The sequence below is a fragment of the Gemmatimonadaceae bacterium genome (assembly GCA_036496605.1).
GTDB lineage: Bacteria > Gemmatimonadota > Gemmatimonadetes > Gemmatimonadales > Gemmatimonadaceae > AG2.
In genome coordinates, this window is record DASXKV010000029.1 from 1 (window position 1) to 57,671 (window position 57,671).

The following is a 57,671-nucleotide window of genomic DNA, read 5'->3' on the forward strand; positions in this document are numbered from 1 at the left end:
CGGTTAGAGCGTAGGGGCCACACCCGTTCCCATTCCGAACACGGTCGTTAAGCCCTACAGCGCCGATGGTACTCCGCTCGAGAGAGCGCGGGAGAGTAGGCCACCGCCGGCTTCTCACACACGCGAACGCCCGTGCAGACAGCACGGGCGTTCGTCGTTCTGCGCCTTCGCTCTGCGTTATCTTTGCCCCATGACTCGCGCCGGCATCGTCACCGTGGCAGGAATGCCTAACGTCGGAAAGTCGACGCTGCTCAATCGAATCATTGGCCAAAAACTGAGCATCGTCAGCGCCAAGCCGCAGTCGACGCGAAATCGGATCGTCGGGATTCGCACGGAGAGCGACGTCCAGATGATCGTGCTCGACACCCCCGGTCTACTCAATCCGGCGTATCCGCTCCAGCACGCCATGCGTGCAACATCGCTCAATGCCGTTCAAGAGGCCGACGTGATCGTCCATTTGGTGGACGCACTCGACGAGGGTGCATCGGCGTCCTTCGCTGAAGCCGCAGGGCTGCCAACAGCTCCGCGCGCGCCAATGCTACTTGCCCTCAACAAAGTCGACGCGCTCTCGAACGAGGCACGCGATCGCCTGCGCGAGCGATATCCGCAGGCGCATCTGATTTCGGCTGCGACCGGTGAGGGTGTGGATGCCTTGTTGGCGGCCGCCGAGCAGCTGCTTCCAGAAAGCCCATTTCTCTATCCCGACGACGAGATCAGCACACAAGCCGTGCGATTCTTCGTGAGCGAGTTGATTCGCGAGACGGCCCTCGAACAGTTGGAAGATGAGGTCCCCTACAGCGTCGCGAGCGAGGTCGAGGAATTCCGAGAGGGGAGCAAGCCCGTCTATATTCGCACCGTATTGTACGTTGAGCGCGAGAGTCAGAAGCGCATCCTCATCGGCACCAAGGGAGATCGCATCCGCGAGATCGGTCGGGTGTCACGAAAGAAGATCGAAGATTTCATCGGCGAGCCGGTGTATCTCGATCTATGGGTGAAGGTTCTGTCGAATTGGCGAAAGAACGCCACCGCTCTCCGACGTCTTGGCTATCAGCTTCCAAAGGAACGCACCCAATGAGCTTGTCTCAGCAATTGCTCGAGATCCTCGTCTGTCCCAAATGCAAGGGCGCGCTCGAGTACCGGGAAAAAGAGTCAGTGCTCGTCTGCCAATCCTGCCGCTTGAAGTATCCAGTTCGGGACGACATTCCCGTCATGCTCATCGACGAGGCCAAGGCTTTTTGAAGTAAGGCCCGGGGGCGGCCAATCACTCATTCAGGCAAGCCGAACATAGGATGGCGCTACGCATTGCGCCTTGGGTCGTCCATTTATGACCGTAGTTCTCCTGTAGTTAGCGCACCGGCAGCTCTCCTCTCTCGCTCGAGCGTCTCTCCGCCTCTCCTCGCGTGGCAAAGACCAACGCACTCGTCTACTCACCAGGCGGTGGCCAGCTGCCAGAGGCGCTTCGCCGCTGGCTGGAGGAATTGGGCGTTCCTATTGTCACCGTGCAGAACGGCGACGACCTGATGGCGCTCGCGCTGCGAGGCCGACCACGGGTCGTCGCATTCGACGCACGACGTCAAAAAGCGCCGATTCTCGGGGCGCTTCGCCGACTCAAGGGAGACTCGTACACTGGCGTTGTCCCTTGCGTCGTTGCGACATGTGAGGACGACGAGACTTTCGCGGAAGCATTCGGGGCCGGCGCTGACGAAGTGATCCGGGAGGGGACGGCCGAGGCGGAGTCGATGACGCGTCTCGATGCGATGCTACGCCGATCGGATCGCGACCTCGTTGTGCATCCATCGACGCGACTGCCGGGCGCCGTCGAGATCGAGGCGGAGATCACGCGTCGGCTCAACGAAGGCAAGCTCTTCGCGACGTGTTACGCCGATCTGGACCACTTCAAGGAATTCAACGATCGATACTCGTATCACGAGGGCGATCGCGTCATTCGCATCCTCGCGAAGATTCTCCACGACATCGTCAAGGGGCTATGTCTTGACGAGGGATTTGTCGGACATATCGGTGGCGACGACTTCATCTTCATTATTCCCGTCGCGAGCGTGAATGAATCGTGTGCCGAGATCGTCGAGGTATTCGACACGTTGATTCCCTATCAATATTCCGAGCAGGATCGGCGGGCTGGCTATTTTTTTGGGAAGGATCGCCGTGGGCAGCTGCATCGAGTGCCGCTCATGACAGTGTCGATAGGCGTTGTCACGAACGAACGGCGACATTTCACACATGCGGCGCAAGTGAGTGAACTCGCAACTGAAATGAAGAGCTACGCGAAGACGCTGCCCGGCTCGGTTTTCTCGATCGATCGGCGACAGGATGGAGTCCCTGGCGCGAGCCAGACGCTTGCCGTCCGCCCCGACAAGATCAGCGCGACGGAGGGGAAGTGAACGTCTCTTGCCCCGAATGTCGTTCCATCTTTCGTGTCGATCCGGCCAAGGTGCCCTCGGCGACGGTGAGAGCACGCTGCTCCGTCTGTGGCGGCGTCATAACGATTTCGGCCGGCTCCTCGATCGAAGATGAGTTTTCTTCAAACTCGTCGGCAGCGTCGAGGCCGGCTCGCGCGCCGGAGCCCGAGGAGGCGATGGCTGCGCAACGAGCGAATGCGGCCCTTGCCGCCGCTCTTCTCGACACGTCGGAGTCGGCGCGGGTACCGAAGGGACCAACTCCCGCGCCGACTCCAATGCCAGTGGTCGCTCCAGAGCCGAGCCGAGTTCAACCAATAGCATCGGCGCCGGCCGTCGAAAGAAGCCCTGTCGCGAAGCCGGTTCCGGCTCCGCCGATGGTGCAGCCGGCGACGCAACCAGCCGGTCGGCCGATGCTTTTTCCGCCGCGACCGATGATGCCAGGCAGCGCACCGGCGCCTGGACTGTCGGCGCGGCCGATCGTCGCGCCACGACCGTCAGGCCCCACCGCCGCGCCAACTGGACAGTCGGCTTCGGCACCGTCGCCTCGTGCGAGTGCGCCCAATCTCGCGGCGCCACAAGCGGCAAGCGTTGCGACCGCGCCGGCACCTGCGCCCGCACCGCGCCCGGCCGCGTCGGCAGGTACGGGGGCGCCGAGCGGCGCGAGGACACCGATCAATCCATTTCTAGCGAACGATCCGCACGCGAAGGCAAGGCGACTCGCACGCGCGCTCGTATCCGATCTCGTCACATACTTTCCGCAGAAGCGGCAAGAGGGTTTACGCGACGGTACGCTGAAGCAGCTCTTCAAGGATGAAATCCAGAAGAGCTATGAGGAGTATGTCATGCAGGTTGGGCGTGAGTTTGCGGAGACGACGCCTCATTTTCAGGATGCCCTGAATGATTTGCTCGCGGGTGGTCAGAAAGCGTTTTGACGGTACGCGGGGTAGTTAGCCGCATGCAGCGGCACTATCTTGCGGGAGTCCGCAGTCACGTGTCGAGCCGTCCGCTGATCCGCGGGCGGCTCGTGTCGTAAGTAAATCCCAGAGGACAACAATGGCGGAGACCGACCGAACGAAGGCACTGCGTGAGAAGGCCGAGAGGCTGGCCGAATTGCGGAGGTATCTTTGACGTCGACGTCAAACGTGAGAACCTAACGACGCTCGAGAATCGAATGGCCGAGGCGGGATTCTGGAACGACCAGCAAGCCGCCCAAGCCGTGGTGCAGCAAGTAAAGGCGCTCAAAGGGTGGATCGACCCGTTCGAGAAAATCGAGGGTCGACTCGGCAGCGCGCAGGATCTGGAAGCACTGTTGGCATCCGATCCCGACGAGGAGATGTCACGAGAGCTCGACGCGGAAATCGCCGCGATGTCCGAGGATCTCGAGTCCTTGCGACTCCGCTCACTGCTCTCCGGGCCTGATGACTTTCGTAACGCGCAACTGGAGATCAGCGCCGGCGCCGGTGGAACGGAGGCGCAGGATTGGGCCGAGATGCTCCTCCGTATGTACACTCGCTGGGCGGATCGGAAGGGCTACACCTACGAGACGCTCGACATGAGCGAGGGTGAAGAAGCCGGAATCAAGGGCGGCGTCATCGAGATCAAGGGGCCGTACGCGTTCGGCTTTCTGAAAGCGGAGGCAGGCGTACATCGTCTCGTGCGCATTTCGCCGTTCGATGCGCAAGCGCGGCGACACACCAGCTTTGCGTCCGTGTTCGTGTATCCCGTCGTGAATCAGGAGATCAACATCGAGATCCGCGACGAAGACATCAAAATGGACGTGTTTCGCGCGTCGGGCGCTGGTGGACAGCACGTCAACAAGACCAGCTCCGCCGTGCGCCTGACGCATATCCCGAGTGGGATCGTCGTCGCGTCGCAACAGGAGCGGTCGCAGCACAAGAACAAGGCGACGGCGCTCAAGATGTTGAAGAATCGCCTCTATCAACTGGAGGCGGAGCGACAGGCGAAAAAGAAGGCGGAGCTCGATGCGACCAAGGCCGATGTGACCTTCGGCAGTCAGATTCGGAGCTACGTGTTTCAACCGTACACCATGGTCAACGATCATCGCACGGAACTGAAAGTCCCGGATGTCCAGCGAGTGATGGACGGCGACATCGATCCATTCATCGAGGCGTATCTTCGCGAATTCGGCGGTCACGGCAGGGGCGGGAGTGCCGCGGCGTGAGCGAGGACCTCAACTTCGTCCAGAAGGCGCGACGAGAAAAGCTGGAGGCGCTAGTCGAGCAGGGCACGCCGCCCTTCGCCTATCGATTCGATCGAACGCATCACGCCGCGGAGGCCGTCGCGCTGTATCCGGAGGGCCAGGAGAGCGACGGCGAGACGGTGCGTGTCGCCGGGCGTCTCGTGAGTTGGCGCTCGGCCGGAAAGACAGCATTTGCTCATCTCGCTGATTCGTCCGGGCGTATTCAGCTCTATTTTCGCCGGGATGTGCTCGGAGACGATGTCTTCGCGCTGACGAAGCATTTCGATCTCGGCGACGTCATCGGGATCGAAGGATCGCTATTTCGCACGCGGACTGCCGAGGTGACGATTCGTGTCACGAAGGTCGAGATGCTCGCGAAGTCGCTTCGGCCGCTGCCGTTCGGGAAGGAAGAAGCCGTCGACGGACAGCTCGTGCGGCATTCAGGACTGACAGATGAAGAGCAGCGCTCGCGGCAGCGGTATGTCGATCTCGCGGTCCATCCGGAGGTCCGTGCGCTTTTTCGCGCGCGCTCGCGAATGATCACGTCGATTCGCTCGTACCTCGACGAACTCGACTATCTCGAGGTCGAGACGCCAGTCTTGCAGCCGCTGTACGGCGGCGCGTACGCGCGACCGTTCGTGACCCATCACAATACGCTCGACATGCCGCTGTATCTGCGTATCGCGGATGAGCTGTATCTCAAGCGTCTCATTGTTGGCGGCTTCGACAGAGTGTACGAGATCGGACATGATTTTCGGAACGAGGGGATCGATCGCACGCACAATCCCGAGTTCACGATGCTCGAGTTCTACGAGGCCTATGCCGATTACACGGTGATGATGGGGCGTGTCGAACGGTTACTCGTTTGCGCGGCGGAAGCGGTGGGAGGGGCGTTGGGACCCGATACTCATGTGCCCGCACTCCAGCCGCCATTTGCGAGGGTCGAGTGGCTGCCGTCGCTCAATGCCGCGTTGGGGACCGATGCCTTCACCGCGGATGACGAAACGCTGCGGAACGCCGCGCGTCGTCTCGGCGTAGAGCAAGTAGACGCGCTGAGTCGCGTGAAGGTGATGGACGAGTTGTTCCAGGGGCTCGTTGAGTCGAAGATCGAGAAGCCGACCTTTGTCATCGACTATCCAGTGGAGTTATCGCCATTGGCCAAGCCGAAGCGGGGCAATCCGCGGCTCACCGAGCGTTTTGAGCTGTTCGCCAGCGGGCGCGAGCTCGCGAACGCGTTCAGCGAGTTGAACGACCCGCTCGACCAACGGCGTCGTCTCGAAGCGCAGGCGCGATTGCGCGCTTCGGGTGACGAGGAGGCTGTGGGAGTGGACGAGGACTATCTGCGCGCTCTGGAGTACGGTATGCCGCCGACGGGTGGTGTGGGGATCGGCATTGATCGGCTGTTCATGTATCTCGCTGACGTCTCGAACATACGGGACGTGATTCTCTTTCCGACGTTGCGTCCGGAATGAAATGACAAGGCTCGAGTTGGCGATCGCCTGGCGCTACCTACGGAGTCGTCGCGGCTCGCGGCTGCTCTCGCTGATCAGCGTGATCGCAATCGGTGGAGTGATCGTCGGTGTGAGCGCGCTGATCGTGATCATCGGCGTGATGAACGGATTGCAGAACGATCTTCGTGAGAAGATTCTCATCGGAAGCCCGGACATCAGAGTGCTCACCTATGGTGAGGACATGGCGATGACCGGCTGGCCGAAGGTCATCGACCGGGTTCGACGCATGAAGCCGGCTGTCGCCGCGGTGAGTCCGTTCGTGCACGGTCAGGCAGTTATCAACAGCGGCCATAAGTACAACGAAGCCGTCTTCTTCATGGGGATCGAGCCCGACGAGCCGGGACTGAATCCGGTGACTCGAATTCGCACCACGGCGCGCGCTGGGAACTTCACCTTCGGCACAACCGACGCGAAGCGGCGGGGTGTCGTTCTCGGTAGCCGATTGGCCGAGCGACTCAACGTCAGCCCAGGCATTGACTCGATCACAATGATTACCGCGGGCAGCGGGAGCATCGACCCGGTAACGGGCATGCCATCGATCCACGCAGAGCGCTTCGAAGTAACTGGAGTGTTCGAGACGGGGATGTACGAGTACGACAACAGCTATGTCTTTATGGCGTTGTCGGCGGCGCAGGAGCTTGCGCAACTCGGGAGCTCCGTCACTGGGCTCGAGGTACTAACGCGCACGCGAGCAGAAGCCCCCGCCGTCGGGCGTGCGATCGAGGATACGCTGGGCTTTCCGTATCGCACGGAAGACTGGCAGGCCCAGAACTCATCGCTGTTTCACGCGCTCAAGCTCGAGAAGTTCGGAATGACGTTCATCCTCCTGCTCATCGTGCTCGTCGCGGCATTCAACATCGTGAGCACGCTGACGATGGTCGTGACGGACAAAACGCGGGAAATCGGCATTCTGCGCGCCATGGGGATGCCAGCACGATCGATACGCAGAATTTTCTTCGCGCAGGGCGTGGTGATTGGGATTGTCGGTACCGTCGCTGGACTGCTTTTGGGTCTGTTCGCATCGGTGTTGATCGATCGGTACAAGCTGATCGCACTAGACCCATCCGTATATTTCATCGATCACCTCCCTGTCGCGACGCAGTTGCTCGACGTGGCGCTGATCGTGCTCGCGAGTTTGTTGATCGCCGCCCTTGCTACGCTGTATCCAGCGCGGCAGGCCGCGAGGTTATTCCCGGTAGAGGCCATTCGACACGAATGACGGTGCTACAAGCAGTTGATCTGGCGAAGACGTACACGGGCGGCGACGGCGGGCTCATTACGGTGCTCGACGGCGTGAATCTGGACGTCGCGCGCGGGGAGATGGTGGCGATCGTCGGGGCGAGCGGAGCGGGCAAGAGCACGCTGCTTCATCTGCTTGGCGCTCTCGACCGTCCAACGCGTGGCCGGATCAGCATCGCGGGGGAGCAGATCGAGGAGCGATCCGACGAGGAGCTTTCGGTCCTGCGCAATCGCCGCATCGGGTTCGTGTTCCAGTTCCATCACCTGCTTCGTGAGTTCAGTGCGCTCGAGAACGTGATGATGCCGCTCCGCATCGCGGGTTGGGACACGAAGCGTGCGCAAGGGCGGGCCGAAGAGTTATTGAGCCGGGTGGGATTGGCAGGGCGGATGAGTCACCGTCCGTCGGAGTTGTCGGGCGGCGAACAGCAACGGACGGCGGTCGCGAGAGCGCTGGCCATCGATCCCGCTGTGATCCTCGCGGACGAGCCGTCAGGAAATCTCGATCACGCGAACAGCTCGCGATTGCACGATCTCTTCGTCGAGCTCTCACGTGACCTGGAGATCGCAATGGTCGTTGTAACGCATAACCGGTCGTTGGCATTGCGCGCCGATCGCGCGCTGCTGCTCGAAGATGGGCGCCTAACGGACACGGGAGTGCGCGAGGTGCTTGCCTGATGCTGTGCGATAGCTGCGGAGAGCGAGACGCCGTGGTTCAGCTCACGCGCATCGAGGGCGGCGAGGTGAAGTTGCTGCACCTCTGCGAGCGCTGCGCCGCCGAAAATGGCGTCGAGACGACCGCGCCGACGAACAAGCATCCCTTGACCCAGTTCCTCGAGGCAGTTCAGCAGCAAGCCGCGCTCACAAGCGTCGATGGCAGCCGGTGCGTGTTCTGCCACACGACGATGGCGGACTTTCGCGCCACGGGTCGATGGGGATGCGCCCGTTGTTACACGACGTTCGAGTCGGGGATGCGCGATTTGCTGCGACGCGTGCATGGCAGCGCAAAGCACATTGGCAAGGCGTATCGGCCGCCGCAAAGCGAGACGACCGAGCGCGGCAGCGCCCTTGGCGAACTACGCGAGCGCCTGCGCCGCGCCATCGAGAGCGAGCAATTCGAGCTTGCCGCCGACCTGCGCGATCGGATCAAAGTGCTCGAATGACGATCGATCTCTCGTTGCTGCCGGATGGCGGCGTCGGTTGGCTCGACGCCTCCGGAAAGCACGCAGACATCGTGCTTTCGACGCGGATTCGGCTGGCGCGAAACGTCGAGGGCTACGCGTTCACGGCGCGGGCACGCGACGGAGAGCGACTGCGTGTGCTCTCGCAAGTGCGGGAGGCGCTCACGTCCCTGCAGGATCTGCAGGACGCGGTGCTCTATCGGCTCGACGACTTGTCGCCAACCGACCGCGCGCTGTTGCACGAGCGGCATCTCGTGAGCAAGGAGTTGGCGGGTCTCGACGCGCAGCATCCCCTTCGGACTGGAGCGGCGGTGTTTCTCTCCGACGGGTTAGGCGTCATGGTGAATGAAGAGGATCACCTGCGGCTGCAGGCGCTCCGATCGGGCTTCGCGCTCGAGGAAGCGTTCGCGGCCATCGATCGGCTGGATAGAGACCTCGGCGCACGTGTGCCTTTTTCGTATCACGCGGAGTTTGGATTCTTAACAGCGTGTCCGACGAATGTCGGCACCGGGATGCGGGCGTCGGTCCTAATTCACCTTCCGGGACTGGTGCACACGAAAGAGATGGGGCGTGTGTTGGCGGGGCTGCAGCAAATGGGGTTGACCTACCGGGGATTATACGGCGAGGGGAGTGAAGTCGTCGGGAATTACTTCCAGATCTCGAACCAGACGACACTGGGTCGATCGGAAGAGGAATTGCTCGATCAACTGCTGCGCGTCGTGGGGCATGTGATCGAGCGAGAGGAAGAAGCGCGACGAGTCTTGCTTCGTGATGCGGGGTATATTATCGAAGACAAGCTCTGGCGCGCGTACGGAACTCTGCGCTATGCCCGAAGCCTCACGTTCGATGAGGCGATGAACTATTTGAGTGGCGTGCGGTTGGCCGTAGGGCTGAAACTGGTCACCGGCCTCAGTGTATATACCCTCAACAAGCTCTTGATTTTCTCACAGGCCGCGCACCTCGCCTACGCCGAAGGACGACCGCTTACTGAGAGCGAGACGAACCTGGCTCGTGCACGGTATGTGCGTAAAGCGTTGGAAGAGGAAGCGGGGACGGTCGGCTAGACGAACGGTCACCCCCGGTAATTGAGGGACACATGAACGGCTACAACTTCACCGAGCGGGTGAGAAAGGTCCTCGCTATGGCGCGAGAGGAGGCTGCGCGCCTCCACCACGAATACGTGGGGACCGAGCATATCCTGCTTGGCCTCATCCGAGAGGGTGAGGGCGTCGCGGCGACCGTTCTGCAGAATCTCAGCGTGGAGCTTGATGAGATTCAGCAGAAAATCGAAGAAACCGTCAAAAAGGGAAAAGCCGCCCAAACCACGGGGCCGGATCTTCCCTATACCTCGCGCGCGAAGAAGGTGCTCGAGCTCGCCATGAGCGAAGCGCGCGAGCTTAATCACAGCTACGTTGGAACGGAGCATCTGCTCCTTGGCTTGCTGCGCGAGGAGAAGGGAATTGCCGCCCAGGTACTCACCGATGCGGGCGTGAATCTCGAAGCTGCGCGCACGGAAACGTTGCGCATTCTCGGCACCGAGATGCCGCAAGGTGGTGCGACGGCGCAACAAGGCAGCGGCGCTCCGCAGGCGGCGCAGCCGAAGGGCGAGAAGAAATCCAAGACGCCGGCGCTCGATCATTTCTGCCGCGACTTGACGCAGCTCGCAGCGGAGGGCCAGCTCGATCCGACCATCGGACGTGCGAAGGAGATTCAGCGCGTCATGGAAGTGCTCACACGCCGGAAGAAGAACAATCCGGTGCTCATTGGTGAGCCAGGCGTCGGAAAGACGGCGATCGTCGAGGGTCTGGCGCAGCTGATCGCCAATTGCGAGTGCCCAGAGTCACTACGCGATCATCGTGTGCTCTCGCTCGACATGGCGGCCGTGATCGCGGGCACGAAGTACCGCGGTCAGTTCGAGGAGCGCCTCAAGGCCGTAATGAACGAGATCGCGCAGAACAAGAATATCATTCTCTTCATCGACGAGCTGCACACGCTGGTCGGCGCCGGAGCAGCAGAAGGCGCGATCGACGCGAGCAATATGCTCAAGCCCGCGTTGGCGCGCGGCGAGTTGCAGTGCGTCGGGGCGTCGACGCTTAACGAGTACCGCAAATACATCGAGAAAGACGGCGCCCTCGAGCGACGCTTCCAGACGGTGATCGTCGATCCGCCCACGGTGGAAGAGACGATCGAGATTCTCAAGGGCTTGCGGAAGAAGTACGAAGATCACCACAAGGTCACGATTCCGGACACGACGCTGGTGAACGCGTCGAAGCTTTCGGAGCGCTACATCACCGACCGATTCCTGCCCGACAAGGCGATCGACGTGATCGACGAGGCAGGGGCACGGGCGCGACTCGCGGCACAGGCGCCGCCGCCAGAAGTGGCGGAGCTCAAGGCGCAGCTCGAGAAAGTGAACAGCGACAAGGAAGCGGCGGTGCGCGATCAGAATTTCGAGCGCGCGGCGTCACTGCGTGACAAGGAGCGCGAGCTGCAGAGCGACATTCGCCGCAAGCAAGAAGAGTGGGAGAAGCGGCGGCAGTCGTTCCGTCCGGTGCTCGGTGAGGAGGAGATCGCCTTTATCGTCAGTCGGTGGACGGGCATACCTGTAACGCGCCTCCAGGAAGCAGAGACATCGCGGCTGCTTCGCATGGAAGACGAGATGCACCATACGGTGATCGGGCAGGATGAGGCGATTCGGGCCATCTCACGGTCGATTCGCCGCAGCCGTGCGGGACTCAAGGATCCGCGCCGACCGATCGGCTCGTTCATCTTCTCCGGACCAACGGGCGTCGGCAAGACGGAGCTCGCGCGCGCGCTGGCCAAGTTCTTGTTCGCTGATGAGCAAGCGCTCATTCGCGTCGACATGTCGGAGTACATGGAGAAGTTCTCCGTGTCGCGGCTGATCGGCGCGCCGCCAGGGTACGTCGGCTACGAAGATTCAGGAACGCTCACGAAGGCTGTCCGGCGCAAGCCGTACTCGGTCATCCTCCTCGACGAGATCGAAAAGGCGCACCCCGACGTGTTCAACATCCTGTTACAGGTGCTCGACGAGGGACACCTCACCGACAACTATGGCCGGGTGATCGATTTCAAGAATACCGTCGTGATCATGACGTCGAATGTGGGCGCGCGTGATCTCACCAAGGGCAAGACGCTCGGGTTCTCGACCGGTGACTCGATGCACAGCTTCGATCGCATGGCCGAGAAAGTTCGCGAGGAATTGAAGGTTGTCTTCAATCCAGAGTTCCTCAATCGACTCGACGACGTCATCGTGTTCCATCCGCTCAGTCGTGAGCACATCGCGCAGATTGTCGGGATCATGCTGAAGGACGTCCGCAAGCGTCTCGCCGAGGAGGAGCTGACGCTCACGTTGACCGATGCGGCGACGGACTTCCTCGTGAAAAACGGTTACGACGAAGCGTACGGCGCGCGTCCGTTGAGGCGGGCGATTCAGAAATACATCGAGGATCCGCTCTCCGAGAAGATTCTCATGGGCGAGTTCACGCGTGGGGACGAGATCGAAGTGGAAGTGTCCCCCGACGGAACGAAATTGGCCTTTCGGGTCCTGACGAGCACGACGAAAGCATAACTTCGGCCTCGGGCCTATTCCCTTGGGACTAGGAAGCATTTCAGCCAGGTCCATACGGACCTGGCTGACGTGTTTCTGTGTATATTTGGCCCATGATCCGACACCGCAGCCTGCTGCAGGCCGCTGGGCTGATCGTCGTCGCGTCCGTCCCGGCCTGGTCGCAGCAAAACAACCCACCAGAGACCGGGCGATGCGCTACGCCGGACAGCGTGGTTTTTCGTGGCAATCAGCGCATCTCCGAGACGATGCTGCGTGGCGATGCTGGGATCTCGCCGGGCGTTGCGTTGAGCTCGGGAGTTTTGCAGCGCGCGATCAAGAACTTGTTCGCGACGGGTCAGTTCGACGACATTCAGACTTCTTGTAACATTGCGGCGAACGGCAAGGCTGTCCTCGCGTTCGACCTGAAGGAGCGTCCAGTACTCAAGGACGTCGACGTCACGGGTCCGGATCGCCTCTCGCTCAACTCGGTGAAGGACCGTGTTGATCTGCTTATTGGAAGACCTGTCGATCCCAATCAGGTGGCGAGGTCGATCGCGCGAATCGACTCACTGTACGAAGCGGAAGGCTATCCGTTAGCGACAGTTCGCGTCGACACGACAGTAGTCGACGGCCAGCTCAAGCTCGTGTTCCACGTGAGTGAAGGGACGCGGCTTGCAGTATCCGGGGTCGACGTCCAAGGCAACAAGGCGATCAAGGACAAGACGATCGTTGCGAAGATGCAGACCAAGCCCGAGGGCTTCTGGTTCTGGCAGAAGGGCGAGTACGACGCGGACAAGCTTGCGGGCGACGTGACGGAGCGGATTCCGACGGCGTATGGCGAGCTTGGGTTCATCGACGCGCAGGTGCTGCGCGATTCGCTCATCGTCGATCGCAGTCGCGGCAAGGCGTTGGTGGATATCGGTGTGACTGAGGGCCCGCAGTACCGGGTCGGCGAGTTCGAGGTTGTTGGCGCCAAGGTTTTCTCGAGCGATCAAATTGCGCGCTTCTATCCCTTTGGTGAGAAGAGCAAGTCACTCACCGAGACCGTCAAGGGCGTCTTCCATCACAGCGACAACGGCGTCGAGATCTTCGACAAGAGCAGGTGGGATGACGCGACGGGAAAAGTGCAGGAGGCGTACGCGAACGAGGGATACATCTACGCCCAGGTGCGCCCAATTATCGAGCGGACGCGAGTCGGCAAGGACTCGGTCCCGACCGTGAACCTGCGCTGGGAGATCAACGAGGGCGTGCCGGCGATCGTGAACCGGGTGGAAATCATGGGGAACGACATCACGGCGGAGAACTGCGTTCGCGACCAGATCCTCGTGGTGCCGGGAGACGTCTTCAATCGCGAGCGGCTGATTCAGAGCTACCAGAGCATCGCGAACCTCGGCTTTTTCGAGACGCCGCTGCCGACGCCGGAGACGAGACCTAACGACAAGGGCGACGTCGACATCGTTTTCCATCTCAAGGAAAAACGAACCGGGAACGTCAATTTCGGCGCGTCCGTTGGTCAGGGCGTCGGCGTCGGCGGATTCATTGGATTCGAACAGCCGAATCTCTTCGGGATGTGCAAGAAGGGATCTCTCCAGTGGCAGTTCGGCCAATACATCAACGACTTCAACCTCGCCTACACTGATCCGAACATCAGAGAATCGACGGTTTCAGGCACGGTCAACGCGTACGACAGCCAGTCGCGATACATCATCGCGAACCTCGGTCGCAGCAAGCGCGTTGGCGGCCAGATCCAGTTCGGTCTTCGTGTACCCGGCTCGCGATGGACGCGACTCTTTCTGAATTATGGCGGCGAGCGGGTGAGCTACGGCGGTACCGGCCTCGTGTCGACGATCCAGTGCAACAACTGCTTCCGATCGAGTGTGGGCGCGACCCTAACGAGAGACACGCGCTTCGACATGCCGTTCCCGTCGTCGGGAACGGAGCAGTCATTCTCGGCGCAGTTCAATGGTGGACCGCTCGGCGGCAGCGCGTCGTTCCAGCGTTACACGGCAGAGATGCGATCGTACGCAACGCTCGCGAGCCTCGGCGGGGGCGATCTCGGTTCTTCGCCGATCAAGTTGGTTTTCGGACTCTCAACTCGAATGGGCGGTGTGTTCGGCGATCCCGGTCCGTTCTTCGTATCGCAGGCGTTCTCGTTGGGCGGTGTGCAGTACGGCGAGCCACTGCGTGGCTATGAGGAGTTCTCGATCACACCAAACGGCTATATCCCACAGACGAGCTCGTACACGGCGACACGCGCCTCGTTTGGCAACATGTTCTACACGCAGAGCGCAGAGCTCGGCGTTCGCTTCAACCAAATGCTGTACATGGACGCGTTCTACGACGCGGGTAACCTCTGGGCGCGCCCAGCCGACTTCAACCCCACGCGGCTCTTCCGGGGTATCGGCGTTGGTGGTTCGATCGTCACTCCGCTCGGACCACTGGGCGTCGATCTGGGGTACGGACTCGATCGCGTGAATTCACAGGGCCTTCGCGATCCCAAGTGGCAAGTACACTTCAAATTCGGACAGATCTTCTAATCGGAGTTTTCAATGTCTTCGTTCTTCCGCACGGCATGTGCGACGCTGGCTGTGCTCACACTCTCGCTGGGCGTTTCGCGTAGCGCGCACGCGCAGTCTGCCGCCGCGCAATTCAAGATCGCGTTCGTGAACGTTGGGGCTCTACTCGACAACGCGCCGGGAAAGGCGCAGGCCGAGTCCGCGTATGCGCGCGAGACGCGCGGCTACAGCGATCAGCTGAAGAAGATGAGCGATTCGCTGAACACGATGTTCGCGTCCTATCAGAAGCAGGAGGCAGCGCTCACCGCGACGCAGAAGGAGACGAAGCAGAAGTCACTGCGCGACCTGCAGGAGCAATTGCAGACCAGACAGCAGCAGCTCGCGCAACAGGCGCAGCAGAGACAGAACGAGCTGATGGCGCCGATCATGGAGCAGGTGAAGAAGGTTCTGGACGACATTCGCGCTGAGGATGGCTACTCGATGATCATCACCGGTGATCCGAACTTGATTCTCTCGTATGATAAGAATCTTGATATCACCGATCGCGTCGTCGCGCGCCTCAAGACCGTCGCATCGACTCCGGCCAAGACGCCGGGCGCGCCGATCTCCGCACCCGCTGGTGTGACGCGAAAGCCGCAGTGATTCAGGGAGCATCGTCGCGCGAAAACGGCGGTGAGGGCGGTATCGTCCTCACCGCTGACGTTATTGCGACCGAAGTCGGCGGCCAGCTCGTTGGTGACCCCGCGGCACAGGTGCGCGGTATCGCTCCACTCGATCGGGCGAGCGGCGACGAGTTGAGCTTTCTTGCATCACCCAAATACGTGCCGTTGCTTGCTGGTTCCCGCGCCGGCGTCGTGCTCGTCTCACCAGAGCTCGCGGAGTCCCCCGGTGCGGCGCGTGCGCGTATCGTCGTCGCGAAGCCTCACGACGCGTTGCTATCGCTTATCCCGCGCTTCTACAAGGCACGTCCGCTCGAGGCGGGAATTCACGTCACGGCCCGCATTGGTCGCGGCGTTCATTTTGGAGCTGATGTGCGCATCGGGCCTTATGCGGTCATCGAAGACGGCGCAGAAATCGGTGATCGTGTGGCGATCGACGCGCACGCGGTGATTGGATCCGGCGTGCAGATCGGGAGCGATTGCCACTTCTATCCGTCCGCGACCCTGTATAGTGGGACGGTCGTCGGCAAGCGCGTGATCGTGCACGCAGGCGCGCGGCTCGGCTCCGATGGATTTGGCTACGTGTTCCATGAAGGGCGGCACGATAAGATTCCGCACGTCGGCCGGTGCGTCATCGAGGACGACGTCGAGATCGGGGCGAATACGACGATCGACCGTGGGAGCATCGACGACACAGTGATTGGCGCCGGCACCAAGATCGACAACCTGGTGCACATCGCGCACAACTGTCGAATCGGGCGGCTGTGCCTCATCATGGCGCAGGTCGGAATCGCAGGGTCGGTGCGTGTGGAGGATGGTTGCGTCCTCGCGGGACAGGTCGGAATCAGCGGACATCACACAATCGGGAAGGGCGCAACGGTCGCGGCACAGGCCGGCGTGTTCGGCGATGTTCCTGGCGGTCAGACCTGGTCTGGCTATCCGGCGCGACCGCATAAGGAAGCGCTGCGTGCGCACGCGGCGTTGTTCCGTCTCGCGCCACTGATGCGAAAGTTGGAAAAGCTGCTCGAATCGAATAACCGCGGAGCTGACAGCGACCGATGACGCGTCGCACAGTTGCTCGCGCGACCGCACTCGAGGGTGTCGGGCTCCACTTGGGCATGCCCTGCAGGCTGACGTTTCTGCCGGCGCCGAGCGGCGCCGGAATCGTGTTTCGGCGCGTGGATCTTCCGGGTTCGCCACTTATTGCTGCGCGCGTCGAGCACGCGGTGCTCACCGAACGACGCACGCAGTTGGGCATGGAGCCCGTTGCGGTGCACACCGTCGAGCACGTGCTCGCGGCGGTACTGGCGCGCGAACTGGACGACGTTGTGATCGAACTGAGTGGGCCGGAACCGCCCGTCATGGACGGGAGCGCCCAGCCGTTTGTGGACGCTTTGCGGCAGGGAGGGATCGCGGAGCAAGCCGGCGACGTGCACTATTTGCAGTTGCGCACGCCGGTGCGCGTCTGTGATGGCGATTCGATCTACGAGGCGCTACCGGCGACGTCACTCGAGTTGGATGTCACGATCGATTTTCCACATCCGCTCATCGGCAAGCAACGTGGCCGATATCGAGTGACCGCGGAGACATTCGAGCGCGAGTTGGCGCGAGCGCGAACGTTCGGTTTCATGCACGAAGTCGACGCCCTGCGGGCGAAGGGACTGATTCGTGGAGCATCGACGCAGAATGCAGTTGTCGTTGGGGAGAACGGCGTTGTTGACAATGAGCTCAGGTGGCCTGACGAGTTCGTCCGACATAAGGCGATGGACTGCGTAGGCGACCTGGCTCTGGCTGGGGCTCGGGTGCGCGCGCGCGTTCAGACGACAAAGCCGAGTCATCGAGGCACGGTGCTCCTCGTACGAGCGATGAAGGAGGCGGCCCGGGAGGGCGAGGCGGCGACGATGAAGGACCTAACGACGACCGAAATGAACCAGATCATGGAAGTCGAAGACATCATGAAGGTGCTGCCGCACCGGTACCCTTTCTTGCTCGTCGATCGCATTTTGGAGCTGGATCCCGGCAAGCGAGTGGTGGGTGTCAAGAACGTCACGATCAACGAGCCGTTTTTCCAAGGGCATTTCCCCGGTCATCCGATCATGCCGGGAGTGTTGATCATCGAGGCGATGGCGCAGGTGGGTGGGATGCTGTTGTTAGGCGCGATCCCCGATCCGCAGAGTAAGGTCGTGTACTTCACATCCCTCAACAACGTGAAGTGGCGTCGTCCAGTGAAGCCGGGCGATCAGCTGCGTTTCGAGCTCGACATACTCCAGGTGCGCGGGCTGATGTGCAAGATGCAGGGTGTGGCGAAGGTGGACGGTGAGATCGTCGCCGAGGCCGAGATGGGCGCGATGGTGCGAGACCGATGAGCGCGCGCGTTCACCAGACGGCGATCATCTCGAAGGACGCACAGTTGGGCCATGGTGTGGACGTCGGACCCTATGCGATCATCGGCGAAGGCTGCATCGTCGGCGACGAATGTCTGATCGGGGCGCGGGCTACGTTGGAGCGGAACGTCATCCTCGAGCCCGGTGTCCGTATCGGCTCCGGGACGATCCTTGGTGGAGATCCCCAGGATCTCAAATACAAAGGGGAGCACACGACCGTGGAGATCGGCGAAGGGACGACGATTCGCGAATACTCAACGATCAATCGTGGCACGTCGCAGTCGTTCAAGACGACGGTCGGAAAAGCGTGCTTCATCATGTCGTACGTGCACCTGGCGCACGATTGTCACGTCGGTGACGGCGTGATCCTCGGCAATAACGTCCAGCTCGCGGGTCATGTGACCATCGACGACAAAGCAATCGTCTCCGGACAGTCCGCCGTTCACCAATTCGTGCAGATCGGACGCTATAGCTTCACGGGCGGCTGCTCGCGAGTCTCCAAGGACGTACCGCCTTACGTGAAAGCCAACGGCAACCCGATTCGCTTATACGGATTGAACAAGGTGGGGCTGCAGCGGAACGGCATTTCGGAAGACGTGCAACGAGAGCTCAAGCGTGCCTATCGGCTCTTCTTCAATTCCGATTTGAATCTGTCGCAGGCTCGAGAGCGAGCCGAGGAAGAGCTCCAGCGCTTTCCGGAAGTGGAGGAGTTCTTGAGCTTCCTCGATCGCAGCGATCGCGGACTGGTCATCTGACGTCATGACAAAGCAACCGGGCGTGCGCGTCGGAGTGATCGGTGCCGGTGCACTCGGCTACCATCACGTCCGCATTCTGCGCGATGTACCAGACGCGCGGCTGATCGGCTTTTACGAGTCGCGCGCGGATCGCGCAACGGCGGTGGCGAAAGAGCTCGGCGTACGCGCCTACGATCGGCTCGAGGAGCTCCTCGACGCGGTGGACGCGGCAACGGTCGTGGTCCCGACGCCGGCGCACTATGAGGTCGCCAAGGCGGCGTTGGCGCGCGGCAAGCATTTACTCATCGAGAAGCCGATTGCGGCGACGCTCGCGGAGGCGGACGAGCTCGTGGCGATCGCGCGCCAAACGGGCGCGCTGATTCAGACAGGACACGTCGAGCGGTTCAATCGGGCGATTCGCGCTGCGCTGCCGCACGTCGAGAAAGCGCGGTTCATCGAGAGCGATCGCCTCGCGCCCTTCAATCCGCGCGGCGCCGACGTCGCCGTCGTGCTCGACCTGATGATTCACGACATCGATCTCGTGCGCACGCTCGTCGGCGCGCATGTACGCGACGTGTCGGCAGTGGGGGTGCAGGTGTTGACGCCCTTCGTCGACATCGCCAATGCACGCCTGCGATTCGAAGACGGCGCCGTCGCGAACATCACGGCGAGCCGAGTTTCTCGCGAGCGGCTGCGCAAGGTCCGCATCTTTCAGGAGAGCGGCTATCTGTCCCTCGATCTTGCTGCGGGGGAGGGAGAATTCTTCCGTCTTCGACGCGACGTCGACTTCGCGGAGCTGGCCAAGGGCGCGCAGGCGATCGAAGCGTTCGTCGAGCGCGTGCCGCTCACGGCGCCCGAGGGTGAACCGCTACGTCTCGAGTTCGAGAGCTTCCTCGAGGCGGTGCGAGGATCGGCGCTGGTGACGGTCAGCGGCGAAGATGGTCGCGAAGCGCTCGCGGTTGCGCTCACGATTGTGAGTGAAATCGAACGAACTTTGCCGTCGCTCGCCGCCGGCACACAAGTCGCCGCCGGTGCGTGACGTGCTTTTCGTCGCTGGCGAGGCCTCCGGCGACCTGCATGCGGCTGGCGTGGCGAGAGAGCTGCGCGCGCGAGGCGCGCCGTATCGACTCGTCGGCATCGGTGGTGATCAAATGCGCGAAGCCGGCGTGGAGCTGATCGAGCATGTCGAGCAGCTCGCGGTCATGGGCTTCGTCGAAGTCCTGCGTCATGTTCCGAAGCATTGGGCGCTGCTTCGCGATCTCAAGCAGCGCATTCGCAGCGGCAATACCGCGCTCGTCATGCTCATCGACTATCCAGGCTTCAATATGAAGCTCGCGGCAGCGGCGACCGCTGCCGGCGTACCGGTGCTGTATTACATCACGCCGCAGGTGTGGGCGTGGGGAGCGGGCCGCCTGGCGAAGCTCGCGCAGACGGTAACCCGTGCCGCGGTGATTCTGCCATTCGAGGAGAAGCTGCTGAGTGAACACGGTGTCCCGACGACGTTCGTTGGCCATCCCTTGCTGGACCGTGCCGAGCGTTTGCCGGCACGTGCCGAAGCGCGCGCACAGCTGGGGGTGCCTGACGAGTCGACACTGCTGGCGCTATTTCCGGGGAGCCGGGCACAGGAAATCGCTCGACATCTCGAGCCGTTTGTCGCGACAGCGCAGGAGCTCGAGCGGCGATGTCCGGGATTGCGCGTCGTCGTAAGCGCCGCGCCGCACGTGTGGTTGGATGGATCGGCGTGTCCATATCCAATCGTGCGGTCGGCATCGTTCTCGGTACTTCGCGCCGCCGACGCAGCGATGTGCAAGAGTGGGACGACGACGCTGGAGGCGGCAGTGGCGGGATGTCCGCTGGTCGTGGCGTATCGAACCAACGCGGTGACCTATGCGGCGGCGCGGCGGCTCGTAAAGATTCCTCACATCGGACTCGTGAACGTCGTCGCCGGGCGAGAGGTCGCGCCAGAGTTCGTGCAGGGCGCGCTCGTGCCTAACGCCGTTGCCACTGCGCTCGAGCCGTTGCTGGATCGCAATAGCGCGGCACGCTCGCGGATGGTCACTGAGCTGGCGCGCGTGCGCGACTCACTCGGTACGCCTGGTGCCGCTCGGCGCGTGGCGGCGATTGTGATGGAGCTGGCAGGGGCAGAGTCGCAACGGCGCCTCGGCGTGGGAGCGACGGGTTGAGCGAGCTCCGATCGACGTCCGCGGAATCGGCAGCGCGCGTCGAGGAGCGCGCGTCGCGCGCGCGCGAGCGAAAGCTGCGTTGGATCGTGCGGCTCGGCGTCCCGCTTGTACGCCTGCTCGGCGGCACGTGGAGGATCCGGCTGATCAACAATGAGACGAGCGTCGACGCAATGCGACGGGAGCGCCGGCCCATCGTCTTTGCTTTGTGGCATGGCGACCTGCTGCCGCTGCTGTACCACCATCGCAATGAAGGAGTCTCGGTGCTGATCAGCGAACACCGTGATGGTGAACTGATCGCACGAACCGCCGAGTCGTTAGGCTTCCGGACCGTGCGCGGGTCGACGTCGCGTGGCGCGAGCCGGGCGCTCGTGGGCCTGGCGCGCGAGCTGGCAGCGGGCCACGACGTGGCCATCACCCCGGACGGGCCGCGCGGGCCCGCACGCTCGTTTGCGCCGGGCGCACTGATCGCTGCGCAACGCGCGAACGCGCCCGTGATCGCCGTCGGTCTGTGGGCGGACTCCGCGTGGCGACTCGGCACCTGGGATCGATTCAAGATTCCGCGGCCGTTCACTCGCCTGCGGATCGCGTACTCGGATCCGATAATGCTCGACGCGACTAGCGCACGCGCGGCCGTGGAGGAAACGTCGCGCTTTGAAGCGCTGATGTTACAGACGGAGCAGCTCGCCCGTGCGTGATCTCGTGGAGCGCGTGTGGTTCGGCGATGACGTCTTCGCCCGCGTCGCGCGCGCCGCGCTCGTGCCAATGGAAGTCTTGTATCGCGTGTCCATCGGCGTGCGCCAGACCCTGTACGACACCGGGGTGTTCACGTCGCATGAGCCGAAGATACCAGCGGTGAGCGTCGGTAACGTGAGCGTTGGAGGTACAGGAAAGACGCCGGTGGCGGCGTGGATTGCCGCGGAGTTGGTCGAACGCGGCGCGCGGCCAGCGATCGTGTTGCGAGGATACGGAGACGACGAGCCGCTCGTTCACGCGCGCCTCAATCCCGAGGTGCCGGTGATAGTTGCTGCCGATCGCGTCGCGGGAATTGCCGAGGCGCGCAAGGCTGGCGCCAACATCGCTGTACTGGACGACGCATTTCAGCATCGGCAAGTGTCGCGCGAAGCTGACGTCGTTTTGGTGAGCGCGGATCGCTGGTCACCAACGCCGCGGCTGCTGCCGGCGGGTCCGCTGCGCGAACCACTCGCCGCGCTTCGGCGTGCGACGATCATCGTCGTGACGCGCAAAGCGGCGAGCGATGGGGAAGTCGGTGCCGTCAACGAGTCACTTGCCGAGATCGCGCCGCGCATTCCTCGGTCGACCATTCGGTTGTCACTGGACGAATTGCGCAGCGTGTCCTCGGCCAGTGGCGCTCGTCGCGCGATCTCGGATGTCGCGGGGCGACCGGTGCGAATTCTCACCGCGATCGGGGATCCGCGCGCATTGTTGCGCCAAATCGAGATGCTCGGCGCGGTTGTAACGGCCGAGATCTACGCCGACCACCATCATTTCCGACGGGAGGAAGTCGCGCGTTTCGTCCGCTCGATACCCTCCGAGGGGCTGGCCATCTGCACGCTGAAAGACGCGGTAAAACTCGCCGAGCTCTGGCCTCGCGAAGCGCCGACGTTATGGTATGTTTCTCAGCGCGTTAGCGTCGAGCGCGGAGTCGGTGGAGTCGAGCACATCCTTGATGACCTGACCCGCGTTCCCGCCCGTCGCGAGCGCTGAGCGCCGTCGCGACTTCGGCTCTAATCGGCCAGACTCTCCATCCACTCATGGCAACCGACCTTCGACTTCCGACTGATCGAATAGTCCGTCCGGACAAAGATCGATTTCTCAACGAGGAGAATCCGTTCGAAGCGATGATGTCGCGCTTCGATCGCGCGGCGGAGCTGCTCGATCTCGAACCGGGATTGTACAAGGTGCTACGCCATCCCGAGAAGCAGATCATCGTCTCGGTGCCGACATTGATGGACAACGGCGAGGTCGAGGTGTTCACCGGCTATCGCGTCATGTACAACACGTCGCGTGGTCCGGCGAAGGGAGGCATCCGGTTCGACTTACAGGTCACACTCGAAGAGGTCAAGGCGCTCGCGGCGTGGATGACCTGGAAATGCGCAGTCGTGAATCTGCCCTTTGGAGGTGCGAAGGGCGGTGTCGTTTGTGACCCCTTCAAGCTCAGCGCAGGTGAGCTGGAGCGACTCACGCGCCGCTACACCGCGGGAATCATCGCGACCCTCGGACCGGATTCGGACGTGCCAGCTCCCGATGTGAACACGAACGAGCGCGTCATGGCCTGGGTGATGGACACCTACTCGATGCACATGCGGCACACGGTGACGGCCGTCGTGACGGGCAAACCGGTGGAGATGGGAGGCTCGCTCGGGCGTCGCGAAGCAACGGGACGCGGCTGCATGATCGTCACCAAGGAGGCGCTCAAGCACCTTGGGATGTCGGTGCAGGGCACGACGATCGCCATTCAGGGGTTCGGGAACGTGGGCTCGATTGCCGCGCAGTTGCTCGAGAAGGAAGGCTGCAAGATCGTGGCGATCAGCGACAAGAGCGGCGGCTACTACAACAAGAACGGCATCGACCTCTCGTCGGCTTTTGCGCACGTGAAGCAGCATCGCGGCCTCGAGGGCTTCAAGGGCGGCGATCAGATCTCGAATGATGATTTGCTAACGCTCGACGTAGACGTGCTGCTCCCCGCCGCGCTCGAGAACGTGATCACGAGCAAGAACGCGCCGAAGGTCCGAGCGCGCGTCATCTGCGAAGGCGCGAATGGTCCAACGACCGCCGGCGCCGATTCGATACTCGATGAGAAGGGAATCTTTGTCATTCCTGACATTCTCGCGAACGCGGGCGGCGTCACCGTGTCCTACTTCGAGTGGGTGCAGGATCGTGGCGGTTATTTCTGGGACGAAGCGACCGTCAACAATCGCCTCACGGAGATCATGACCCGGAGCTTCGCCGACGTGCTGCAGCTGTCGCGACAGCACAAGGTGAACATGCGCACGGCGGCGTATATGCTGTCGATCAGCCGCGTCGCGACCGTTCATCGGTTGCGCGGCATTTACGCTTAGGTCGGGAGCCGCGAGCACGGGCGTCCGAGCACGAGATGCGAATGATCGTCGCCGTCGTCGGCAAGCCGCGAGATGCGGCCCTGGCGGCGGCGATTCGCGATTACGAGGCGCGAGCTGCGCGGTACTGGCCATTAGAGTTCAAAGAGGTCCGCGAAGAGTCGGGCCGGTCGCTCGCGCCGGAGCAAGTGCGTGCGCGCGAGGGCGAGCGTCTCGCGGCTGCGCTGCCGGATTCGACGTACGTGGTTGCGTGCGAGCGTGGCGGTGTCACGATGACCTCGGAGGAGTTTGCGCAGTGGCTGCAACGACGACGCGAGCAGGCAAAGGATGTCGCGTTCGTGATCGGGGGCGCTCACGGGCTTGGAGAGGCTACGCAACGCGTCGCCTCGGCGCGTCTCGCCCTTGCGCCGTGGACACTGCCTCACGAGATCGCGCGACTCGTTCTCGCCGAGCAACTGTATCGCGCGGGGACGATCGTGCGGCGCGAACCGTATCACAAGTAACAGCGCGCGCATGACTCTGCCCCGAGTGCTAACCGAGGAGTTGGGTGGCTCCCCGCTCGCGCTCGCCGCCCAGCGCGGAGAGCTTCGTCAGTGGTATGTCGAGCGCCCACGCAGCGCGGCGGCGTGGCGAGCCTACCTCGACAAAGTGCGCGCGACGCGCAGCGAGAACTGGTTGCGTGCGCTCGCGCCGGCGATCGATCCGCGCGGCGCGGCGGCGAATCGCTTGCAACGTGTGATCGACGCGGACGGCGTGGTCGTCAGTACGGGGCAACAGGCAGCGCTCTTCGGCGGTCCATTGTATACCCTCCTCAAGGCGGTCAGCGCGCTCACGCTCGCCGATGTGCTCGAGCGCGAAACCGGTATCGCCGTCGCACCGGTGTTCTGGGCCGCGACCGATGACGCCGACTTCGAGGAAGCGAGCGGGGCGAGTATAGTCGAACCAGGCGGCGTCCGTACGCTTCGCCTTCCGGCGCCGGAGCGCGACGGGATTCCGATGAACGACGTTCCGTTGGCGGAGGTCGAGCAACTCGTCGATCAGCTCGCGGCGGCGTGCGGCTCGGCGTCAGATCCGGGCGCGCTCGAGCTTATTCGTCGCGAGTACACGTCGCGGACGACGTTAGGGGCGGCCTACCTGCGACACATGCGCGGTGTACTCGAACCGTTGGGCATCGCCGTCCTCGACGCCTCGCACGCAGCCGTTCGCCGGGCTGCGCAGCCCGTCCTTTCGCGCGCCCTGGGCGCGGCAAGTGCCGTCGAGCGATCCCTGCGCGAGCGCTACGACAGCATTCGTGCCGCTGGGTTCGAGCCACAGGTCGATCACGTGCCTGATCTGTCGCTCGTGTTCGCCGGCGCGCCGAGCGGGGAAAAGCAACGCGTGTCGGTGCCAGACGCGGCGAAGTTGTTGACGACGGCGGAGGCACAAGCGCTCGGTGCAAACGTACTCCTGCGACCGATCGTTGAGCGTTTCATCATGCCGAGCGCTGCCTATGTCGCCGGTCCTGGAGAGCTAGCCTACTTCGCGCAGGTCGGTGCAGCGGCTGAGGAGCTGAACGTACCAACTCCATTGGCAGTGCCACGCTGGTCCGCGACGATTCTCGAACCGCGAATCGAGCGCTTGCTCTCGCGCCTCGAGATCTCGCGCGAGGAGCTGCGCGACCGGCACGCGGTCGAGAGTCGGTTGGCGCGCGCTTCTCTATCGAACGATGTCAGCGAAGCGCTCCGTCAGCTCCGTCACGATCTCGAAGCCGATGTCGCGGCGCTGGAAATCTCGGATCGTGACGACCTGGTTCCCGCCGCGTCTCTGCAAGGACTGAGGCGATCGCTGCTGCACCGAGTGGAGCGCGTGGAGCGACGCTATATCGCCGCAGTCAAGCGTCGAGAAGCGGAGATGATGCGGGACGTTGCGACGGCGAGCGGCGCGCTGTACCCAGCTGGGAAACGACAAGAGAGAGTGCTCAACTTCGTGCCCTTCCTCGCGCGTTACGGCGCGCCATTGATCGATCTCCTACGTGCGGAAGCCGAGCGCCACGCGTCGAGGCTGGTGACCGCAAATGCGGTCGGCCTCGACGCTCCGATCGCGGAACGGGTGTGACGACGACGGCACCCGTGAACAAGCCGGAGGCGTCGCAGCCGGTGGGACCACGCGGTACGGGAGCTGCCGCCGCGCTGGTCGCGTCGGGTATCCTCGCGTCACGATTGCTGGGAGTCGTTAGGCAATCGTTGATGGCGCGGTACCTCGGCGCTACGACCGGGATTGCTGCCGACGCGTTCATGGCCGCGTTCAAGATTCCCAATCTGCTGCAGAATCTGTTCGGCGAAGGGGCGTTGTCGGCATCGTTCATCCCGGTGTATTCGAGTCTGCTCGCGCGAGACGAAGGCGACGAGGCCGGTCGCGTCGCCGGCGCGGTCGCCGCGATTCTTGCGCTCGTGACGGCAGTGCTGGTGCTTCTGGGAGTGCTGCTGGCGCCGTTGCTGATCCCCGTCATTGCGCCCGGTTTCACGGGGGAGAAGCGCGTCCTCACGATAGCGCTGACGCGGATTCTGTTCCCGGGAGCGGGAATCTTCGTGCTGTCCGCGTGGTGCTTGGGCGTACTCAATAGCCACCGTCGCTTCTTTCTCTCGTACGCGGCACCGGTCCTCTGGAACGTCGCAATGATCGCCGCCCTGCTTGGCTTTGGCGGCCGGCAAGACCGAGTTCACCTCGCGGTCACGTTAGGCTGGGCCTCCGTAGCGGGAGCGGTCCTCCAGTTTCTGGTGCAGCTGCCTACCGTGCTCCGGCTGATACCGGGGCTTCGTCTGTCACTCGACTACACGCGGTCGAACGTCCGCAGAGTTCTGGCGAACTTCACTCCAGTGTTCTTCAGCCGTGGCATCGTGCAGGTGAGTGCGTACGTCGACCAGCTGCTGGCCAGCCTGCTGCCTCAAGGTATGGTTGCCTTGCTTGGTTACGCCGTCACTATTTACACACTGCCGGTGAGCTTGTTCGGCATGTCGATCTCGGCGGCCGAGCTCCCGGAGATGTCGAGTGTGCTGGGCGACGAATCGCAGATCGCGACGATGTTGCGAGCGCGACTGAACGCCGGGCTGCGACGCATTGCATTCTTTGTTATTCCATCGGCGGCGGCGTTTCTCGCTCTCGGAGACGTCATTGCGCGAGCGCTCTTCCAGAGCGGCCGGTTCAATCAGACTGATACGTTCTTCACGTGGGGTATTCTCGCCGGATCGGCAGTTGGTTTGCTGGCGAGCACGCTCGGACGTCTCTACTCGTCGACGTACTACGCGCTGCACGACACGCGTACGCCACTTCGCTTCGCGATCGTGCGCGTTACGTTGACGACGATGCTCGGCTATCTGTTCGCGATACCGCTCCCAGGCTGGCTCGGCATCGATCAGCGATGGGGTGCGGCGGGCCTCACGGCCTCAGCCGGCATCGCCGGCTGGATCGAGTTCCTGCTCCTGCGCTCCCGCCTCAATCGACGGATCGGCGCGACCGGTTTGCCGAAGTCGTATGTCGGCATGCTCTGGCTCTCGGCGGCGGTTGCCGCCGCGTCGGCGTTCCTGATCCGACGCGAGTTTTCGACTGCCCACCGATTCTTTTTCGCTGCCGTCGTCCTCGGTGCGTTTGGGCTCGTCTACGGCGCGCTGACGCTCGCGCTGCGAATTCCAGAAGCGCGAGTGTTGGTCGCTCGCGTCAGGCGACGCTAAGGAATCGGAGACAGCAGCGCGCTGGCGCGCGCTCGCTTTTGTACGAGGTGAGTAGAGGAAGGCACGCGGGGTATAATTCGAGGCATGGCGGGCGGCGCAGATTCCATTCTCGAGAAGATTCCTCATTTGCCGGAGTCGCCGGGGGTTTACCTCTGGCGCGACGCCGATGGCACGGTGCTGTACGTCGGTAAGGCAAAGCGATTGCGGTCGCGCGTACGGAGCTACGTCAATCCCGATCAGTTCACGAGTGTCCGAACGCTCGCGCTCATGCAGCAAGCGGCGTCACTCGACACGATCGTCGTACCGAGCGAGGCGCACGCGCTGATTCTCGAGGCGAACCTGATCAAGGAATATCGCCCGAAGTACAACATCGCGCTGCGCGACGACAAGTCGTATCCATACATCAAGGTCACGATCCCCGAGCCGTTTCCGCGGGTATACGTCACGCGCCAGGTCGTGGACGATGGCTCGCGTTATTTCGGACCGTACACCGACGTCGGTGCGATGCGACGTGCACTCAACGTTGTGAAGCGGATCTTTACCGTTCGCTCATGCACGTACGATTTGCCGCGCGCAGCGCCGGAGCGGCCGTGTTTGGATTATCACATCGGCCGGTGCAAGGCGCCCTGTGTGCTGCTTCAGTCACAGGCTGAGTATGGCGCGATGATCGACGAGGTCATCCTCTTTCTCGACGGGCGTGCCGATGAAGTGATGCGACGCGTGAAAGAACGAATCCAGCTCGCCGCCGATTCGCTCGACTTTGAACGCGCCGGGGAGTTGCGCGACATCCTGCAGCACCTCGAACGGCTCGAGGAGCCGCGCGTGGTGATGGAGTTCGAGGGTGGCGATCGCGACGTCATCGGGTACGCGCGTGACGGTGCCGACGCATGCGTCGCTTGGCTGCGTATTCGCGGCGGTAAGTTGCTTGCGCGCGACCATCAATTCTTCGAGAACATCGACGAGGAAAGCGACGCCGCGGTCCTGCAGGCGTTTCTCGTCGGCCCGTACCGCGTCGCGACAGAACGCACGCGCGAGTTGCTCGTTCCGTTCGATATGGAGGAGCGTGCGCTTGTCGAGGAATCACTCGACGGATCGAGGATCCACGTCCCGCAGCGCGGACCGCGGCGCGAACTCGTCGATCTCGCCACGCAGAATGCGCGGCATCTCCTCGAGGAAGCGCGGCTCACGGGTGAAGAAACCGAGGAGCGCGCCGGCGATCCGATCTACGAGCTGCAGCGGCAACTCGGACTGCAGCGTGTGCCGCGGGCGATCGTCTGCTTCGATATCTCTCACGCGCAGGGCACTGACACCGTCGCATCGTGCGTGTGGTTCCAGAACGGCCGGCCGTATCGCGCGGAGTATCGCAAGTTCAAAGTGCGTGACGTGCGTGGCATCGACGATTTCGCGTCGATGAGCGAAGTCGTAACGCGATATTTCCGTCGCCGGCTCGACGAAGCGAAGTCGTTGCCGGATCTGGTCGTGATTGACGGGGGGAAGGGACAGCTGAGCGCTGCTTATGCTGCGCTCGAGTCGCTCAGCCTCGGCACGCTGCCACTCATCAGTCTCGCCAAACGGGAAGAGGAGATCTTTCTCGTTGGGCTGCCGGAGTCGCTGCGGCTTCCGCGCCGTTCACCCGCGCTGCGCATCCTGCAGCAAGCCCGTGACGAAGCGCATCGATTCGCGATTACCTTTCAACGCAAGCGCCGGTCGATGCGTACGGTGACGTCGGAGCTGCTGCGCATTCCGGGAATCGGCGAGCGCAAGCGGCGCCAGTTACTCGAAGCGTTCGGCAGCCTCGACGGCGTGCGGACTGCGTCGCCCGAAGCAATCGCCGCGCTGCCGGGCTTCAGTCTCAAAGCGGCGGCGAAAATCCAGGCGGCGCTTCTCAGATCTGACGCGGCGTCGGCTCCAGATGCGGAAGCCAAAGACGACGCGGAGCAGTCCGAGGCCCTAACGACGTTGGCGACCAACCTCAATCAGAACGAATCGTGAGTAATTGGCACCTCGAATGTTCGGCGTGCGGGCACCAGGCGGCGGGCAACGCCCGAGCCGCAGTGTGTACGGTGTGCGGACAGCCCTATCTCGTGCGCTTCGACTCGGCGCCGCCTCCGCGTACGGCGGTGACGCAGCGCTGGGACATGTGGCGGTATTCCAAGGTGATGCCGCTCGCGGAGGGAGAGCAGCCGGTGTCGTTAGGTGAGGGGCTCACGCCGATGCATGACGCGCCGCAGCTCGCCAAGGAGATCGGCGTGCGCCGTTTGTGGATCAAGGACGAAGGGCTGAATCCCACCGGTTCCTTCAAGGCGCGCGGCATGAGCGCGGCGGTTACCCGAGCGCGCGCATTGGCCGTGCCCGGCTTCGTCGTCCCAACGGCAGGGAATGCGGGCGCGGCGCTCGCCGCCTACGGCGCCGCCGCGCGACTCCCGGTCCGCGTGTACGCGCCAGCGACGACGCCTCGACCGATACTCGACACGATCTGTGTGTTCGGTGCTGATCTGCAATTGGTCGACGGACATATCGGCGACGCCGGAAAGCAGGCGCGCACGTTCGCCGCGGAGAGCGGCTACTTCGATGTGTCGACGCTTCGCGAGCCGTATCGCATCGAGGGAAAGAAGACAATGGGCATCGAACTCGCCGAGCAGCTTGGCTGGCGGCTGCCGACTCACATTGTGTATCCCACGGGTGGCGGAACGGGGCTCATCGGCATGTGGAAAGTCTTCGCCGAGCTGCGCGCGTGGCGCTGGCTCGACTCCGAAGGGGGCCTCCCGAAGATGATCGTCGCGCAGGCGGAGGGCTGTGCGCCAGTCGTGCGTGCCTTTACCACCGGGCAGGATACGGCAACGCCGTGGGACAAACCGGTAACGCATGCGAGCGGGCTGCGCGTGCCGGGCCCGTTAGGCGATCGACTCATCCTGCGCGCGTTGCGCGAAAGCGGCGGCGACGCGCTTGCGGTGAGTGAAGAGGCAATAGTCGCAGGCACGCACCGCGTTTCACGCGCCACTGGCATCGATGCCGCGCCAGAGGGCGGATGCGCACTTGCCGTGACCGAGCAGCTGGTCGCCGCCGGGCGCATTCCGCGCGACGCCGAAGTCGTCGTCTTCAATACCGGAAGCGGCGCATCCTACCGATTCTGAGCGCACGTTGATGAAAATCGGCATTCTCGATCCCTTCAGCGGTATCTCGGGCGACATGACGTTAGGCGCACTGCTCGACGTTGGTCTCGACGCCGAGTGGCTCCGCGCCCTGCCTGACTCGTTAGGCCTCGAAGGCGTCGGCGTCCGCATTGCCGATGTCAAGCGAGCCGAGATCGCCTGCAAGAAGATCGACTTCGACATTCCGCCGCAGCCACATGGACGACACCTCCGTCATCTGCAGGACATCCTTTCCAAGTCGGCGGCGCCGCCGGCGGTGAAGGAACGCGCGAACCGCGCGTTCACGTTGATCGCCGAGCACGAAGCGGCGATTCATGCGACGACCGTCGAGCGTGTTCATCTCCACGAGGTCGGCGCGGTAGACGCGATACTCGATATCGTCGGCGGCGTGTGGGGCTTCGAGCAACTTGGGATCGCGCGCGTCTACTGCGGCGCGATTACAACCGGTGACGGAGTGGTTGAGGCAGCGCACGGAACGCTGCCAGTACCCGCACCGGCGACTTTGCGGCTGCTCGAGGGACACGCGGTTCGTCCCGGCCCCAGTGGTGCGGGAGAGCTCGTGACACCGACTGGCGCGGCGCTGGTGAGAGTACTCTCATCGGGGCCCCCGCCGAGCGAATACGTCCCATTGCGGAGCGGCTTCGGTGCCGGGACGAAAGACTTCGCCGGAAGAGCGAATGCACTGCGACTCATCGTTGCCGAATGCTCGTCAGGCGGGGGAGCGGCGACCATCGAGGATCTCGTGCAGCTCTCGAGCGACATCGACGACATGACGCCCGAGTATCTCGCTGCTACGGCGGACCTGCTGCGGGACTCCGGCGCCCTGGACGTCGTGCTGATCCCGACCACGATGAAGCGGGGAAGGCCAGGGACCCGGATCGAGGTTCTCGCGCGTCCGGCGGGGGCCGACGCACTCGAGGAAATCCTGTTTCGTGAGACGACGACCATCGGCGTTCGTCGAATTGCCGTGCGGAGACGGGCTCTGCCTCGCGAGTCACGAACGGTCGAAGTGCTCGGCCATTCGGTGGCGATCAAGGTCGTCCGGTTGCCCGACGGAAGCATGCGAGCCAAACCGGAATTTTCCGATGTTCAGCGCGTTGCGCAGGAGACAGGACGGCCGCTTCGGGATATATTCCAGCTCGCCGCCGACCAAGCGGAACGGCAATAACTCGAGGGTGTAAGGCAGCGCGGGCAGGTGCCCGGTTTTCGTGTTGCTAAACGAGGAGAGTTTGATGCTCGCTACAGCGAAGAAGGCTCTAGTACCCGTTCTGCTGTCTGCGGCGGTCACGGCTGTGGCCGGCGGTCAGCAGAAGGCAAAGGAATGCGAAGTGGACGAAGGCAAGCCCGGTGAAGTTGCGCGGGCCATGCTTTCGCTGCAGGTCGCGCAGAATTCGGCCAAGCCCGAGGACGCGCAGAAGCAGCTGAAGAACGCGATCGCCTCTCTCGAGAAGGCGGACAAGTCGAAGAACCCTGTCGGCGCGAATTTCGTTTACGGCAAGACGCTCGTGATGTGGCTTTCGCAGCCCAACATGACGTCCTCGACGACGCGCGGCGCGATCGGTTTTACCCAGAATCCAACGCAGCCGATAGATCTCGTGACATCGATCGATTCCGCGTTCTCCACGGTCGAGAAGGCGATGCCGGAGTGCGCGAGCCAGACGAGTGCGTGGCGCGCCCAAAAGGGCTGGGTCGCGATGATCAATGACGCAATTGGGCAGCTCAACGCTGATCACCCGGATTCGGCCGAGCTGCTTGCAAGGCGCTCGCTTGTTCTCAACCCGAATGCGCCATACGGCTACATGGTGCTCGGCAATCTGGCGCAGAAAAAGAATCAGCCGCGTCAGGCGATCGATTACTTCAAGCAGACCGTCGAGAAGTCGGGCACGGATACGACGTACGGTGACCTCAAGCGTCAGACGATGCTTGCGGCCGCGAATCTTGCTGCTGATGCCGCGGAGTCAGCGACGGGCGCCGAGAAAGCTGCCTACATCAGCGATGCGAAGTGGGGCTACGAGACGCTCGCGCAGGATCCGAAGGCGGGAAACTTCGCAGATCAGGCGCGGAGTGGGCTCGCGCGCATCGCATCGGCCAGTGGCGACACCGCCGCGGTTCGTGCGACCTACGCCGCGCAACTGGCGAATCCAAGTGCCTTGAGCTTTTCGCAACTGCTAAACGCTGGCGTCGGGCTGGCCAAGGCGAAGAACGTCCCGGATGCAATCACGATGTTCGAAGCGGCGTACAAGAAGAATCCGTATCATCGCGACGTGCTCTACAACCTTGCGATCATGTACCTCAACGCCGACAAGTATCCGCAGGCGTTACCGGTCATCCGTCAGCTCGTGAGCGTCGATCCGTCGAACGGCGACAACTACCGGCTCTTCACGATCAGCTTCGCGAATCTTGCGAAGGGCTATAACGAGAGGATCAAGAATTACAATGCGCTCGCGAAGAAGACGAAGCTGCCGAAGTCGAGCAAGGCCTACGAGGACTCGGCGCGCGTCTACTTCGATTCCGCCAAGGCGGTCAATGATTCGGCGCTGAAGTACAACAACATCGCCGAAGGATTTCCGATGAAGGTAACGTTCAACGAGTTCTCCACGGCGGAGGACAAGTCGACGGTCGGCGGCAGCATCATGAACAGCACCGACCAGAGCCAGACGTACACGGTGAAGGTCGATTTCCTCGACACCATGGGCAAGGCAGTGGCCTCACAGACCGCCACTGTCGGCCCTGTCGCGGCAGGTCAGAGCGGCCGATTCAGCGTGAGTAGTCCGGGCGCTGGGATTGCAGCGTTCAGGTATGCGCCGCTCGTCGATATCGCGACGATTAAGCCGAAGAGCTAACAGCGCAACTGACGAACTGCACCGGCGATCGACGGCAGTTGCGCGGTCGATTGGCGGCGCCGTCCGTCCGTAGTGCTCTCCAGATCACAAGTGCCTCATTTGGCTTGCCTTGGCTAGCCTGACCTTCTACCTTGCGTGAGCACTCGCGGCGCGCTGTCGCGGGCGATAGACGCGTTGGGGGAAGATCCGGTGATCTTCCCCCATTGCACTGATGGTGAGGGCGAGGCGAACCATGGTTCGCGTGAGCAAAGTACGAGCGGGAAGCATCGCGGAAGAGCTCGAGATCGTTCCCGGAACCGAACTGTTGTCCGTGAATGGCCGCGAGCTTCGAGACTTCCTCGATTGGGAGTTTCTCGCGGCCGACGACGAGCTCGTCCTCGAAGCGCGTCTCCCGAACGGAGAAGAGATCGTCTACGAGATCGAGCGCCCTGAAGGCGAGGCGATTGGCGTCGAGCTCGTGCCGCCGACCGTGCGTCGCTGCGCAAACCGGTGTGAGTTCTGCTTCATCGAAGGATTGCCCCCGGGTCTGCGTAAGAATCTCTACGTGCGCGACGACGACTATCGACTGTCTTTCGCGTACGGCAACTTCGCGACACTCTCGAATGTGAAAGAGCGCGACATCGAGCGCATCCTCGAGTATCGCCTCTCGCCGCTGTATGTGTCCGTGCATGCGACGCCCTGGGAAGCGCGGAAGGTATTGCTCAACAATCCACGCGTCCCTGACATCGCGGCGCAGCTGACGCGACTGGCTGGCGGCGGCATTCAGTTCCATTGTCAGATGGTGATCGTCCCCGGGCTCAACGATGGCGACGTCCTCGAGCAGTCGTTGCGCGACCTGTGGACGCTCGGCGACGCAGTCCTCTCTGTCGCGATCGTTCCCGTCGGCCTGACGCAGTTCTCGCATCTCTACACGGGAACGCCGATGGACGCAGCTCGCGCCGCGGGTTTGCTCGACATCGCCACGCGCTGGTCGAAGCGCGCAGAGCGCGAGCGCGGCGAGACGTGGGTCTTTGGTTCCGACGAGCTCTATTTGCTCGCGGAGCAACCGCTGCCGCCGGCGTCGCACTATGGTGATTTCGCCCAGATCGAGAACGGGGTCGGATCCGTCACCGCGCTGCGCGGGCGCGTGCGCGCAGGCCTAACGAGCCTGCCGCGCCTATCGAGCAAGCGCATCGGTGTGGTCACCGGAGTATCGATGGCCCCCCTCATGCCGGAACTCCTCGAGCTGCTTGCTGTAGCGACCGGGGCTCACTTCGAGCTGATTCGCGTCGAGAACTCGCTCTTCGGTCCCACAACGACGACCGCTGGGCTGCTCGTCGGCGCCGACATGCGGCGCGCACTGACGAATCGCTACGACCTGGATCTCGCGCTCATTCCCGCCGAATCGATCAACGATGACGGCGTGTTCCTCGATGAACAATCGTTCATCGAGGTCCGCGAATCGTTGCCGATGCCTTTGTATCCTTCGTATGACTTCATCGATGTGCTCGCGGGCGAGAGCGATGTCGAGCACGCGCGCGCTCCCGGCGGTGACGCAGCCGCATGAAAGACGCGGGTATTCCAGTCGTCGCCTTGCTCGGCCGACCGAACGTCGGAAAATCCGCGCTCTTCAATCGCATCGTCGGACACGAGACGGCGATCGTCTCCGAAGAGGCGGGAACGACGCGCGATCGCCACTTTGCGCGCGCGGACTGGAGTGGCCGCGCCTTCTGGCTGGTCGATACGGGCGGCGTTGCCGCCGACCCGCAGCGGCCGATGGATATCGAGATCCGGCGGCAAGTCGAACAGGCAGTCGGCGAGGCGGATCTGCTGCTCTTTGTCGTTGATGCCATCGCTGGTGTCCATCCAAGCGATGCGCATGTCGCGGACATGCTGCGCGCATCGGGAAAGCCCTGGTTGCTCGTCGCGAACAAAGTCGACAAGCCGCGCAGCACGGACTTCTACGAGTTCTACTCGCTTGGCGTCGGCGATCCAATTCCGGTCTCCGCCAACAATGGCATGGGTTCGGGCGATCTGCTCGACGAAGTCGTGCAGCATCTGCCTCCGGTTGCGGTGGAGGAGGAATCCGCGCTGCGCGTCGCTGTGGTAGGGCGTCCCAACGTTGGCAAGTCGTCATTCGTGAATCGGCTGCTTGGCGAGACGCGACTCGTCGTGTCCGAGATTGCTGGCACGACGCGTGACGCGATCGATACGCCGATGCGCTACCACGGACGTGAGCTCGTGTTCATCGATACCGCGGGCCTTCGCCGGCAAAGCCGCATCGAAGACGGAATAGAGTTTTATTCCGCGCTTCGTACACGACGGGCGATCGAGCGTGCAGAGATCTGCTTGCTGCTCGTCGAGCCCACCGAGGGGCAGATCCAGAATCAGGATCTCAAGATCGCCGCACTGGCGTGGGAAGCGGGACGTGGGCTGATCGTCGTCGTCAACAAATGGGATCTCGCGGAGCGCGACGACAAGGCCGCGGCGCGCTTCGAGAAGAAGGCGCGCGAGAAGGCTCCGTATCTGAACTTCGTTCCGTTCCTCTTTACCTCAGCGAAAACGGGCTTGCGAGTGACGCGCGTTCTCGATCTCATTGTCGCGGTCGATGAGGAACGGCAAAAGCGCATTGCCACATCGGAAGTCAATGAACGATTGGGTCAGCTGTTATCGCGGCTGCAGCCGCCGCAGGCCGCCGGGCGTGAAGTGAGGCTGAACTACGCAACGCAGGTGCAAACGTCGCCGCCAACGATCGCCGTATTCGGGAATCATCCGGAGCTCGTGGAGGAGCACTACGTGCGCTATCTGCATAACGGGTTTCGCGAAGCATGGGGATTTACGGGTAACCCGCTGCGAGTCGTGATGCGGCGAAAAGCGGGATAGCCAAAAGCAATGCATCCGGCACTCGCCATCGCGATCGCGTACGTCGCCGGCTCGATTCCTTCGGCATATATCGCTGGGAAGGCACGCGGCGTCGATCTTCGAAAACACGGCTCGGGCAACCTCGGCGCGACCAATGTCATTCGCGTGCTCGGCACGAAGATCGGGCTGGTCGTGTTCGCGTTCGATGTCGCGAAGGGTGCGATACCAGTATTGCTCTTGCCGCGGTACACGGTCTCCAGCTATCCGCCAATCTGGATCGCGATCGCGTGCGGCGTCGCAGCGATTCTCGGCCACACGCGGCCGTTGTTCCTGCTCTTCAAGCGCGGCGGGAAAGGCGTCGCCACCGCGGCCGGTGTCTTCCTCGCGCTCGCACCGATACAGACGCTGCTCGTTTTGATCGTGTTCGCCGTCGTGCTCCTAACGAGTGGATACGTGTCGCTCGGATCGCTCATCAGTGCGTCGCTGCTTCCCGTGCTCATCGGTGTGACGGTCGGTCCGACGTCGCCGCTGTTTGCGATCAGCGTCCTCGTTGCGTTGTTCGTGTACTGGACGCATCGCGGAAATATCGGGCGACTCCGACGAGGCGAAGAGCATCGCTTCGGCAAGCCAGGCACTCAGCCATCGCGTCGCATGGCGGCGGCGCTGGCGATTGGTCTCGTTGTCGTCCTCGCGGTGCTCGTGGCCGCGCGATTCGCAACGTGACGCGTTGCGCGGTGATCGGGGCGGGTGCATGGGGGACTGCGCTCGCTGATCTGATGGCCGTGGCCGGCCACGAGGTTCGGCTCTGGGCATACGAAGCCGATGTCGTGCAATCAATCAACGAGCGGCATGAGAACACCCGCTTTCTCGCTGGTGCACGATTGGCGCCCGAGCTGGTCGCGACCAATGACCAGTCTGTAGCTCTCGAGGAAGCGCGACTCGTCTTGTACGCTACGCCGTCGAACCATCTGCGCGGAATCGCGCGGTCGGCGGCGTCGTGCATTCATCGCGATGCGATCGTCACCGTTGCGTCCAAGGGAATCGAGCTGGGCACGATGGCGTTGATGACGGACATCATTGTCGCCGAGGTGCCTCGCCACGCAGTCGTCGCGTTATCGGGGCCTAGTTTTGCGGCTGAAGTGGCGGCGCGGCAGCCGACCGCCGTTGTTGCGGCCTCGGTTTCGGCCGATGCCGCTTTGTTCGTTCAGGAAGCGATGAGTGGCGGCAGCTTCCGTGTCTACACACACGACGACGTCGTTGGCGTGGAGCTTGGAGGCGCCCTCAAGAACGTGATGGCGGTCGCCACGGGAATCCTCGAGGGCGTTGGCCTCGGCTTCAATTCGCGCGCCGCCCTGATCACCCGGGGTCTCGCCGAGATGACGCGGCTAGGTATGTCGCTGGGGGCGCAGCCGGCGACGTTCGCCGGCCTCGCTGGTATCGGCGACCTAGTGCTGACGTGCACCGGCTCCTTGAGTCGCAATCGCGCGTTAGGCGTCGAGCTCGGGCGCGGCAAGACGCTCGAGGAGGCGCGCGCCGGCAAGGAGACGGTCGCCGAGGGCGTCGTAACCTGCGCGAGCACGATCGAGCTCGCGGCGCGCGAGGGCGTCGAAATGCCGATCGCGGAGATGGTCTATCGAATTCTATTCGATCATCACTCGGCAAAACTCGCTGCCCAAGAGCTGATGGCGCGTGAGCTGCGCGCCGAGCAGGACGTATGAGCGCCGGCCCGGATCCGATTCAGGAATTCTTCTCGATCGGCGAGGTCTGTGAGCTCACCGGTCTCAAGGCGCACGTGTTGCGCTACTGGGAGAGCCAGTTCCGTTTTCTGAATCCGGCGAAGAATCGGTCGGGCAACCGCGTGTATCAACGCAAGGAGATCGAGCTGGTTCTCCTCGTTAAGCATCTACTATACGCCGAGAAGTACACGATCGATGGGGCGCGCCAGAAGTTGAACGAGCATCGGAAGGCTGGGGGGCTGCGGCGGATCTCACGCGATGCGCTCGCCGTCGAGACACTCGAGTCGATCGAACAGGACCTTCGCGATCTCCTGCGACAGTTGGAGTCCTCGAGCGAGAATGGAGCGCGCTGATGCGGCTTCTGCTCACGAACGACGACGGCATCCTCGCGCATGGTCTCGAGTGCTTGCAGGAGGCAGCCGCGCCGCTGGGTGACGTCACCATCGTCGCCCCGGATCGAGAACAAAGCGCAACGAGCCATTCACTCACGCTCCACCATCCGATTCGGCCGGTTCGTCGCGGCGACACGAAGTGGCAAGTCGACGGCACGCCGACCGACTGTGTGATGCTCGCCGTCGAAGCCCTGATGCCTGAACGCCCGCATTATGTCCTGAGCGGAATCAACCACGGCCAGAACATGGGTGAGGACGTCCTCTACTCGGGCACCGTCGCCGCGGCGATGGAAGGTCTGGCGTTAGGCATACCGTCGATCGCGATCTCGTTCGCGGGCGGCGATCTTCGGGCGGATGTTACTCATCTGCGAAAACAGGTGCGGGTATTGACGGACCTGCTGCGCCACCTGACGTCGCTGCCGGCATTTCCACCCAACACGCTGCTCAATGTGAATCTACCGCCGGTCGATGGCGGTGCCGTGAAAGGCGTTCGATTGACGCGCCTTGGCCGGCGTGTGTATTCCAACTCGATCACGCCAATGCGTGATCCGTGGGGGCGCGAGATCTACTGGATTGGCGGAGGACACGCGAGTTGGACGGGCGAAGAAGACTCGGATTTTCGTGCGATCGAGGAAGGGTTCATTTCGGTAACGCCCCTGCAGCTCGATCTCACGCACTACAACGTTCTCGACGCGGCGGCGACATGGTGGCGCGACCTGTAGATCAGGAATTGCGCGGTGCACGACTGCGGCTCGTCGAGACGCTGCGCGAGAAAGGGATTCGCGATCTCGCCGTACTTCGCGCGTTCGAGCAAACGCTACGTCATCAATTCCTTCCGACGGGCTTACGCCATCGCGCCTACGATGATAGTCCACTGCCGATCGGGAATGGACAGACCATCTCGCAGCCGTCCATTCATGCGCGATACCTCGAGCTTCTGCACCTCAGTGGACACGAGAAGGTCCTCGAGGTCGGCACGGGCTCTGGATATCAAACCGTGCTCCTTGCGCACCTTGTTGAGCAAGTGTTCACCATCGAGCGAATTCCAGCGTTGTACCAACTGGCGCGCGAGGCCATTCAACGCGCGGGCGTCGGTAACGTCTCGATGCTGCTCGGTGACGGGACGCTGGGGTGGCGCGAATACGCGCCCTACAATGCGATTCTCGTCAGCGCTGGCGCACCTTCGGTGCCTGAGCCGCTCCTCACGCAAATTGCCGAAGGCGGACGCATGCTCGTTCCCGTCGGTACGCGCGAAGACCAACAGCTCGTCATGTACCAGCGCACGAATGGTCAGCTGCAGCGAAAGGAGCTCGGGCCCGTCCGCTTCGTGCCGCTCGTCGGCCATCACGGATGGGACCACCGGGAGAGGCGTTGAGTCGTGCTGTACGTCGCGGTGCGGGGAAGGGTGCAGGGAGTCGGATTTCGCTGGTTCGTCCGCGAACGTGCGCGTGCACTCGGCCTGACAGGGTGGGTGCGAAACAGGCAGGATGGCGCTGTCGAAGTGTTCGCTGTGGGTAACGAAGTGGCGCTCCAGAAGCTTCGCGCGCTCCTTAATTCCGGCCCCTCAGGAGCGAGGGTGAGCGAAGTCGAAGATCAACGCGCACAGCCAACCGCATCCGCGCTCGAGCCTTTCGGGATTCTCAAATGACCGTCGTTCAAAGCAGTGCCGCGCGAGAGCTCGAGTCGCGCATCAGAAGCGCGATTAGAGACATCCCGGACTTCCCGAAGCCGGGTGTCATCTTTAAGGACATCACGCCGCTGCTGTCCGACGCGTCATTGTTCCGCGCAACCACGGACGCGATGGCGCGGTCGTTCGAACCTGAGCGCGTCTCGCACGTCGTTGCGATCGAGAGCCGCGGATTCATCCTTGGGGCTCCCGTCGCACAGTATCTCGGCGCCGGATTTATTCCCGTCCGGAAATCGGGGAAGTTGCCGGCGAAAACGGAAGCGATCGAGTACGCGCTTGAGTACGGCACTGACCGACTTGAGATTCATGCGGACGCGTGTCACTGGGAACGCCGTCCGCGAGTGCTTATCGTCGATGACGTCCTCGCGACTGGCGGAACAGCCGACGCGACGCGTCGCCTCATCGAAGGGCTTGGCGGTGACGTTTTGGGCTTCTCGTTCCTCGTCGCGCTCAGTTTCCTTCCAGGACTCGAGCGCCTAAAACTGAGCCGCCTGCAGGCCCTGGTGACTTACTGAGGCCGCTCACTCAACGGGAGTCAAACGATGGCCGACTTGGCATCGTGGTGGGCGAAGTTGACGGTGGGCCGCTAATTTAAACTGGTTATGTCCGAGTCTTGCCCCCGTAGCTCAGATGGATAGAGCAGCGGTTTCCTAAACCGTTGGCCGGGTGTTCGAGTCACCCCGGGGGCGCTTTGGGACAAATAATCGGTCAACCTAACGAGGTCTTGCACAATGGCTGGGAAGCCGAAATCGACGACTCCGGAGCCCACTCCAGCGCCCTCTCCAGTGCGCGCGAACAAGCTGAGCGACGGTCTCGACGTCATGGAGTGGGTTCAGGTCAACTCGAGGCTGCTTGGCGGCGCGGCGGCGATCGTCGCTATCGCTGCGGCGGGCTACTGGTTCTACATCCGGTCGCAGCAGATCAAGACGGTCAATGCGGACCGGAGCCTGATGCAAGCCGAGCAATCGCTGCAGTCTGGCAACACGGCGCTTGCTAGCAGCGACCTGCAGCGGGTCGTGACGCGATATAAGGGAACCGGCGCGGGCACAGAGGCGGCGCTGTTACTGGCGCAGACCGACTACAACGGTGGCAAGTACGCGGAAGGGATCAAAGTCCTTCAGGAGATCTCCGGCCATGCAGGCGGCAGCGAGGCCGCCGTTCAGAGCCTCATGGGAGATGGACACGCGCAGATGGGCAAGAATGCGGACGCCGCGAAGGCATACGAGAAGGCGGCGGACGCGACCATATACGACAACGAGAAGGCCTATTATCGAGCAAAGGCAGCGCGTTCGTACGCCGCGGCCGGCAGCAACGCGGATGCTCGGCGGCTGTGGACGCAGCTCTCGACAGATCAGAAATCTCAGTCTGTGGCGGCAGAGGCTCGGGTGCGATTGGCCGAGCTCGACGCAAAACGGGCGGGCAAGTCGTGATTGCTGCTTGGTGATGTCGGTCTAAGACCGGAAGAATTGGCTCGTCGCTCGGCGGTCGGTTTGTGCAGCCGCAGATACGTACGTATAAGATGTATTATGTAAACTCAATCTGTGAAGAAATGTGGAGAAGCCAAATCGGTTCTCCACTTTCTCTTGCTAAATCGTTGCGCTGAATATCTCTGCGATATTCCCCACAAAGACGATCCGCGCCTCGCCAGATAGGGACGCGGCGTATCGGTCGCCAATCACGTGATGGCGGACGTGCAACGATCGGCCTGAGCGGGTCTTGAGCTCGACTGCGTCCGTGGCCTCACCCCAGGCGGCCAGCAACAAACCCGAGGCCACTGCCCCAGTCCCACAAGCGAGTGTCTCAACCTCGACGCCGCGCTCGTATGTGCGGATGTGCCAGCCATCGTCGCCGCGCGAAACGAAATTCACGTTCGCGCCGTGGCGCAGCGTTGGATGGTGCCGCAGCTCGCGGCCCCGCTCGACTACCGACATCCGCTCGACGTCTCCGCACAGGACCACCAAATGCGGCACGCCGACCAGCGCGAAGCCCAGACGACTCTCGCCTGCCGCCAATGCCGCGTCGAAGCAATCCTCGAGTTCTGTAACAGGCTGAAGGTCGATCTCGGGCTGACCCGCTCGAAAACGAGCGGTGACGGTTCCAGAGTCCGTCGATATCTCGAACTCGGAGTCCTGTTCAACGATCCCGAGTTCGACGGCCAACCGAGCGCCGCACAGCGTCGCGTTCCCGCAGAGCGCCGCGATCGTGCCGTCGCTGTTCAGGTATCGGATCGCAATGGAGGAACGGTTGCCGCGAAGAAAGACAATGCCGTCCGCACCGACGCCGGAACCGCGCGCGCAAATAGCACGGATCGTTGGCGTTTCCTCGAGCAGCCCGGCCGGCTCGCTCCTCACATCGACGAAGACGAAGTCGTTACCCGAGCCGGTCAGCTTATAAAACGGACGTCCCTTCTTGATCACGATTCACGCCCTCATACGATCCGCCTCAGGGCCCAGAACCGCAGCCGCCAGACCATCCAGACCGCCTCGCGCACGATCGACCGTGACATCTTACTCTGCCCTTCGGTACGATCGACGAACACGATTGGTATCTCTACGATCTTGAAGTGCTTTCGCCACGCGCGAAAGCTCATCTCGATCTGAAATGCATAGCCGTTGGACCGAACGTGCGTGAGGTCGATTGCCTGGAGCACCCTTCGGCGAAAGCATTTGAAGCCGCCAGTCGCATCCCACACAGGTAAGCCGGTGACTATGCGAGCGTACACGTTGGCGAAGTAACTCAACAGCAAGCGTTTGATCGGCCAGTTCACAACCGTCACTTTACCATTCCGGTAGCGCGAACCGAGGACGAGATCGGCGTCCTCGATCGCCCGAAGAAACTGCGTCAAATGCGCGGGATCGTGCGAGAAATCAGCGTCCATCTCGAACACGAAATCGTAGCACTGTTCGAGCGCCCAGTTGAATCCAGCAATGTATGCCGTACCAAGCCCCATCTTGCGTGGCCGCTTGATGATATGTAGCCGCGTCTCATGTTGCACGAGATCCCCGACGACTTCGCCGGTACCATCCGGTGATCCGTCGTCGACGACGAGGATCTCGAGGCGAGGATCCTGTTCGAGAATGGCTCCGACGAGTCGCGTGATGTTCTCGCGCTCGTTGTATGTCGGGACGATGACCAGCGCGCGTTCGGCCACTCCTCAACCTGCGGGGATTCGCACGAAGAGGGCTTCGCTGCCAGAGACTGCGTTTCCGCGTCGTGCACGCAATGTCGGCGGCGACCACCCTCTTTCAATGCTTGGTGGGGGAATCGGTTCGCTTGCAATGCGAGGCGCGGACCGTGCTGCGATGCCTCGCCTGCGTTCGCCGTGAAAACTGGCACGGCTGGCGAGTGATCGCCAGCCGTGCGACACCACAGAGTGTCGACCAATCACTCGATAACTGTCACGAATCCCGACTCGTTCGATACCACCGCGCGCTTTCCTGTCTCGTCGAACGCTATGCGACGCGGGATACCACCGATTGGCAGGGTCGATAGCTTGCTTCGCGATGCCCGATCGACAATCCAGAGCACTCCCGCCGAAGGGCTCGATGCATAAAGCTGCTTGCCGTCGGGCGTGAGCATGAGACCAAACACCGATGCGCCCATCGAGATCTGCGTGGTCTCGCTGCCGGTTGTGGCGTTCAAGACGTGAATGACGCCTGCAGATTCATCCGCTACGTAGAGTTCTCGTCCATCCGGTGATACCACAATGTCCTGCAGCGTTCCCGAAAGCTGGATCGAGCGCACTGCGGTATTGCTCCGTGTATCGACGACGGTGATGCCACCGAACATTGCTGACACATAGAGCATATTGCCGTCGGGAGATTGCGCCAAACCGTTAGGCGCACCGCCAACGGTTAGCGACGCTTCTACCGAGTGGCCGGGCAACGAGATCACGCCGAGACTGCCGCTCGACGCCGTCGCGTAGACGTGTTTTTCGTCGCGCGAGGCGAGCACCCGAAACGTGGTCGACGGTCCGTTCACCACTCCGGTCGATTGCTTCCCCGTGAGGTCGACGAACTGCACGTTCCCGTCCATCTGATTGGTCACCGCCGCAGCGGCGCCGTTGGCGAAGAGCGTGATACCGGTCGGAACACTGCCGACGTGAATGGAGTCGACGACGCGCGCTGCGGCTAGGTCAAGGCGAACGATCTGCGCGCCGTCGAGCTGGGTGACCACGGCTGTTGTTCCGGCGACGCCAATGCCGTAGGGCCTTTGACCCACGGCGATGGTGGCCGCGATCACGCCACCCGGGTGTGTTGTCCCGTTTTGGCGTGGCTCGGTGGATCCGCTACATGCAGCGACGGAGAAGAGCGCAGCCGCAGCAACGAGTGACAAGGATTGCTGTTCACTAGCTACGCGCATGTACAAGCCTCCTAATGGGGTGACTCGATTTGCGGCTAACACGGCTGGCGTGACCGCTCGCACGCCGTCATGTTATAATGTCGCGGCGCCTGTCGGTTTGATAGCACATTTCTGCCCGCATCAACCCGACGAAGCGCTGATCGCGATCCGACAAATTTCGAGAGATCTCGACCGCCTGAACAGCCTGAAAGTGGAGTTTTGCATGCGGCAAACTTTGAACCGCAATTTCGTGTCGGTCGCGTTGGTGGTCGTTGTCGCCGCGTGTGGATCTTCGAGCTCGCCTCGGCTCACCGGACCGGCGACGCTAACGGCGCGACAGCCGCTTGCGACCTTGGGAACCGTCGGTGCTAGTCTCACGCCGGTACCGACATTCGTTGTTAAGGATTCGGGCGGGCGTCCGCTTCCGAATGTTTCCGTGTCGTTCGTGACGAGCGTCGGGTCAGTCGTTACGCCAACGAGCGTGTCCACGGACGCGAACGGCGTCGCCTCACCCAGCGCATGGATTCTTTCTTCTCGCCCGGGATTTGCTTCGTTGACCGCGCTGGTTTCTTCGCCGCCGCTCTCCACGACGGTGAACGTAAGCGTTGGTGCCGGACCTCCAAGCGTCCTGTCGATCCAACCATCGCTGATCTCGCTCGGCCTCACCGATACGACCACGCTCACTTCGTTCGTGACGGACGCGCAGCAGAATCCCCTCGCGGGTGCTCCCGTGACATATACGTCCTCGAACACGGCGGTCGCAACGATTTCCGGTAGTCGAGTAATCGCTCATGGCGAGGGGAATGCTGTCATCACCGGCAGCGTAACAGGCACTGCGGTAACGGCCACCGTCCCTGTGAGCGTCGTGCCGAGATTTGGACATCTCAGCGGGCGACCTTTTGGAATCGCTTACGTCGCCGGGACGCCGGGATCGATTCTCGTCTCCTCCCTCGATGTCAACTCGGTCTCCTTTGTGAATGCCGGATCGTTCGCCGTCGGAAGTTCTGTTGGCGTATCACAGACCCCGAGTGATGTTTTCGTGAATGCACAGGGAACAGTCGCGTTTGTGTCCGCAGTAGATGGGCCGAATGTCGCAGAAGTGAATATCGCCTCAGCGAGCCTCCTGCAGAATCTCGCTGATGGCGGTTCGGCGCGTGTGCTACTCTCGCCTGACGGCTCACAGCTCTACGTGGGAAAGAATGGCGGATTAGACGCCTTCATGCTGTCCACCGCCACGAGGACGGCGTCACTCCCGCTCGGTACCCAGGTCAATGGCGTGGCCGTGTCGGCCGACGGTTCAACGCTCTGGGCCTCGGAACGGTTCAGCGCGAAGGTGTTCCGCATCAACACCGCGACGATGACGGTTACCGATTCACTCAACGTTGGCGGCATGCCGGAGGACATCGTCTATCACGCCGCGAGCGGCAACATCTACGTCGCGAACGAATCGGGTTGGGTGGACGTCCTGAGTGGTAGCAACCTCTCGTCGGTTACTCGATTCAGCGGTCTCCCTGGCGCGTTCGCCCTGCGGCTCACCGCCGATGGCTCGAAACTGTACATATCGGCCAGTTCGGCGGGTCAGGTGTATGTCGTCGATCGCGCGACGGGCAGCATCAGTAGGACGTTGATTGTTGGTGGCATCCCGCGCCGCATGGTCTTCCTACCGGACGGACGTGCCGCGATCGCCAACGAAGCCGGTTACGTGAGTCTTGTACAATAGACCCCCGACTCCTATTGCGATGAGCGCGGCGAGCATTGAAGCGATGGTGATCACCTTGCCGCGCTCGTAAGCCGGATCTTCGTAGCGAAGCTCTACGGAGCGTGCGCCAGTTGGCAATTGGACGCCGATGAGATTGTAGTCCACGCGGTCCGTGAGCGCCGGTTTCCCGTCTGCTGTCGCCCGCCAGCCAGTGAAATAGTTCTCCGAGACGACGAGCGCTGCTCCTGCCGGCGCCGGCGAAACAAGCTGCAGCTGCATCCTACCCGGTGAATAACTCCGAACGTTAACCGGCACCGCGAGTGGCTCGGGCAGCGCTTTGATCTGCTGTCCCGGAATCTTCGATGTTGTGTCGAGAATGGCTACCCGAAGGGGGTCGAACTCCTGCTTTCGCACGACATCGAGCGTCTGATCCTCCGGGGCCTTCACGAACACCGGTGCAAGCCAGGCGAGCGGATTGTCGCCGGCCACTCGGTACAAATAAACCGGAGTGCCTTGCGCATCCTTCACCGGTCCAACGACGCGTTCCATCGGCGGAAGCCCGAGCTGAACCGTCAACTCGTGAATGAGGCTGCTGTCGGCGTTGGTGTAGAAGAAGCGAATATTCTCGTGGCGCCAGAACGCCGGACTCAAATAGATACGTGGATCATAGCCCGTCGTGCTTGATTTGCCGGCGAGCAACTGGTATCTCCCGATCTCGTTGCCGTGATAACCGAGCGCCTGTCTGACGTTATGCACCATAAGCCCATCGCCCTCGAGCATGACGTCTCCGCTGGGTGGGTTGCCAAGGGGCATCGCCAGTACGCGGCCGGGTTCACGCTGCGAGTTCACATAGTCGATCGCCGCGTCGGACGCGTAAAGCACAGATGCTCTTGGCGAGAACATCCAGTACTGCTTCTCGACGCTGAAGAGGTCGAGCGCGATGAGCGCGACCACCAGCCATCCGGCGAGGCGCGTCGTTAGGCGCTCCCGATCGAGTAGCCACACCAGTCCCGCCGCAAGGCCGACGACGAGGAAGCAGCGCCACGCCCCAAGAATGACCGCCGTGCTATTGCTGGCAATGAACGCGTCGAGCTGATCTCCGGCCCAGGAAGCTGCAATCACTTGCGCCACGTTGGTCAGCGCGCCGACCGACGCGAGCGCGGCAATGACCACCGCCGCAATCAGCCAGCCGACTGCATATCGCACGGAGATGCGGCGCTCCAACAGTTGCTCCACGCCCAGCGCGACCAGCATGGCGACCGAGAATGCGATCACGAACAGCATCGTACTCGGCGCACGGAAGAACTTCGTCCCCGGCACGATCGCGTAGATCAAACGATAGAAGGGCGTATTGCCGCCTAACGCCCAGAGCAGACTGACAATGAACGTTCCGATCCAGAACCAGCGGAACGCCTTCCGTCTGCTCGTCAGGCCCGCGCCGGCGAGCAGCAGACTCGCCGCGCCGAGATACTCGCTATGCAGATGAATTCCATTACGACCCCAGTAGCGCGAAAGAATGCCGCTGAACTCGGGCAAGTAGGTATTGATCAGTTCCTCGATCGGCAGCGAGTACGTCGTCACGTAGGCGTAGTCGCGACCACCTGCGCGCGGGGAGAACGGTACGTATTCCATCACCGGCAGATACTGCACCGAACCCATGAGGGCGCCGAGACTCACCGCGCCGAGCGCCAAACCAAGTCGTCTGACGGCAGTTGCGCGATCGAGCTGGACGACCGATCCATCGCTGGCCTCGATATGCGCGAACGCGAGGTACAGCGAGAATGCTCCGCACCCGAGAAGCATGTACTGTAGCAGCTGCGGGTGGGGGCTCAGCACGGCGAGTCCGATGACGAGCGCGAGGACGCCCCACACCCAGTGCCGGCCGTCGCGGATCCCTCGAACCAACATCCAAAGAGCAAGCGGAAAGAGTGCGCTAACGTAGAGCTTTCCGTCATGGCCTGGCGAGACATACGCGGCGATTGGACCGCACATCATGTACGCCACACCGCCCGCCAGCGCCGGGATGAATCCCAAGCCCCACGCGCGCAAGAAGCCGAAGGTAAAGAAGCCCGCGAGAAAAATGTGGATGATGAAGGACCACGTCATCGCGACGTCCGTGGGCAACAACGCGCGTAGCAGGAACGTGGGATAAAAAATGTCGCCGTGCATGGCGGCGACGTAGGGCAAACCGCCGAAGAGATATGGATTCCACAGCGGGATTCCCTGCCCCGCCTTGAGCGACATAGCCGCGAAGTTTCGAACGGCGTACCCGCCCGTGTACTGATCGCTCATCGGATTCACGAGGAATCGACCGCTGAGCGCGGGAAACGCCAACGCCAGAGTGCAGAGAGCGAGAACGAGCGCGGCGAGCGCGTATTCGTGGCGAGGTGCAACTGCTATCGCAGCTACAACTTTAGGGGTGCGCTTGGTTTCCTTCGGAGGACGCGGCGCGGCTCGCTGTGGCGTGGCCATTTATCGGTTCTCGGGTCTAGCTAAGGCAGAAGCTAACGGCGACGCTCAACCGCGGCGATGGCGAACGGCGTCAGAATAGATAGACGCGTAGCGGGCAGCGACCGCATCAGGACTGAACTTCGCGATCATGAGAGCGCGCCCTCCCCTGCCTAAACGCGCGCGCTCGTCTGGATTTGTCAGAAGTTCGTCAAGAGCCGTAGCGAGCGCCTCGATGTTCCCTGGTTGAACGAGCACTCCGGTTCGCCCTGGCACGACCGCGTCTGGAACACCACCAGAATCGAACGCCACCACCGGCGTCTCGCAGAGAAGCGACTCGATTGCGGTGAGACCGAGTCCTTCGTCGAGCGCGGGAATCACATGCACTGCGGCTTCACGATACCGCTCGGCCAGATCCGCCTGTGACAGGAGTGGCAGCCAGTTGATGCGGTCGGCGACGCCAAGGTCCTGCGCCAATTCTCGTAGATGAGCATCGTCGACGCGTCCGGCACCAACGACATCCACCGAGGGTCGCGTCCGCATAATGGCGAGGGCGCGTAGCAGATGGTGAAGTCCCTTCTGCTCAGTCAATTTACCGATGAAGAGGAGCCGGTTCTCGACGCGTGCGTTGCCGGGATGGAAGAGACCCGGCACAACAGGCATCGGTGCCACGATCGGATTCGCCTTCGGTGCCAGCTGCGTGGCTTCGCGCGCGAGCCAGGACGAGACGGTCGTCAGCGCATCGGTAGTACGCGCGACGAAGCGGAACGCGCGCGCACCTCCGAGGACATCGCGGGCGAGACGCACGTCCGAGCCATGCAGTGTCGTCACAAGTGGCCGCCGGGCGAGCGCGCGCAGTCCCGTTCCGATGATTCCTCCGGGAAACCACCAGTGCGCGTGGACAAGATCGAATTGGCCCGTTCGCAAGAGGCGTAGCGACTTGGCGAACGCGGCGGAGAGGAGTCCCGCCATCGCGATGCGGCCGCGCCAGGAGCTGCGGACCTGCACGCTCATCATTCCGCCGTAGGCGAGGGACTCCATGCCGCCTGGCGCATAACGATAGCGGTGGACGCGGATTCCCTCGATGATCTCGTGGCTCGTCAAGCCCGGCGCGGAGGGAGCAAGGACCTCGCTGTCGATGCCGTGATCACGGAGCGCCGTGGCGAGGCGAAGGATGAACGACCCGACCGGATCGTTCTCGTATCGCGGATAAGCGTGTGCGATGAAGAGCGCACGCATCACGAGTGTGGCGAGGGTTGTTCGGCGAGGCGCGCTCCGGCGGCATTCTCCAGACCGAGCGCGTATTGCGGCGCCGGCTCGGTCGTGTGAAAGCGCACGGTGCCGTCGGCGGCAATCGCCGTAGCGCGGGCGGCACGCCGCGCGCGCCGCCAGGCAACGATCTGCCCCGTCGTTGCGAAGAAGGCGTGCATCATCGCGAGTCGGCTGACGAGGTTCCCGTAGGCATCGGGCGCGCCGGGAAAGCCGAGGGCCGTCGTGAGATTGGGATGCCAGATGCCGCACCAGAGGCCGTCGACTGCACGCGTCGTCTCGGCCAGATCCAACGCGTCGGCGATCCAGGCGTCCGGCGACTCGATGCGCCGGTACTTACTCAACGCGCGGTCCATCCACGTGAACGGAATCTCGTCGATGTTCAGCGAGCTCTGATCACTCTCGCTCCACACGGGTACGACGTCGGCGACGCCGAGCCGAAATCCATTGCGATCGGCGAAGCCGAAGGTCGAGTCGTGGTTAAATCCAGCGGTGGCCATCGCCCGATGGGTGACGCCCGGTCGCATGCGCAGATAATGCTGGCGAACGCCGTTAGGCATGGCACCCGCGATCGCACCCAACCGCTCTCGTTGGGCGCGGAAGCGCTCCGCATCGAGGTACGTCTCGAAGCTGCCGTGAAGCTCGACGCCGTGGCCGGCGGATGCGATGGCGGAGATGATACGGCGGGCGGCCGGCGACTCAGGGACATAAGTCAGATCGCCGGCGCGCATTGTCGCGAACGTCGGGGTCCCACAGAGGATGAACCATGTCGACTTCACGTCATACGTGCGTTCGGCCTCCAGCACGCTCGCCACGCCCTGCCACACGGGATTGCCAACGGCAGAACCGAGTGCGGCGCGAATGATCGCGCCGATGCGACTAAAATCTCGCTTACGTGCCAGCTCGACGATACGCAATCCGGTGAAAACGGGCCAATGCGCCACGACGTCGAGATCGTGACTCAATACTACAGCCCAGCGCTTGCCATTTGGCCATGGCGCGAGCAGTCGCAGGGGTCTTCGGCCAGCGACAGCGACGACGGCGCGCCGCAACTCGACGGCGGCGAGGCTCAGGACGGGCGAACGCTCGTGGCCCGAGGTCACGAGGTCGTTGTCCTCGGCACGCACGCGGCCGAAACGGTCATAGATCGTTGCGTGCTGCTCGCGCGCCGCGCCGGCGATCGATGTCACCAGCCGGAGCACCGAACGAGGCACCGTTACTTGACCGTCGCCGCGCTCGATCCACCAACCGCGAGCGAGACACGCGGCGAGTGTCACGGCCTCCTCACCATCGACTAGACGGAGACGCACGATGTCGCCGTTCCCCGCGAAACGCAGGACGCGCGACAAATCGAGGAGGAGCTCGAGCCCGAATCGCTCGGCCGAGCCGCGTGGTTGAGATTCCGGGTCGAGCGCGAGCATCAGAGTCGCTCCCAAGCTGACCGGCTATGGAACAGGGCGCAAGTGCGCGCCAGATCCGTCGACGTATGGTGATGGATCATCCATCGCCGCGAGCAAGACGGTGGCGTACTTGACTCGTCGGCGCGTGGCGGCCCAGACTTCGCGCGGTCCCTTACCTCGCCGAATGATTCCGAAGAAGCGAATTCCCTTCAGGCACCTCATCCTCTTCGGATGGATGCCAAGCGCCCTGAAGGTGTGGGCGTATCGGCATCTGCTCGGCTATCGCATCGGCCGCGGTGTACGCATGTCGTTTGGCGGTGTGGTGGTCGGGAAGAACGTCAGCCTTGGTGATCACGTCGAGATCGGGTTGCTCGCGGTCGTCATGGGCCGGACGATCGAGATCGGGCGTCACTCGAGCGTGGGAACGATGAGCTACGTCGCGTGCGAGAAGATCACAATCGGCGAGGACGCTCGCATTCGCGAGCAGGTTTATGTGGGGGGACCGCAGCTGCCCGAGTCGAGTTTCACGCTCGGCAGTCGGACGATCATTCTCCAGATGGCGTACATCAATCCGACGAAGCCGGTGACGATCGGCGACGACACGGGGATCGGCGGCCATTGCCTGATTTTCACCCACGGCGCATGGCTGAATGCGCTCGACGGCTACCCGGTGAATTACGAGCCTGTGACGTTAGGCAAGAGCGTGTGGCTGCCCTGGCGTGTGTTCATCATGCCGGGCACGACGATCGGTGACGGCTCGGTGATCGGCGCGAATTCGCTCGTGCAAGGTACGATCCCGCCGTGCAGTCTCGCGGTCGGTTCGCCTGCGAAGGTGATTCGCTCAGCGCCGGATTTTCCACGACGATTGAATGCCGAGCAGCGCGCGGCGAAAGTAGCGGAGATGCTGAGCGAATTCGACCGGTATGTCATGTATGAAGGGACACGCATCGAGGCGAATGGCGCGGAGCGCACTTATCATCGCGACGGGAGGCGCTGGCGTTTGGTTTGGCGACGCGGCGCAGGCCAAGACGTCCCGCTCGACCGAGGTGACACGCTGCTGACGGAAGTCGCGCTCGACGACGCCGAGCGCCGCGCGCTGGGCGAGCAAGGCGCGTACTGGCTGGATCTCGCTGGAAAGAGCCGAAGCGAGTCGGGGAGTCCCCTGACCGAAGAGATCGCGTCGTTCCTCGCCCGGTATGGGATCCGGCTGCCGCGTGTGCCCACAGCTAGTGGATGAAGCGCCGGAAGCCCGTCTGGTCGGCAACGATGACAGTACCATCGGCGGCAATCGCGATGTTACGAGGATCGCCACCGGTGTTGATCGTCTTGTAAACTTCGCGCGTGGCGACCTCGACGACTTTCACTGCTCGACCGTTTGCCAGGACGACGTAGAGATAATCGGTGCCAATCGGCGCGGGCGTCGTGTCAGGCGGTAGTCATGACCGCCGAACGAGGTAAAGGAGTCCCGGCGTGACCTCGAGCACCGTGAGCCAAAGGCGTGAGGCAACCGTGATGACGGCCGCTTCCGCGGGCGTCCCCAGCTTGAGGGCGACGAACACGGTGGTCATCGCCCATTCGCGGACGCCGAGACCGCCGGGCGCGGGCAGCGCGAGATAGCCCACCAGATAAGAGAGTGTGAATGTCGCGACGTACGCCGCCCAGCTGCCGCCGGCGCGGCCGACGACGGCCACGGCGAAGAGCTCGAATGCGACGCCGTAGAGGAGCCAGGTAATCACGTAGCCTGCGGTACTTTCCCACACCGCCACCGCAGGGATGGAAAGCGAGACCGTCCGCTTCATGACACGGCCAACCAGAGTTGCGGCCCACTTCACGGTGAGTGGCGCGAGCAGCAGCGCGAGTAGGAGTATGACCGTGGCGGCCATCACGGCGCCTTGCGTGCGAGCGCCGAGCGCTCGTAAGGACTGCGTTCCGAGCGCCAGCACAACGACGAATCCTGCGACGACGTTACAGACGGCAACCATGATCGCGGAGCTACCGGCGACGGCGAGCGAGACCTGCTCGCGACGCATCATCGTCGCCATGGACGTAAGCTGCCACACTTTACCGGGAACGTACTTTCCCAAGTTTGAAACGAACCAGACGCGGGCAGCGAGGGCGAACGACACCCGCGCTCCGGAGCGCGCGAGCAGGCGTCGCCAGATCTCGACGAGTAGTCCGTAAGTCGCGAGCACGACAAGTGAAGACAGCCCGAGCCATCCCCAATGCAACTCGATATTCAGCTCGGCGGCGGAGGCGTCGCGCCATTGTCGCCAGATCGTCCACGCCGCGAAAATGACGAAGGCGATGGCCAATGCGTACTGGGCAAAGCGCCAGGCGATGCGCCTAGCGCCTGGCGAAGCGGCAGCGGGAGGGTCGCCCCTGGCGGTCAAAAGCCGGGGCGATCGCCGGTGGGGCTCTCCGACGACGAGCCAACCGCCTCATCCAAGCGGCGGCGAAGCTCGCGCATCTCCGCTCGCTGACCGGCTATCTGCTCCCCGAGGAGTCCCGCGGCGCCAAAGACACCGCCGAGGATGAGACAAGTTTGGATGATCGTCCACACCCAGCGCTGGCCGACGTCGTAGATCCAGAGGCGCGCCAGCGCCAGAAGTCCGGCGAGCACACCGACAACGAAGATCACCGCGCCGAGCATCCCGAAGGCAAGCAACGGTTTCTGAGCAAATCGCAGCTCGAACCACACCGAGAGCATGTCAAGCACGCCGATCGGAATCCGATGCCAGCTCGCGAACTTAGAGCGACCCGCATGGCGTGGATAGAGCGGCACCGGGACTTCAGCAACCGTGAAACCCTGCGCGGCGGCAATCACGATCATGTAGCGGTGCCAATCCGGCCGCACCGGCAGAACTTCCATGATCTCGCGTCGATAGGCCTTGACGCTGTTGAGATCCTTGACCTTCACGTCGAACAACAGACGGCTGAGTCGGTTGTATATCCCGGACACCAGCGCCTTCTCGTACTTCCCTTCCTTGAACCCCGTGACCATGTCCGCTTCGTCGGCGAGAATGGGTGCGACGAGATGCGGAATGTCTTCGGGCTTGAATTGCAGGTCGGCGGGATAGAAAACGAGAACTCGCCCACGTGCGTGCAGATAGCCGGTACGAAGGGCGTCAGCGATGCCGCGGCGGCTCCGATGCCGCGCGAGTTTCAGAAATGGATAGCGCCGAGTGAGCTGCTGGAGAACCGGCCAAGTGTCATCCTCCGAGCCATCATCGATAACGACGACCTCGAAGGAGACGTTAGGCACCGAATGAAAAGTCGCGTCTGCCTGTTCCATGAACAGTGGCAGATTCTCCGACTCGTCTTTGGCGGGGACGAGGACGGAGACGTCGACGATCGAGGGGCGAGGGGCTAGGGGTGTTGGGGCTAGGGCGGGCACGGTGGTACTCGCGGTCATGCCGCTCACACCCGCTTGCGCATGCGTGCGGAGAGCACCCCGAGTTGGTCGCGATACTTCGCGACGGTGCGTCGGGCGATCTGGACGCCACTCTCCTTCAGAATGTTGACGATCGCCTGATCCGTGAGGGGATGCTTCGGATCTTCCTCGGAGACGAGCTTCTCGATCTGCGCTTTGATGCCCCGAGCGGAAACGTCCTCGCCGGCGGTGGTCGAGAGACCCGATGAGAAGAAGAATTTCAACGGCAGGACGCCGCGCGGCGTCTGCACGTATTTCTCATTGGTGACGCGGCTGACCGTCGACTCGTGCATATTGATGACTTCGGCGACCTCGCGCAGCGTGAGCGGCTTGAGGTACTGCACGCCCTTCTCGAAGAAATCGCGTTGCCGGTCGACGATGTAGTTCATGACCTTGAGCATCGTCTGGCGCCGTTGCTCGATGGCCTGAATCATCCAGTTCGCGGAGTTGAGCTTGTTCGAGATGAACTCCTTGCTCTCGCCTTCGAACTTCTTCTTGTCGCGGGCGATCTCCTGGTAGGCCTTGCTGAGCTTGAGTCGCGGGAGATTTGCGTCATTCAGAAAGACGTGATAGCGGCCGTCGATCTTCTCGACAATCAGATCAGGGATGATGTAGTTGTCGCTGGCACTGCTATACATCAAGCCCGGCTTCGGATCGAGCTTCTTGATCTCGTCGGCGGCGCGTTGGACGTCTGCGGGACTGATGCCGAAGCGCTTCGAGATCTCGCTCCAGCGGTGGTTGATCAGCTCGTCGAAGCAATCCCGAACGAGCCGAAACGGTACCGACTGCTCGAGCCCCGCCTCGCGAAGCTGAAGCATCAAGCACTCGCGCAAGTCGCGCGCGCCAACACCCGGCGGGTCGAGGCTCTGAATGACCGTGAGCATTTGCTCAACGTCGCCGAGCGCGTAGTGCGGTATTTCTTCGAGATCAGGGTTGAGCTCCTCGGCGACCTTGGTGATCGTTTCGTTGATGCTGATGAGGATATCGTTCAGCGGACACGCGAGATAGCCATCCTCGTTGATGTTTCCGATGAACTCCTCGGCGAGCAGCTGCTGGCGCGCTGACAGCTCGAGCAGAGTGATCTGGTCGCGCAGGTGATCGGAGAGGTCGCGCGTGTCGACCGTGACGGGCTCATAGTACTCGCGCTCTTCGTGCTCTTCGCGGCGGCCACCGGCGTCGAAGCCGTCGAGCAGAATCTCTTCCCAGTCGATCTCGTCGTTTGCCTTGTCCTGTTCAGTCGCTGCTTCAGTTTCGGGACTCTCCTCCTCTTCCTCTTCCTCTTCCTCCATCTCGACCATCTCGAGGAAGGGGTTGTTCAAGAGCTCCTGCTTGAGATGCTGTTGGAGATCCAGCAGCGGCATATAGAGCAGATCCATCGCCTGATAGAGGCGTGGGTTGATCTTGAGTTCCTGTTTGAGCTGCGTGCTTTGCTGGAGGCCAGCTTTCATTGTACTTCCGATCCTCCATGACCGTGAAATGGCGGTGGTCCAGTGGGCCTAACCGGAGCCGGCAGGCCGCCGTTTGGTTCGCCATCACGCCCGTTGCCATCGGTGTTCGAGAAGCGCGCGCGCAGTCGAGCGGTCAGCGTCGGGCCGAGATAGATGTCCGCGACAGTATCGTCAAAAACCAGCTCGCGGACTGTCCCGGAAACCTTTACCTGGCCATCGAACATGATGTACGCGCGATCCACAATGTCCAGGGTTTGCTCCACGTTATGGTCGCTGATCAACACACCGATTCCACGGTGACGCAAATTGGCGACGATGCTCTGAATATCATGCACGGCAATCGGATCGACGCCAGCGAAGGGCTCGTCCAACATCATGAACTTTGGTCGCGAGACGAGCGCTCGGGTGATCTCGAGTCGTCGCCGCTCGCCGCCGGACAGAGCGAATGCTTTGCTCTGTCGAAGGTGCTTGATGCTCAGCTCGTCCAGTAGCGTTTCAAGACGCGTTCGCCGCTCGGCACCGGAAATCGGCAACGTCTCGAGGATCGCCAGGATGTTGTCCTCCACCGAGAGCTTTCGAAAGATGGAGGGCTCCTGGGAAAGATAGCCGACTCCGCGTCGCGCTCGCTTGTACATCGGCATGGTCGTGATATCCACACCGTCCATGCTGATGTGCCCTGCAAAGGGCTGGATCAACCCCACGATCATGTAGAAGGTGGTGGTCTTCCCCGCTCCATTCGGGCCCAGCAATCCGACAATCTCCCCCTGTTGCAATCGGAGGGCCACGTCGTTCACAACCTTCCGGCGACGGTAAATCTTTACGAGACCGGAAGCTTCGAGCACGCTGACCTTGGTCTGGGCGGCTTCGCGCTTTGCCGGCGTCGCTCTGATTGCCGCAAAATCCTTCGCCGGCGTGAGGTGCTCACCGGTCTGGCGGAGCGTCGCCGCCACCTCACGGCGCTTTTCCTGAATCGCGCGCCAGTAAGTCTCGGTGATCCGAATCTTCGCGTCTGGCGTGCTGAGGCCGCTCTGCGGCAGAACGATTACCCCCTCGGAAACGAGGCGCGGGAGGACGGACGCGGCGAGGTGCTTTCTCACTTCGTCGAGGCTCAGGCGGCCTGCCTCTCGCTCGGCGTCGCGCCCGTCGGCGCGCATTGCCGCGAGGTGGTCGTCGCGATAGATGATTGCGGCCTGATTGAAGTCCGAGCAACCCGCGGAATCGGCGGCGATGATCAGCGCGTGCAGCGTGAGCGCGAGCGAGCGGTCGCCGTGCTTGGCGTGATCCAGAAGTCGCTTGAGCCGCTCCGGAATATCGCTCATGGACGACGCACTCCCGGTACGGCGCCGGGCCGCCCCGGCGGTCGCGCGGGAGGCCTCGAATTCGGGCGCGTTTTCGTCGTGTCCGCCGATGGCTCGATGAAGATGCCCGAGACTTTACCATCGACGGCGATCTGCGCGACTTTCTGCTCGTTGAAGTCGATCGTGATCTTGTGTCCCCTCACGTAATTGATCGCGGGTCTGTGCAACGACGTGTCTTGCGGCGCCATGTGGTAGAAGGCTTCCGCGCTATCCGTCGATATGAGTTTGCGGATCGCGGGTCCTTTCGTGGTGTC

51 protein-coding genes, 1 tRNA gene and 1 rRNA gene (1 of these 53 running past the window's edge) are annotated in these 57,671 nt (G+C 62.5%); 41 read left to right on the forward strand and 12 right to left on the reverse strand.

The window, feature by feature from the left end; genetic code table 11:
- The 39 genes from rrf to VGH98_09550 form a co-directional block, all read left to right on the forward strand.
- Window positions 1–112: ribosomal RNA gene (rrf, locus tag VGH98_09360) — 5S ribosomal RNA — on the forward strand; the annotation flags it as partial.
- 78 nt (window positions 113–190) lie between these two features.
- A complete protein-coding gene (gene era, locus VGH98_09365; protein HEY2376167.1) occupies window positions 191–1,075 on the forward strand; it encodes a GTPase Era in 885 nt (294 codons plus the stop codon).
- Entirely contained in the window at window positions 1,072–1,239 is a 168-nt protein-coding gene (locus VGH98_09370) for a Trm112 family protein (protein ID HEY2376168.1), read from the forward strand. The genes era and VGH98_09370 overlap by 4 nt, the downstream gene beginning before the upstream one ends.
- A 161-nt stretch (window positions 1,240–1,400) precedes the next feature.
- Window positions 1,401–2,399 (forward strand): diguanylate cyclase, encoded by a 999-nt coding sequence (locus VGH98_09375; GenBank protein ID HEY2376169.1) that lies wholly within the window; start codon window positions 1,401–1,403, stop codon window positions 2,397–2,399.
- Between the two features lie 194 nt (window positions 2,400–2,593).
- Window positions 2,594–3,349, forward strand: a complete 756-nt coding sequence (locus tag VGH98_09380) for a hypothetical protein (protein HEY2376170.1) — start codon at window positions 2,594–2,596, stop codon at window positions 3,347–3,349.
- A gap of 121 nt (window positions 3,350–3,470) precedes the next feature.
- Window positions 3,471–4,599, forward strand: a protein-coding gene (gene prfB / locus VGH98_09385) for a peptide chain release factor 2 (GenBank protein ID HEY2376171.1) whose coding sequence is annotated in 2 segments (ribosomal slippage) — window positions 3,471–3,533 and window positions 3,535–4,599 — 1,128 coding nt in all. Because the reading frame shifts where the segments join, the coding sequence is not laid out codon by codon here.
- Window positions 4,596–6,089, forward strand: coding sequence for a lysine--tRNA ligase (gene lysS, locus VGH98_09390; protein HEY2376172.1), 1,494 nt, complete (start codon window positions 4,596–4,598; stop codon window positions 6,087–6,089). Before prfB ends, lysS begins: the two co-directional genes overlap by 4 nt.
- Window position 6,090: 1 nt before the next feature.
- Complete coding sequence (locus VGH98_09395) at window positions 6,091–7,347, forward strand: ABC transporter permease (GenBank protein HEY2376173.1); 1,257 nt, start codon at window positions 6,091–6,093, stop codon at window positions 7,345–7,347.
- On the forward strand, window positions 7,344–8,042 hold the full coding sequence (locus VGH98_09400) for an ABC transporter ATP-binding protein (protein HEY2376174.1): 699 nt from the start codon (window positions 7,344–7,346) through the stop codon (window positions 8,040–8,042). The genes VGH98_09395 and VGH98_09400 overlap by 4 nt, the downstream gene beginning before the upstream one ends.
- A gap of 32 nt (window positions 8,043–8,074) precedes the next feature.
- Entirely contained in the window at window positions 8,075–8,527 is a 453-nt protein-coding gene (locus VGH98_09405; protein ID HEY2376175.1) for a UvrB/UvrC motif-containing protein, read from the forward strand.
- Window positions 8,524–9,609 (forward strand): protein arginine kinase, encoded by a 1,086-nt coding sequence (locus tag VGH98_09410; GenBank protein HEY2376176.1) that lies wholly within the window; start codon window positions 8,524–8,526, stop codon window positions 9,607–9,609. Before VGH98_09405 ends, VGH98_09410 begins: the two co-directional genes overlap by 4 nt.
- A 32-nt stretch (window positions 9,610–9,641) precedes the next feature.
- The gene (locus tag VGH98_09415) at window positions 9,642–12,134 is read left to right on the forward strand and encodes an ATP-dependent Clp protease ATP-binding subunit (GenBank protein ID HEY2376177.1); all 2,493 of its coding nucleotides are present in this window, start codon (window positions 9,642–9,644) and stop codon (window positions 12,132–12,134) included.
- Window positions 12,135–12,226: 92 nt separating this feature from the next.
- The gene (gene bamA, locus VGH98_09420; GenBank protein HEY2376178.1) at window positions 12,227–14,650 is read left to right on the forward strand and encodes an outer membrane protein assembly factor BamA; all 2,424 of its coding nucleotides are present in this window, start codon (window positions 12,227–12,229) and stop codon (window positions 14,648–14,650) included.
- 12 nt (window positions 14,651–14,662) lie between these two features.
- On the forward strand, window positions 14,663–15,271 hold the full coding sequence (locus tag VGH98_09425; GenBank protein HEY2376179.1) for an OmpH family outer membrane protein: 609 nt from the start codon (window positions 14,663–14,665) through the stop codon (window positions 15,269–15,271).
- Window positions 15,268–16,350, forward strand: a complete 1,083-nt coding sequence (gene lpxD / locus VGH98_09430; protein HEY2376180.1) for a UDP-3-O-(3-hydroxymyristoyl)glucosamine N-acyltransferase — start codon at window positions 15,268–15,270, stop codon at window positions 16,348–16,350. The genes VGH98_09425 and lpxD overlap by 4 nt, the downstream gene beginning before the upstream one ends.
- The gene (locus VGH98_09435) at window positions 16,347–17,654 is read left to right on the forward strand and encodes a bifunctional UDP-3-O-[3-hydroxymyristoyl] N-acetylglucosamine deacetylase/3-hydroxyacyl-ACP dehydratase (protein HEY2376181.1); all 1,308 of its coding nucleotides are present in this window, start codon (window positions 16,347–16,349) and stop codon (window positions 17,652–17,654) included. The genes lpxD and VGH98_09435 overlap by 4 nt, the downstream gene beginning before the upstream one ends.
- A complete protein-coding gene (gene lpxA / locus VGH98_09440; protein ID HEY2376182.1) occupies window positions 17,651–18,427 on the forward strand; it encodes an acyl-ACP--UDP-N-acetylglucosamine O-acyltransferase in 777 nt (258 codons plus the stop codon). The genes VGH98_09435 and lpxA overlap by 4 nt, the downstream gene beginning before the upstream one ends.
- A gap of 4 nt (window positions 18,428–18,431) precedes the next feature.
- Complete coding sequence (locus tag VGH98_09445; protein ID HEY2376183.1) at window positions 18,432–19,445, forward strand: Gfo/Idh/MocA family oxidoreductase; 1,014 nt, start codon at window positions 18,432–18,434, stop codon at window positions 19,443–19,445.
- Window positions 19,438–20,589: a lipid-A-disaccharide synthase gene (gene lpxB, locus VGH98_09450; protein ID HEY2376184.1), complete on the forward strand. Its 1,152-nt coding sequence runs from the start codon at window positions 19,438–19,440 to the stop codon at window positions 20,587–20,589. Before VGH98_09445 ends, lpxB begins: the two co-directional genes overlap by 8 nt.
- Window positions 20,586–21,284, forward strand: coding sequence for a lysophospholipid acyltransferase family protein (locus VGH98_09455; GenBank protein ID HEY2376185.1), 699 nt, complete (start codon window positions 20,586–20,588; stop codon window positions 21,282–21,284). The genes lpxB and VGH98_09455 overlap by 4 nt, the downstream gene beginning before the upstream one ends.
- The gene (locus tag VGH98_09460) at window positions 21,277–22,314 is read left to right on the forward strand and encodes a tetraacyldisaccharide 4'-kinase (GenBank protein HEY2376186.1); all 1,038 of its coding nucleotides are present in this window, start codon (window positions 21,277–21,279) and stop codon (window positions 22,312–22,314) included. The genes VGH98_09455 and VGH98_09460 overlap by 8 nt, the downstream gene beginning before the upstream one ends.
- Before the next feature lie 47 nt (window positions 22,315–22,361).
- On the forward strand, window positions 22,362–23,669 hold the full coding sequence (locus tag VGH98_09465; GenBank protein HEY2376187.1) for a Glu/Leu/Phe/Val dehydrogenase: 1,308 nt from the start codon (window positions 22,362–22,364) through the stop codon (window positions 23,667–23,669).
- Window positions 23,670–23,704: 35 nt separating this feature from the next.
- Window positions 23,705–24,169: a 23S rRNA (pseudouridine(1915)-N(3))-methyltransferase RlmH gene (locus VGH98_09470; GenBank protein ID HEY2376188.1), complete on the forward strand. Its 465-nt coding sequence runs from the start codon at window positions 23,705–23,707 to the stop codon at window positions 24,167–24,169.
- A 10-nt stretch (window positions 24,170–24,179) separates the two neighbouring features.
- A complete protein-coding gene (gene bshC / locus VGH98_09475; protein ID HEY2376189.1) occupies window positions 24,180–25,760 on the forward strand; it encodes a bacillithiol biosynthesis BshC in 1,581 nt (526 codons plus the stop codon).
- Window positions 25,757–27,373, forward strand: coding sequence for a murein biosynthesis integral membrane protein MurJ (gene murJ, locus VGH98_09480; protein ID HEY2376190.1), 1,617 nt, complete (start codon window positions 25,757–25,759; stop codon window positions 27,371–27,373). The genes bshC and murJ overlap by 4 nt, the downstream gene beginning before the upstream one ends.
- An 84-nt stretch (window positions 27,374–27,457) precedes the next feature.
- Window positions 27,458–29,365, forward strand: a complete 1,908-nt coding sequence (gene uvrC / locus VGH98_09485) for an excinuclease ABC subunit UvrC (protein HEY2376191.1) — start codon at window positions 27,458–27,460, stop codon at window positions 29,363–29,365.
- The gene (locus VGH98_09490) at window positions 29,362–30,507 is read left to right on the forward strand and encodes a threonine synthase (protein HEY2376192.1); all 1,146 of its coding nucleotides are present in this window, start codon (window positions 29,362–29,364) and stop codon (window positions 30,505–30,507) included. The genes uvrC and VGH98_09490 overlap by 4 nt, the downstream gene beginning before the upstream one ends.
- Before the next feature lie 10 nt (window positions 30,508–30,517).
- Window positions 30,518–31,693 carry a nickel pincer cofactor biosynthesis protein LarC gene (larC, locus tag VGH98_09495; protein HEY2376193.1) on the forward strand — a complete coding sequence of 392 codons (1,176 nt, stop codon included), beginning with the start codon at window positions 30,518–30,520 and terminating at the stop codon, window positions 31,691–31,693.
- Between the two features lie 64 nt (window positions 31,694–31,757).
- Window positions 31,758–33,368, forward strand: a complete 1,611-nt coding sequence (locus VGH98_09500; GenBank protein HEY2376194.1) for a tetratricopeptide repeat protein — start codon at window positions 31,758–31,760, stop codon at window positions 33,366–33,368.
- 241 nt (window positions 33,369–33,609) lie between these two features.
- Window positions 33,610–34,914, forward strand: coding sequence for a DUF512 domain-containing protein (locus VGH98_09505; protein HEY2376195.1), 1,305 nt, complete (start codon window positions 33,610–33,612; stop codon window positions 34,912–34,914).
- Window positions 34,911–36,230 (forward strand): ribosome biogenesis GTPase Der, encoded by a 1,320-nt coding sequence (gene der, locus VGH98_09510; GenBank protein HEY2376196.1) that lies wholly within the window; start codon window positions 34,911–34,913, stop codon window positions 36,228–36,230. The genes VGH98_09505 and der overlap by 4 nt, the downstream gene beginning before the upstream one ends.
- Window positions 36,231–36,239: 9 nt before the next feature.
- A complete protein-coding gene (gene plsY / locus VGH98_09515) occupies window positions 36,240–36,932 on the forward strand; it encodes a glycerol-3-phosphate 1-O-acyltransferase PlsY (GenBank protein HEY2376197.1) in 693 nt (230 codons plus the stop codon).
- Window positions 36,929–37,927: an NAD(P)H-dependent glycerol-3-phosphate dehydrogenase gene (locus VGH98_09520; protein ID HEY2376198.1), complete on the forward strand. Its 999-nt coding sequence runs from the start codon at window positions 36,929–36,931 to the stop codon at window positions 37,925–37,927. Before plsY ends, VGH98_09520 begins: the two co-directional genes overlap by 4 nt.
- Entirely contained in the window at window positions 37,924–38,298 is a 375-nt protein-coding gene (locus tag VGH98_09525) for a MerR family transcriptional regulator (GenBank protein ID HEY2376199.1), read from the forward strand. Before VGH98_09520 ends, VGH98_09525 begins: the two co-directional genes overlap by 4 nt.
- Window positions 38,298–39,059: a 5'/3'-nucleotidase SurE gene (gene surE / locus VGH98_09530; GenBank protein ID HEY2376200.1), complete on the forward strand. Its 762-nt coding sequence runs from the start codon at window positions 38,298–38,300 to the stop codon at window positions 39,057–39,059. The genes VGH98_09525 and surE overlap by 1 nt, the downstream gene beginning before the upstream one ends.
- A complete protein-coding gene (locus VGH98_09535; protein ID HEY2376201.1) occupies window positions 39,041–39,712 on the forward strand; it encodes a protein-L-isoaspartate(D-aspartate) O-methyltransferase in 672 nt (223 codons plus the stop codon). Before surE ends, VGH98_09535 begins: the two co-directional genes overlap by 19 nt.
- Before the next feature lie 269 nt (window positions 39,713–39,981).
- Window positions 39,982–40,539, forward strand: a complete 558-nt coding sequence (locus VGH98_09540; GenBank protein ID HEY2376202.1) for an adenine phosphoribosyltransferase — start codon at window positions 39,982–39,984, stop codon at window positions 40,537–40,539.
- Between the two features lie 100 nt (window positions 40,540–40,639).
- Window positions 40,640–40,713: transfer RNA gene (locus VGH98_09545), tRNA-Arg, on the forward strand.
- 42 nt (window positions 40,714–40,755) lie between these two features.
- A complete protein-coding gene (locus VGH98_09550; protein HEY2376203.1) occupies window positions 40,756–41,454 on the forward strand; it encodes a tetratricopeptide repeat protein in 699 nt (232 codons plus the stop codon).
- Between the two features lie 156 nt (window positions 41,455–41,610).
- Here VGH98_09550 and dapF read toward each other — a convergent pair whose 3' ends face one another.
- The 3 genes from dapF to VGH98_09565 form a co-directional block, all read right to left on the reverse strand.
- Window positions 41,611–42,441 (reverse strand): diaminopimelate epimerase, encoded by an 831-nt coding sequence (gene dapF, locus VGH98_09555; GenBank protein HEY2376204.1) that lies wholly within the window; start codon window positions 42,439–42,441, stop codon window positions 41,611–41,613.
- 11 nt (window positions 42,442–42,452) lie between these two features.
- Window positions 42,453–43,175 (reverse strand): polyprenol monophosphomannose synthase, encoded by a 723-nt coding sequence (locus tag VGH98_09560; protein ID HEY2376205.1) that lies wholly within the window; start codon window positions 43,173–43,175, stop codon window positions 42,453–42,455.
- A 233-nt stretch (window positions 43,176–43,408) separates the two neighbouring features.
- Window positions 43,409–44,386, reverse strand: a complete 978-nt coding sequence (locus tag VGH98_09565; GenBank protein HEY2376206.1) for a YncE family protein — start codon at window positions 44,384–44,386, stop codon at window positions 43,409–43,411.
- 202 nt (window positions 44,387–44,588) lie between these two features.
- On the opposite strand from VGH98_09565, the gene VGH98_09570 reads away from it, so the two are divergent.
- A complete protein-coding gene (locus tag VGH98_09570; protein ID HEY2376207.1) occupies window positions 44,589–46,085 on the forward strand; it encodes a hypothetical protein in 1,497 nt (498 codons plus the stop codon).
- Here VGH98_09570 and VGH98_09575 read toward each other — a convergent pair.
- Genes VGH98_09575 through VGH98_09585 form a run of 3 tightly spaced genes read right to left on the reverse strand, consistent with a single transcriptional unit; the run spans window position 46,026 to window position 51,202 of the window.
- Window positions 46,026–48,536: a hypothetical protein gene (locus tag VGH98_09575; GenBank protein HEY2376208.1), complete on the reverse strand. Its 2,511-nt coding sequence runs from the start codon at window positions 48,534–48,536 to the stop codon at window positions 46,026–46,028. The two genes, VGH98_09570 and VGH98_09575, sit on opposite strands and share 60 nt — an antisense overlap.
- 45 nt (window positions 48,537–48,581) lie before the next feature.
- Entirely contained in the window at window positions 48,582–49,751 is a 1,170-nt protein-coding gene (locus tag VGH98_09580; GenBank protein ID HEY2376209.1) for a glycosyltransferase family 4 protein, read from the reverse strand.
- The gene (locus VGH98_09585; protein HEY2376210.1) at window positions 49,751–51,202 is read right to left on the reverse strand and encodes a hypothetical protein; all 1,452 of its coding nucleotides are present in this window, start codon (window positions 51,200–51,202) and stop codon (window positions 49,751–49,753) included. The genes VGH98_09580 and VGH98_09585 overlap by 1 nt, the downstream gene beginning before the upstream one ends.
- 163 nt (window positions 51,203–51,365) lie before the next feature.
- On the opposite strand from VGH98_09585, the gene VGH98_09590 reads away from it, so the two are divergent.
- A complete protein-coding gene (locus VGH98_09590) occupies window positions 51,366–52,418 on the forward strand; it encodes a hypothetical protein (protein ID HEY2376211.1) in 1,053 nt (350 codons plus the stop codon).
- On the opposite strand, the gene VGH98_09595 is transcribed toward VGH98_09590, so the two are convergent.
- The 6 genes from VGH98_09595 to VGH98_09620 form a co-directional block, all read right to left on the reverse strand.
- Complete coding sequence (locus tag VGH98_09595; protein HEY2376212.1) at window positions 52,408–52,545, reverse strand: hypothetical protein; 138 nt, start codon at window positions 52,543–52,545, stop codon at window positions 52,408–52,410. The genes VGH98_09590 and VGH98_09595 overlap by 11 nt on opposite strands.
- A gap of 72 nt (window positions 52,546–52,617) precedes the next feature.
- Window positions 52,618–53,493: a lysylphosphatidylglycerol synthase domain-containing protein gene (locus VGH98_09600; GenBank protein HEY2376213.1), complete on the reverse strand. Its 876-nt coding sequence runs from the start codon at window positions 53,491–53,493 to the stop codon at window positions 52,618–52,620.
- A gap of 74 nt (window positions 53,494–53,567) precedes the next feature.
- Window positions 53,568–54,593 carry a glycosyltransferase gene (locus tag VGH98_09605; protein ID HEY2376214.1) on the reverse strand — a complete coding sequence of 342 codons (1,026 nt, stop codon included), beginning with the start codon at window positions 54,591–54,593 and terminating at the stop codon, window positions 53,568–53,570.
- 5 nt (window positions 54,594–54,598) lie between these two features.
- A complete protein-coding gene (gene rpoN, locus VGH98_09610) occupies window positions 54,599–56,059 on the reverse strand; it encodes an RNA polymerase factor sigma-54 (protein ID HEY2376215.1) in 1,461 nt (486 codons plus the stop codon).
- Window positions 56,056–57,378 carry an LPS export ABC transporter ATP-binding protein gene (gene lptB / locus VGH98_09615; GenBank protein ID HEY2376216.1) on the reverse strand — a complete coding sequence of 441 codons (1,323 nt, stop codon included), beginning with the start codon at window positions 57,376–57,378 and terminating at the stop codon, window positions 56,056–56,058. Before lptB ends, rpoN begins: the two co-directional genes overlap by 4 nt.
- Window positions 57,375–57,671 carry the end of a hypothetical protein gene (locus VGH98_09620; GenBank protein ID HEY2376217.1) on the reverse strand. The gene runs 1,044 nt beyond the window's last position, so only the last 297 of its 1,341 coding nucleotides appear in the window; its start codon lies off the right edge, out of view — the gene reads right to left on this strand; its stop codon occupies window positions 57,375–57,377. Before VGH98_09620 ends, lptB begins: the two co-directional genes overlap by 4 nt.

What these genes read in the sequence shown, in the direction of transcription:
- era (HEY2376167.1), top strand. Translation starts at nt 191, where the DNA reads ATGACTCGCGCCGGCATCGTCACCGTGGCAGGAATGCCTAACGTCGGA.
- VGH98_09370 (HEY2376168.1), top strand. Translation starts at nt 1,072, where the DNA reads ATGAGCTTGTCTCAGCAATTGCTCGAGATCCTCGTCTGTCCCAAATGC.
- VGH98_09380 (HEY2376170.1), top strand. Translation starts at nt 2,594, where the DNA reads ATGGCTGCGCAACGAGCGAATGCGGCCCTTGCCGCCGCTCTTCTCGAC.
- VGH98_09395 (HEY2376173.1), top strand. Translation starts at nt 6,091, where the DNA reads ATGACAAGGCTCGAGTTGGCGATCGCCTGGCGCTACCTACGGAGTCGT.
- VGH98_09400 (HEY2376174.1), top strand. Translation starts at nt 7,344, where the DNA reads ATGACGGTGCTACAAGCAGTTGATCTGGCGAAGACGTACACGGGCGGC.
- VGH98_09410 (HEY2376176.1), top strand. Translation starts at nt 8,524, where the DNA reads ATGACGATCGATCTCTCGTTGCTGCCGGATGGCGGCGTCGGTTGGCTC.
- VGH98_09415 (HEY2376177.1), top strand. Translation starts at nt 9,642, where the DNA reads ATGAACGGCTACAACTTCACCGAGCGGGTGAGAAAGGTCCTCGCTATG.
- bamA (HEY2376178.1), top strand. Translation starts at nt 12,227, where the DNA reads ATGATCCGACACCGCAGCCTGCTGCAGGCCGCTGGGCTGATCGTCGTC.
- VGH98_09425 (HEY2376179.1), top strand. Translation starts at nt 14,663, where the DNA reads ATGTCTTCGTTCTTCCGCACGGCATGTGCGACGCTGGCTGTGCTCACA.
- VGH98_09435 (HEY2376181.1), top strand. Translation starts at nt 16,347, where the DNA reads ATGACGCGTCGCACAGTTGCTCGCGCGACCGCACTCGAGGGTGTCGGG.
- lpxA (HEY2376182.1), top strand. Translation starts at nt 17,651, where the DNA reads ATGAGCGCGCGCGTTCACCAGACGGCGATCATCTCGAAGGACGCACAG.
- VGH98_09445 (HEY2376183.1), top strand. Translation starts at nt 18,432, where the DNA reads ATGACAAAGCAACCGGGCGTGCGCGTCGGAGTGATCGGTGCCGGTGCA.
- VGH98_09465 (HEY2376187.1), top strand. Translation starts at nt 22,362, where the DNA reads ATGGCAACCGACCTTCGACTTCCGACTGATCGAATAGTCCGTCCGGAC.
- VGH98_09470 (HEY2376188.1), top strand. Translation starts at nt 23,705, where the DNA reads ATGCGAATGATCGTCGCCGTCGTCGGCAAGCCGCGAGATGCGGCCCTG.
- bshC (HEY2376189.1), top strand. Translation starts at nt 24,180, where the DNA reads ATGACTCTGCCCCGAGTGCTAACCGAGGAGTTGGGTGGCTCCCCGCTC.
- uvrC (HEY2376191.1), top strand. Translation starts at nt 27,458, where the DNA reads ATGGCGGGCGGCGCAGATTCCATTCTCGAGAAGATTCCTCATTTGCCG.
- larC (HEY2376193.1), top strand. Translation starts at nt 30,518, where the DNA reads ATGAAAATCGGCATTCTCGATCCCTTCAGCGGTATCTCGGGCGACATG.
- VGH98_09500 (HEY2376194.1), top strand. Translation starts at nt 31,758, where the DNA reads ATGCTCGCTACAGCGAAGAAGGCTCTAGTACCCGTTCTGCTGTCTGCG.
- der (HEY2376196.1), top strand. Translation starts at nt 34,911, where the DNA reads ATGAAAGACGCGGGTATTCCAGTCGTCGCCTTGCTCGGCCGACCGAAC.
- plsY (HEY2376197.1), top strand. Translation starts at nt 36,240, where the DNA reads ATGCATCCGGCACTCGCCATCGCGATCGCGTACGTCGCCGGCTCGATT.
- VGH98_09525 (HEY2376199.1), top strand. Translation starts at nt 37,924, where the DNA reads ATGAGCGCCGGCCCGGATCCGATTCAGGAATTCTTCTCGATCGGCGAG.
- surE (HEY2376200.1), top strand. Translation starts at nt 38,298, where the DNA reads ATGCGGCTTCTGCTCACGAACGACGACGGCATCCTCGCGCATGGTCTC.
- VGH98_09535 (HEY2376201.1), top strand. Translation starts at nt 39,041, where the DNA reads ATGGTGGCGCGACCTGTAGATCAGGAATTGCGCGGTGCACGACTGCGG.
- VGH98_09540 (HEY2376202.1), top strand. Translation starts at nt 39,982, where the DNA reads ATGACCGTCGTTCAAAGCAGTGCCGCGCGAGAGCTCGAGTCGCGCATC.
- VGH98_09550 (HEY2376203.1), top strand. Translation starts at nt 40,756, where the DNA reads ATGGCTGGGAAGCCGAAATCGACGACTCCGGAGCCCACTCCAGCGCCC.
- VGH98_09565 (HEY2376206.1), bottom strand. Translation starts at nt 44,386, where the DNA reads ATGCGCGTAGCTAGTGAACAGCAATCCTTGTCACTCGTTGCTGCGGCT.
- VGH98_09570 (HEY2376207.1), top strand. Translation starts at nt 44,589, where the DNA reads ATGCGGCAAACTTTGAACCGCAATTTCGTGTCGGTCGCGTTGGTGGTC.
- VGH98_09575 (HEY2376208.1), bottom strand. Translation starts at nt 48,536, where the DNA reads ATGGCCACGCCACAGCGAGCCGCGCCGCGTCCTCCGAAGGAAACCAAG.
- VGH98_09580 (HEY2376209.1), bottom strand. Translation starts at nt 49,751, where the DNA reads ATGCGTGCGCTCTTCATCGCACACGCTTATCCGCGATACGAGAACGAT.
- VGH98_09585 (HEY2376210.1), bottom strand. Translation starts at nt 51,202, where the DNA reads ATGCTCGCGCTCGACCCGGAATCTCAACCACGCGGCTCGGCCGAGCGA.
- VGH98_09590 (HEY2376211.1), top strand. Translation starts at nt 51,366, where the DNA reads ATGATTCCGAAGAAGCGAATTCCCTTCAGGCACCTCATCCTCTTCGGA.
- VGH98_09605 (HEY2376214.1), bottom strand. Translation starts at nt 54,593, where the DNA reads ATGACCGCGAGTACCACCGTGCCCGCCCTAGCCCCAACACCCCTAGCC.
- rpoN (HEY2376215.1), bottom strand. Translation starts at nt 56,059, where the DNA reads ATGAAAGCTGGCCTCCAGCAAAGCACGCAGCTCAAACAGGAACTCAAG.
- lptB (HEY2376216.1), bottom strand. Translation starts at nt 57,378, where the DNA reads ATGAGCGATATTCCGGAGCGGCTCAAGCGACTTCTGGATCACGCCAAG.